General features: G+C 71.2%; 51 protein-coding genes and 2 pseudogenes. 28 read left to right on the forward strand and 25 right to left on the reverse strand.

The genetic code is table 11. The annotated features are described in order from the left end of the window. Positions 1–66 precede the first annotated feature (66 nt). Positions 67–1,287, reverse strand: a complete 1,221-nt coding sequence (locus tag ACFYQ5_RS24100) for an acetyl-CoA C-acetyltransferase (protein WP_389200271.1) — start codon at positions 1,285–1,287, stop codon at positions 67–69. A gap of 192 nt (positions 1,288–1,479) precedes the next feature. After that, positions 1,480–2,523, reverse strand: a complete 1,044-nt coding sequence (locus ACFYQ5_RS24105; protein WP_389200376.1) for an SGNH/GDSL hydrolase family protein — start codon at positions 2,521–2,523, stop codon at positions 1,480–1,482. Positions 2,524–2,678: 155 nt separating this feature from the next. Here ACFYQ5_RS24105 and ACFYQ5_RS24110 point away from each other — a divergent pair, with 155 nt between their 5' ends. Further along, positions 2,679–4,082, forward strand: a complete 1,404-nt coding sequence (locus ACFYQ5_RS24110) for a cystathionine beta-synthase (protein WP_389200272.1) — start codon at positions 2,679–2,681, stop codon at positions 4,080–4,082. Positions 4,083–4,417: 335 nt separating this feature from the next. On the opposite strand, the gene ACFYQ5_RS24115 is transcribed toward ACFYQ5_RS24110, so the two are convergent. Beyond that, positions 4,418–4,570 (reverse strand): hypothetical protein, encoded by a 153-nt coding sequence (locus tag ACFYQ5_RS24115; protein WP_389200274.1) that lies wholly within the window; start codon positions 4,568–4,570, stop codon positions 4,418–4,420. Between ACFYQ5_RS24115 and ACFYQ5_RS24120 the strand changes: the two genes are divergently transcribed. Further along, positions 4,569–5,372: a maleylpyruvate isomerase family mycothiol-dependent enzyme gene (locus ACFYQ5_RS24120; protein WP_389200276.1), complete on the forward strand. Its 804-nt coding sequence runs from the start codon at positions 4,569–4,571 to the stop codon at positions 5,370–5,372. The two genes, ACFYQ5_RS24115 and ACFYQ5_RS24120, sit on opposite strands and share 2 nt — an antisense overlap. Before the next feature lie 16 nt (positions 5,373–5,388). Here the strand turns inward: ACFYQ5_RS24120 and ACFYQ5_RS24125 are convergent, their stop codons facing one another. Beyond that, on the reverse strand, positions 5,389–5,970 hold the full coding sequence (locus ACFYQ5_RS24125; protein ID WP_389200278.1) for a thioredoxin domain-containing protein: 582 nt from the start codon (positions 5,968–5,970) through the stop codon (positions 5,389–5,391). A gap of 148 nt (positions 5,971–6,118) precedes the next feature. On the opposite strand from ACFYQ5_RS24125, the gene ACFYQ5_RS24130 reads away from it, so the two are divergent. Continuing rightward, entirely contained in the window at positions 6,119–6,967 is an 849-nt protein-coding gene (locus ACFYQ5_RS24130) for a MurR/RpiR family transcriptional regulator (RefSeq protein ID WP_389200280.1), read from the forward strand. A gap of 149 nt (positions 6,968–7,116) precedes the next feature. After that, a complete protein-coding gene (locus tag ACFYQ5_RS24135) occupies positions 7,117–7,656 on the forward strand; it encodes a hypothetical protein (RefSeq protein ID WP_389200281.1) in 540 nt (179 codons plus the stop codon). 10 nt (positions 7,657–7,666) lie between these two features. On the opposite strand, the gene ACFYQ5_RS24140 is transcribed toward ACFYQ5_RS24135, so the two are convergent. From ACFYQ5_RS24140 to ACFYQ5_RS24155, 4 genes are all read right to left on the reverse strand, one after another. Next, entirely contained in the window at positions 7,667–8,041 is a 375-nt protein-coding gene (locus ACFYQ5_RS24140; RefSeq protein WP_389200283.1) for a hypothetical protein, read from the reverse strand. Between the two features lie 98 nt (positions 8,042–8,139). Beyond that, the gene (locus ACFYQ5_RS24145) at positions 8,140–8,607 is read right to left on the reverse strand and encodes a roadblock/LC7 domain-containing protein (RefSeq protein WP_389200285.1); all 468 of its coding nucleotides are present in this window, start codon (positions 8,605–8,607) and stop codon (positions 8,140–8,142) included. Positions 8,608–8,645: 38 nt separating this feature from the next. Further along, positions 8,646–9,452 carry a winged helix-turn-helix domain-containing protein gene (locus tag ACFYQ5_RS24150; protein ID WP_389200287.1) on the reverse strand — a complete coding sequence of 269 codons (807 nt, stop codon included), beginning with the start codon at positions 9,450–9,452 and terminating at the stop codon, positions 8,646–8,648. After that, on the reverse strand, positions 9,449–9,856 hold the full coding sequence (locus ACFYQ5_RS24155; RefSeq protein WP_389200288.1) for a hypothetical protein: 408 nt from the start codon (positions 9,854–9,856) through the stop codon (positions 9,449–9,451). Before ACFYQ5_RS24155 ends, ACFYQ5_RS24150 begins: the two co-directional genes overlap by 4 nt. A gap of 253 nt (positions 9,857–10,109) precedes the next feature. Between ACFYQ5_RS24155 and hutU the strand changes: the two genes are divergently transcribed. From hutU to ACFYQ5_RS24205, 10 genes are all read left to right on the forward strand, one after another. Continuing rightward, a complete protein-coding gene (gene hutU, locus ACFYQ5_RS24160; protein WP_389200290.1) occupies positions 10,110–11,774 on the forward strand; it encodes a urocanate hydratase in 1,665 nt (554 codons plus the stop codon). A gap of 17 nt (positions 11,775–11,791) precedes the next feature. Beyond that, complete coding sequence (locus tag ACFYQ5_RS24165) at positions 11,792–13,006, forward strand: allantoate amidohydrolase (protein WP_389200378.1); 1,215 nt, start codon at positions 11,792–11,794, stop codon at positions 13,004–13,006. Continuing rightward, a complete protein-coding gene (locus ACFYQ5_RS24170) occupies positions 12,997–14,367 on the forward strand; it encodes a formimidoylglutamate deiminase (RefSeq protein WP_389200291.1) in 1,371 nt (456 codons plus the stop codon). Before ACFYQ5_RS24165 ends, ACFYQ5_RS24170 begins: the two co-directional genes overlap by 10 nt. Before the next feature lie 110 nt (positions 14,368–14,477). Beyond that, a complete protein-coding gene (gene hutI / locus ACFYQ5_RS24175) occupies positions 14,478–15,668 on the forward strand; it encodes an imidazolonepropionase (protein ID WP_389200293.1) in 1,191 nt (396 codons plus the stop codon). Between the two features lie 138 nt (positions 15,669–15,806). Then, on the forward strand, positions 15,807–16,895 hold the full coding sequence (locus ACFYQ5_RS24180) for a GNAT family N-acetyltransferase (RefSeq protein WP_389200294.1): 1,089 nt from the start codon (positions 15,807–15,809) through the stop codon (positions 16,893–16,895). 87 nt (positions 16,896–16,982) lie between these two features. Then, positions 16,983–18,260 (forward strand): glycosyltransferase family 2 protein, encoded by a 1,278-nt coding sequence (locus ACFYQ5_RS24185; RefSeq protein WP_389200379.1) that lies wholly within the window; start codon positions 16,983–16,985, stop codon positions 18,258–18,260. A gap of 80 nt (positions 18,261–18,340) precedes the next feature. Then, positions 18,341–19,120 (forward strand): polysaccharide deacetylase family protein, encoded by a 780-nt coding sequence (locus ACFYQ5_RS24190; protein WP_389200381.1) that lies wholly within the window; start codon positions 18,341–18,343, stop codon positions 19,118–19,120. A gap of 138 nt (positions 19,121–19,258) precedes the next feature. Further along, a complete protein-coding gene (locus tag ACFYQ5_RS24195; RefSeq protein WP_389200296.1) occupies positions 19,259–21,160 on the forward strand; it encodes a hypothetical protein in 1,902 nt (633 codons plus the stop codon). A gap of 43 nt (positions 21,161–21,203) precedes the next feature. Further along, the gene (locus ACFYQ5_RS24200; RefSeq protein WP_389200297.1) at positions 21,204–21,626 is read left to right on the forward strand and encodes a hypothetical protein; all 423 of its coding nucleotides are present in this window, start codon (positions 21,204–21,206) and stop codon (positions 21,624–21,626) included. Further along, entirely contained in the window at positions 21,623–22,756 is a 1,134-nt protein-coding gene (locus tag ACFYQ5_RS24205) for a glycoside hydrolase family 26 protein (RefSeq protein WP_389200299.1), read from the forward strand. The genes ACFYQ5_RS24200 and ACFYQ5_RS24205 overlap by 4 nt, the downstream gene beginning before the upstream one ends. On the opposite strand, the gene ACFYQ5_RS24210 is transcribed toward ACFYQ5_RS24205, so the two are convergent. The 4 genes and pseudogenes from ACFYQ5_RS24210 to ACFYQ5_RS24225 all read right to left on the reverse strand — a co-directional run bounded on the left by ACFYQ5_RS24210 (position 22,731) and on the right by ACFYQ5_RS24225 (position 26,621). Beyond that, positions 22,731–22,976, reverse strand: coding sequence for a hypothetical protein (locus ACFYQ5_RS24210; RefSeq protein WP_389200301.1), 246 nt, complete (start codon positions 22,974–22,976; stop codon positions 22,731–22,733). The genes ACFYQ5_RS24205 and ACFYQ5_RS24210 overlap by 26 nt on opposite strands. Positions 22,977–23,008: 32 nt before the next feature. After that, a pseudogene (locus ACFYQ5_RS24215) lies at positions 23,009–24,313 on the reverse strand (lipopolysaccharide biosynthesis protein); the annotation flags it as partial. Further along, positions 24,306–25,514 (reverse strand): DegT/DnrJ/EryC1/StrS family aminotransferase, encoded by a 1,209-nt coding sequence (locus ACFYQ5_RS24220; protein WP_389200303.1) that lies wholly within the window; start codon positions 25,512–25,514, stop codon positions 24,306–24,308. The gene ACFYQ5_RS24220 and the pseudogene ACFYQ5_RS24215, both read right to left, overlap by 8 nt. Positions 25,515–25,643: 129 nt before the next feature. Beyond that, a complete protein-coding gene (locus ACFYQ5_RS24225; RefSeq protein ID WP_389200305.1) occupies positions 25,644–26,621 on the reverse strand; it encodes an RNA polymerase sigma factor SigF in 978 nt (325 codons plus the stop codon). A gap of 291 nt (positions 26,622–26,912) precedes the next feature. On the opposite strand from ACFYQ5_RS24225, the gene ACFYQ5_RS24230 reads away from it, so the two are divergent. Both ACFYQ5_RS24230 and ACFYQ5_RS24235 read left to right on the forward strand, forming a co-directional pair. Next, positions 26,913–27,281 (forward strand): STAS domain-containing protein, encoded by a 369-nt coding sequence (locus ACFYQ5_RS24230; protein ID WP_389200306.1) that lies wholly within the window; start codon positions 26,913–26,915, stop codon positions 27,279–27,281. Positions 27,282–27,482: 201 nt separating this feature from the next. Then, entirely contained in the window at positions 27,483–27,974 is a 492-nt protein-coding gene (locus ACFYQ5_RS24235; RefSeq protein WP_389200308.1) for an ATP-binding protein, read from the forward strand. A 75-nt stretch (positions 27,975–28,049) separates the two neighbouring features. Here the strand turns inward: ACFYQ5_RS24235 and ACFYQ5_RS24240 are convergent, their stop codons facing one another. Further along, positions 28,050–29,540 (reverse strand): oligopeptide:H+ symporter, encoded by a 1,491-nt coding sequence (locus ACFYQ5_RS24240; RefSeq protein WP_389200310.1) that lies wholly within the window; start codon positions 29,538–29,540, stop codon positions 28,050–28,052. Between the two features lie 488 nt (positions 29,541–30,028). Between ACFYQ5_RS24240 and ACFYQ5_RS24245 the strand changes: the two genes are divergently transcribed. Continuing rightward, the gene (locus ACFYQ5_RS24245) at positions 30,029–30,706 is read left to right on the forward strand and encodes a response regulator transcription factor (RefSeq protein WP_351269997.1); all 678 of its coding nucleotides are present in this window, start codon (positions 30,029–30,031) and stop codon (positions 30,704–30,706) included. 14 nt (positions 30,707–30,720) lie between these two features. Next, positions 30,721–31,989 carry an ATP-binding protein gene (locus ACFYQ5_RS24250; protein ID WP_389200312.1) on the forward strand — a complete coding sequence of 423 codons (1,269 nt, stop codon included), beginning with the start codon at positions 30,721–30,723 and terminating at the stop codon, positions 31,987–31,989. Between the two features lie 19 nt (positions 31,990–32,008). Here the strand turns inward: ACFYQ5_RS24250 and ACFYQ5_RS24255 are convergent, their stop codons facing one another. Beyond that, complete coding sequence (locus ACFYQ5_RS24255) at positions 32,009–32,527, reverse strand: GtrA family protein (protein WP_389200314.1); 519 nt, start codon at positions 32,525–32,527, stop codon at positions 32,009–32,011. A gap of 172 nt (positions 32,528–32,699) precedes the next feature. On the opposite strand from ACFYQ5_RS24255, the gene ACFYQ5_RS24260 reads away from it, so the two are divergent. The 3 genes from ACFYQ5_RS24260 to ACFYQ5_RS24270 are packed head-to-tail and all read left to right on the forward strand — an operon-like array spanning position 32,700 to position 35,582. Continuing rightward, positions 32,700–33,839: a 5-(carboxyamino)imidazole ribonucleotide synthase gene (locus tag ACFYQ5_RS24260; RefSeq protein WP_389200316.1), complete on the forward strand. Its 1,140-nt coding sequence runs from the start codon at positions 32,700–32,702 to the stop codon at positions 33,837–33,839. Beyond that, on the forward strand, positions 33,836–34,372 hold the full coding sequence (gene purE / locus ACFYQ5_RS24265; RefSeq protein ID WP_389200318.1) for a 5-(carboxyamino)imidazole ribonucleotide mutase: 537 nt from the start codon (positions 33,836–33,838) through the stop codon (positions 34,370–34,372). The genes ACFYQ5_RS24260 and purE overlap by 4 nt, the downstream gene beginning before the upstream one ends. A 7-nt stretch (positions 34,373–34,379) precedes the next feature. Next, complete coding sequence (locus tag ACFYQ5_RS24270; protein ID WP_389200319.1) at positions 34,380–35,582, forward strand: dipeptidase; 1,203 nt, start codon at positions 34,380–34,382, stop codon at positions 35,580–35,582. Between the two features lie 52 nt (positions 35,583–35,634). On the opposite strand, the gene ACFYQ5_RS24275 is transcribed toward ACFYQ5_RS24270, so the two are convergent. Then, a complete protein-coding gene (locus tag ACFYQ5_RS24275; protein WP_389200321.1) occupies positions 35,635–36,978 on the reverse strand; it encodes a UDP-glucose dehydrogenase family protein in 1,344 nt (447 codons plus the stop codon). A gap of 174 nt (positions 36,979–37,152) precedes the next feature. On the opposite strand from ACFYQ5_RS24275, the gene ACFYQ5_RS24280 reads away from it, so the two are divergent. Then, complete coding sequence (locus ACFYQ5_RS24280) at positions 37,153–38,310, forward strand: acyl-CoA dehydrogenase family protein (protein WP_389200383.1); 1,158 nt, start codon at positions 37,153–37,155, stop codon at positions 38,308–38,310. A 123-nt stretch (positions 38,311–38,433) separates the two neighbouring features. On the opposite strand, the gene ACFYQ5_RS24285 is transcribed toward ACFYQ5_RS24280, so the two are convergent. After that, the gene (locus ACFYQ5_RS24285) at positions 38,434–39,012 is read right to left on the reverse strand and encodes a hypothetical protein (RefSeq protein WP_389200323.1); all 579 of its coding nucleotides are present in this window, start codon (positions 39,010–39,012) and stop codon (positions 38,434–38,436) included. Positions 39,013–39,086: 74 nt separating this feature from the next. Here ACFYQ5_RS24285 and ACFYQ5_RS24290 point away from each other — a divergent pair, with 74 nt between their 5' ends. Beyond that, entirely contained in the window at positions 39,087–39,176 is a 90-nt protein-coding gene (locus ACFYQ5_RS24290) for a DUF397 domain-containing protein (RefSeq protein WP_389200324.1), read from the forward strand. Between the two features lie 58 nt (positions 39,177–39,234). Here ACFYQ5_RS24290 and ACFYQ5_RS24295 read toward each other — a convergent pair whose 3' ends face one another. Beyond that, the gene (locus ACFYQ5_RS24295) at positions 39,235–40,500 is read right to left on the reverse strand and encodes an LCP family protein (protein WP_389200326.1); all 1,266 of its coding nucleotides are present in this window, start codon (positions 40,498–40,500) and stop codon (positions 39,235–39,237) included. Between the two features lie 119 nt (positions 40,501–40,619). Here ACFYQ5_RS24295 and ACFYQ5_RS24300 point away from each other — a divergent pair, with 119 nt between their 5' ends. Further along, positions 40,620–41,168 carry an acyl-CoA thioesterase gene (locus ACFYQ5_RS24300; protein ID WP_389200327.1) on the forward strand — a complete coding sequence of 183 codons (549 nt, stop codon included), beginning with the start codon at positions 40,620–40,622 and terminating at the stop codon, positions 41,166–41,168. 30 nt (positions 41,169–41,198) lie between these two features. Here the strand turns inward: ACFYQ5_RS24300 and ACFYQ5_RS24305 are convergent, their stop codons facing one another. Continuing rightward, positions 41,199–42,563: an LCP family protein gene (locus tag ACFYQ5_RS24305; RefSeq protein ID WP_389200328.1), complete on the reverse strand. Its 1,365-nt coding sequence runs from the start codon at positions 42,561–42,563 to the stop codon at positions 41,199–41,201. A 333-nt stretch (positions 42,564–42,896) separates the two neighbouring features. Between ACFYQ5_RS24305 and ACFYQ5_RS24310 the strand changes: the two genes are divergently transcribed. Then, on the forward strand, positions 42,897–43,919 hold the full coding sequence (locus ACFYQ5_RS24310; protein WP_389200329.1) for a glycosyltransferase family 2 protein: 1,023 nt from the start codon (positions 42,897–42,899) through the stop codon (positions 43,917–43,919). Positions 43,920–44,019: 100 nt separating this feature from the next. Here ACFYQ5_RS24310 and ACFYQ5_RS24315 read toward each other — a convergent pair whose 3' ends face one another. The 4 genes and pseudogenes from ACFYQ5_RS24315 to ACFYQ5_RS24330 all read right to left on the reverse strand — a co-directional run bounded on the left by ACFYQ5_RS24315 (position 44,020) and on the right by ACFYQ5_RS24330 (position 48,583). Next, the gene (locus ACFYQ5_RS24315; RefSeq protein WP_389200331.1) at positions 44,020–45,699 is read right to left on the reverse strand and encodes an LCP family protein; all 1,680 of its coding nucleotides are present in this window, start codon (positions 45,697–45,699) and stop codon (positions 44,020–44,022) included. Positions 45,700–45,748: 49 nt separating this feature from the next. Continuing rightward, a pseudogene (locus tag ACFYQ5_RS24320) lies at positions 45,749–45,907 on the reverse strand (LytR family transcriptional regulator); the annotation flags it as partial. A 424-nt stretch (positions 45,908–46,331) separates the two neighbouring features. Next, a complete protein-coding gene (locus ACFYQ5_RS24325) occupies positions 46,332–47,627 on the reverse strand; it encodes an LCP family protein (RefSeq protein ID WP_389200333.1) in 1,296 nt (431 codons plus the stop codon). A gap of 203 nt (positions 47,628–47,830) precedes the next feature. Beyond that, positions 47,831–48,583: a TIGR03089 family protein gene (locus ACFYQ5_RS24330; RefSeq protein ID WP_389200335.1), complete on the reverse strand. Its 753-nt coding sequence runs from the start codon at positions 48,581–48,583 to the stop codon at positions 47,831–47,833. Positions 48,584–48,722: 139 nt separating this feature from the next. Here ACFYQ5_RS24330 and ACFYQ5_RS24335 point away from each other — a divergent pair, with 139 nt between their 5' ends. The 3 genes from ACFYQ5_RS24335 (at position 48,723) to ACFYQ5_RS24345 (ending at position 52,385) form a co-directional block, all read left to right on the forward strand. Next, entirely contained in the window at positions 48,723–50,165 is a 1,443-nt protein-coding gene (locus ACFYQ5_RS24335) for an N-acetylmuramoyl-L-alanine amidase (RefSeq protein WP_389200336.1), read from the forward strand. A gap of 78 nt (positions 50,166–50,243) precedes the next feature. Further along, the gene (locus ACFYQ5_RS24340; protein ID WP_389200338.1) at positions 50,244–51,335 is read left to right on the forward strand and encodes a sugar phosphate nucleotidyltransferase; all 1,092 of its coding nucleotides are present in this window, start codon (positions 50,244–50,246) and stop codon (positions 51,333–51,335) included. Between the two features lie 57 nt (positions 51,336–51,392). After that, the gene (locus tag ACFYQ5_RS24345; RefSeq protein WP_389200339.1) at positions 51,393–52,385 is read left to right on the forward strand and encodes a DNA-3-methyladenine glycosylase family protein; all 993 of its coding nucleotides are present in this window, start codon (positions 51,393–51,395) and stop codon (positions 52,383–52,385) included. A 7-nt stretch (positions 52,386–52,392) separates the two neighbouring features. On the opposite strand, the gene ACFYQ5_RS24350 is transcribed toward ACFYQ5_RS24345, so the two are convergent. From ACFYQ5_RS24350 to ACFYQ5_RS24360, 3 genes are all read right to left on the reverse strand, one after another. Further along, complete coding sequence (locus ACFYQ5_RS24350) at positions 52,393–53,718, reverse strand: coenzyme F420-0:L-glutamate ligase (RefSeq protein WP_389200341.1); 1,326 nt, start codon at positions 53,716–53,718, stop codon at positions 52,393–52,395. Next, a complete protein-coding gene (gene cofD / locus ACFYQ5_RS24355) occupies positions 53,715–54,671 on the reverse strand; it encodes a 2-phospho-L-lactate transferase (protein WP_389200342.1) in 957 nt (318 codons plus the stop codon). The genes ACFYQ5_RS24350 and cofD overlap by 4 nt, the downstream gene beginning before the upstream one ends. Before the next feature lie 117 nt (positions 54,672–54,788). Then, on the reverse strand, positions 54,789–55,289 hold the full coding sequence (locus ACFYQ5_RS24360) for a cysteine dioxygenase (protein WP_389200344.1): 501 nt from the start codon (positions 55,287–55,289) through the stop codon (positions 54,789–54,791). Between the last annotated feature and the right edge of the window lie 636 nt (positions 55,290–55,925).

Raw genomic sequence — 55,925 nt, forward strand, 5'->3', positions numbered from 1 at the left:
GCTTCGCCTTCGCTGCGGGCAGGTGCCGCCTTCGTTCCTCAGGCGACCCCTACCCTCCGCTGCGGCTCAGCTCAGCCGCTCGATGACCATGGCCATGCCCTGGCCGCCGCCCACGCACATCGTCTCCAGGCCGAACTGCTTGTCGTGGAACTGCAGGCTGTTGATCAGCGTGCCGGTGATGCGGGCGCCGGTCATGCCGAAGGGGTGGCCGACCGCGATCGCGCCACCGTTGACGTTGACCTTGTCCAGCGGCAGGCCGAGGTCGCGGTAGGACGGGATGACCTGGGCGGCGAACGCCTCGTTGATCTCGGCCAGGTCGATGTCGTCGACGGTCAGCCCGGCGCGCTTGAGCGCCTGCTTGCTGGCCTCGACCGGTCCGTAGCCCATGATCTCGGGGGACAGGCCGGAGACACCGGTCGAGACGATGCGGGCCAGCGGGGTCAGGCCCAGCTCGCGCGCCTTGGTGTCGGACATGATCACGAGGGCGGCGGCACCGTCGTTGAGCGGGCAGCAGTTGGCGGCGGTGACGAGCCCGTCGGGGCGGAACGCCGGCTTCAGGCCCTGCACGCCCTCCAGGGTGACGCCCGCACGGGGGCCGTCGTCCTTCGAGACGACCGTGCCGTCCGGCGTGGTCACGGGAGTGATCTCACGCTCCCAGAAGCCGTTCTTGATGGCTTCCTCGGCGAGGTTCTGCGACCGCACGCCGAACTCGTCCATGTCCTGGCGGGTGACGCCCTTGATCCGGGCCAGGTTCTCGGCGGTCTGTCCCATCGCGATGTACGCGTCCGGGACGAGGCCCTCCTCGCGCGGGTCGGTCCAGCTCGTGCCGGTCTGCTCCGCCCGGGCGGCGGTGCGGGCCTCGGCGTCGGCGAAGAGCGGGTTGCGGGTGTCCGGCAGGCTGTCGGAGTTGCCCTTCGCGAAGCGGGACACCATCTCGACACCGGCGGAGATGAAGACATCGCCCTCGCCGGCCTTGATGGCGTGCAGCGCCATACGGCTGGTCTGCAGCGAGGACGAGCAGTAACGGGTGACCGTGCAGCCGGGGAGGTGGTCCATCCCCATCTGTACGGCGATGATGCGGCCCAGGTTGTTGCCCTGCTCGCCGCCGGGGAGGCCGCAGCCGAGCATCAGGTCGTCGATGTCCCTCGGGTCCAGCTCGGGGACCTTGGCCAGCGCGGTCCCGATGATGGTCGCGGTCAGGTCGTCCGCGCGCAGATCCTTGAGGGACCCCTTGAAGGCCCGGCCGATCGGCGAACGGGCAGCAGAGACGATCACGGCTTCGGGCATCACGCGGCTCCATGAGGGCTGGAAGGCAGGAAGGCTGTAAGGCTGGGCTGCCTTGGAAGTTACCCGGACGTATAGCTGAGGTCACCCAACAGGCGATGTGATGCGGACCTCTTTTCTAAGCAACCGCTCAGTCGCCCGCATTGTTCCCGTGAGGGAGCGGTCTCGCGGTGACTGCGGGGAGCGGCGCCGCGCTCACGCCCGCCGCCACGTCGCCCCCGACCCGCGCTTGTGCGCCGGTCCGTCGTCCGTGCCCGGCTCCGCGTCCTCGTGCGGCACCGGTTCCGTGTGGGCGGGCAGGCGTCGGCGCCTGCGGTGCTTGAGGAGGGCCCATGGCGCCCGTGCCGCCGTGACCTCGGTGCCCGCCTCCCTCGCCGCACGGGAGGCCGCCTTGGCGACCGGCAGCATGCCCTCGCGGCGCGAGCCGTCCAGATGGTCGGACTCCGGCCACAGCCCGAGGACCGCGCACAGGGTCGGCAGCATCGCCATCGAGGCGGTCGCGTACCCCTCGGCCGAGGGGTGGTAGTTGTCCGGGCCGAAGAGCTCCCGGGGGTTCGCCTCGAACTCCGGCCCGAGCAGGTCGCCCAGCGAGACCGTCCGTCCGCCCTGTTCCACCGCGCCGATCGTCTGGGCCGCCGCCAGCTGCCGGCTGACCCGCCGGGCCAGCCACCGCAACGGCTGGTAGACGGGCTCGATCGTGCCCAGGTCCGGGCAGGTGCCCACGATCACCTCCGCCCCGGCCGTGCGCAGCCTCCGTACGGCGGCGGCCAGACAGCGCACCGACTCCGTCGCCGGCATCCGGTGGGTCACGTCGTTCGCGCCGATCATGATCGCGCAGACGTCCGGTACGCCCGACGGATCCGCCAGTACCAGGGACACCTGCCGCTCCAGATCGTCCGACCGGGCCCCCGGCAGGGCCACGTTCCGGAAATCCACCGGCCGTTCGGCCACCGCCGCCAGCCCGGACGCCAGCAGCGCCCCCGGGGTCTGGCCGGCCCGGCGCACGCCCTGCCCGGCCGCCGTCGAGTCGCCCAGCAGGACGAACCGCAACGGATCGGAGGGGCCGGCGAACGCCACCCCGTACCGCCCGTCCGCACTCGGCGGGACCGGTGCCTTGCCCCCGCCCACCAGCCGTTTCGCCAGCTGTACCTCGGCCAGAACCAGGCCCACCGTCGCCGCGCCGATCAGACCGACGCCGCCGCCCCCGTAGGCCGCACCCGCTGCGATCCGCCGTGCCACCCTCGCTCTCGACACAGTCCGGTCCACCTCCTCCGTGCCCTACAGCCGTACACAGCACTACCTGCCCCGTGGAGGGCGTAACTCAATCGCTTCGCCCGATCTCCTGCCCGTACGCATACTCTTGCCTGACCATCTCGGAGATCCCGGAGTACACGGTGCAATTCCACGATTCGATGATCAGTCTTGTCGGCAACACCCCGCTGGTCAGGCTGCGCAATGTGTCGGCAGGCATTCAGGCGACGGTCCTGGCCAAGGTCGAGTACTTCAACCCCGGCGGGTCGGTGAAGGACCGCATCGCGCTGCGCATGATCGAGGCGGCCGAGGAGAGCGGAGAGCTTCAGCCGGGCGGCACGATCGTGGAGCCGACCAGCGGCAACACGGGTGTCGGCCTGGCGATCGTGGCCCAGCAGAAGGGCTACAAGTGCATCTTCGTCTGCCCGGACAAGGTGTCCACGGACAAGATCAACGTGCTGCGGGCATACGGCGCGGAGGTCGTCGTCTGCCCGACGGCGGTCGACCCGGAGCACCCTGACTCGTACTACAACGTCTCCGACCGGCTGGTCCGCGAGACGCCGGGAGCCTGGAAGCCCGACCAGTACTCCAACCCCAACAACCCGCGCTCGCACTACGAGACCACGGGCCCCGAACTCTGGGAGCAGACGGACGGGCGGATCACCCACTTCGTCGCCGGCGTCGGTACCGGCGGCACGATCACCGGTACGGGCCGCTACCTCAAGGAGGCCAGCGAGAACCGGGTGAAGGTCATCGGCGCGGACCCGGAGGGCTCCGTCTACTCCGGCGGCTCCGGACGTCCGTATCTCGTGGAGGGGGTCGGCGAGGACTTCTGGCCGAGCGCCTACGACCGTACGGTCACGGACGAGATCGTCGCGGTCTCGGACAAGGACTCCTTCCAGATGACCCGCCGCCTCGCCAAGGAGGAGGGCCTGCTCGTCGGAGGTTCCTGCGGCATGGCGGTCGTCGCGGCCCTGGAGGTCGCCAAACGACTCGGCCCCGAGGACGTGGTGGTCGTCCTGCTGCCGGACAGCGGACGCGGCTACATGAGCAAGATCTTCAACGACGAGTGGATGGCCGACTACGGCTTCCTGGAGGACTCCGGTCCCTCCGCCCGTGTCGGCGCCGTCCTCGACTTCAAGGACGGCCCGCTCCCCTCGCTCGTCCACATGCACCCGGAGGAGACGGTCGGCGAGGCCATCGACGTACTGCGGGAGTACGGCGTCTCCCAGATGCCGATCGTGAAGCCCGGCGCGGGTCACCCGGACGTGATGGCCGCCGAGGTCATCGGCTCCGTGGTGGAGCGTCAGCTCCTGGACGCGCTGTTCACCCAGCGGGCCGAGCTGTCCGATCCGCTGGAGAAGCACATGTCGTCCCCGCTGCCGCAGGTCGGCTCGGGGGAGCCGGTCGAGGACCTGATGGCCGTGCTCAGCGGTGCGGACGGTGCCGACGCGGCGATCGTTCTCGTCGAGGGCAAGCCGACGGGCGTCGTGAGCAGGCAGGACCTGCTGGCCTTCCTGGCGAAGGGCGCGGCGCCGAAGCCGTGAGCGTGGGTTTCCCGGGTTCGCGAAAACGGTACGAGCGCGACACGTTGACGCAGCACCGGCTTAACACGGCTCCGGCACAGTAAGGGGTGTCGGCAGGGAAACCCGCCGACACCACGAACGGCGACACGGACTACGGAGCGGCTCCCGGACCTCCACCGTCGCCAGGACGTGACTCCCGGCCCTGACCCGGGACCGCGTCCCTCGCGGGGACCGCCGTCGTCCCGCCCTCCGGGCAACCGGGGGTGCGGCGGTCCCCGCGATTATTCATGTGCGGGGACGCCGGGCTCTCAGCCGTCCCGGTCGGACACGGGCTGTGGCCTCTTCCGGGCCCACGGTCACGCGCGGGCCGCGTGCACCGCGTTCACGCCGATGATCCCCAGCCAGGCCACGACGTGTCCCCTGGCCCCCTGTTCCGGCGGCTCGTCGCACGGGGCGGGCCGTGCCCCGTCGGCGTAGCGTTGGTGACGGAAGACGGGAGGCGCGCCCATGGCCACCACGACAACGTCCGCCCGTGCCGTTCCGCGCACGGTCGGGACGAGGGCCCGCCTGGTCAACGAGGCCGAGCTGCGGGCGACGCTCACCACGTTCCGCGAGCTCTCCGACGAGGACTGGCGGCGCCCGACGCCCTGCACCGGCTGGAGTGTCCGGGACATGCTGGCCCACATCGTCGGCCAGTACGAGGAGTTGCCGCGACCCTGGGTGGCCGTGCGGCGGATCCGGCGGGCCGCGCGGACCCATCCGCACCTCGGCCGGATGGACGGCCACAACGAGGCCCAGATCGAGGACCGGCAGGCCGTGCCGGGGCGCGAACTGATCGGCGCACTCGCCCACTTCGCACCCCAGGGACTCATCGCCCTGCGGCGCGTGCCGGCCCCGGTACGTCGCAGGGTCCGGCTGAGTCTGCTCTACCCGGAGGCGAAGGCCCTGCCCGACGACTCGATGGACTACCTCGGCAACGTCCTCATCGCCCGCGACACCTGGATGCACCGGGTGGACCTCGGCGACGCCACCGGGACCGAGCTGGTCCTCGACGGGCACGACCGGGAGATCGTGGACCAGGTGGTGCTCGACCTGGCCCTCGCCTGGACGGGCCCCGCGGCGGAACTCGACCTCCTCGGCCCCGCCGGAGGGCGCCGGCTGCTGGGCATCGGCACCCCGGCGGCCACGCTCCACGCGGACGCGGTCGACTTCGCCCGGCACGTGTCGGGGCGGCCGACGCGAGGCAGTCTGGAGCTGGAGGGTGATCCCGGGGCGCGGGCCGCGCTGCTGGCGGCCCGCGTCGTGTTCTGACGCACGGGCCGGGCGTTCAGGGGGGAGTCACCTCGGCGAGGAAGGCCTCGGGGGTGACCGCGTATCCCAGGGCGTTGATGACGGCGACCGGGGTGCGGTCGATCAGGACCGTCGGGGTGGACCGTACGCCGCTCGTCCCGAAGGCAGCCGACACCTGCGCCGCCCAGGGCAGGTAGGTGCGCTCCATGACCTTCTGCCGGAAGCCGTCGGTGCGCAGCGCCTCGACCTCGTCGGCCAGCCGCAGCAAGGTGTCCCGGTCGGCGAAGGCGTCCACCTCCTCGCTGGGCTGATCGGCGTACAGCGCCCGCAGGAAGTGCATGAACGGCTTCTGCCCGGTGTCCGCCGCGGCTCCCAGCGCGGCCAGCGCCTCCAGGGAGCCGCTGCCGCCCGCGGCGTCGTCGATGAACGTGCCGAAATGATGGTCCACCGCGAATCTGCCCTCGTCCGCGGCCCGCTCCATCACGGCCCCGAGGGCGAGTTCCATGCGCTTGCAGAAGGGGCAGCGCAGATCGGCGTAGACGCTCAGCACGTGCGTGGCGTCGGGGTCGCCGTAGCGGACGATGACGCCGCCCGGCCCTCTCGTATTGGCTGGGATCATGCCCCCAGGGTCCGCAGGGGCGAGCGGGCCCGCAATGCGAGGGCCGGGCCGGCGCGGAAGCGGGGGTTGTATATGGACATGCAGACCGCTTGCTGGCTGAATGGATTCCTCGCTGCCGGACCGGTGCGGCGGAACTGGAGGGGACAGCATGAGCGGGAGCAGCCCGGCTGCGAGGTTGCAGCGGCTCTTCGAGGGGCGGCGGCTCACGCCCACCCAGCGGCGGATCGCGCACTCCATGGTGCGGCGGGCCGCCGACGCCCCCTTTCTGTCGAGTGTGGAGCTCGCCGAGCTCGCCGGGGTCAGCCAGCCGTCCGTGACCCGTTTCGCCGTGGCGCTCGGATTCGACGGGTACCCGGCACTGCGCAAGCACCTGAGGGAGGTCACCCCGGAAGGAGCGGCCGTCGGCGGTGACGCGGAGGAGGGCCTCAACGAGTACCAGCAGGCGGTGCTGGCGGAGATCGAGAACCTGCGGCAGCTGTCCGAACTGCTCGCCGACCCGGCCCCCGTGGAGCGGGCGGGACGGGTGCTCGCCGCGTCCAGGCCGCTGCTCGTGCTCGGGCTGCGGGCCGCGTCCTCGCAGGCCCGGGGGTTCGGGTACTTCGCCGCCAAGGTGCACCCCGATGTACGCGTACTCGACGAGGGCGGCAGCATGCTGCACGACCGCGTCGATGCCGCCAGGCGGGCGGGTGCGAGTGCCGTGATGTGCTTCGCGCTGCCGAGGCACCCGCGCGAGGTCGTGGACGCGCTCGCGTACGCGCGGGACCAGGGGCTGACCGTCGTCACCGTGTCCGACTCGGCGTTCGCTCCGGTGGCGGCCCACAGCGATCTGCTGATTCCGGCCGCCGTGGGGACCGGGCTCGCCTTCGACACCGCGTGTGCGCCGATGCTGCTGGGGCGGGTGCTGCTGGAAGCCATGTGCGACGGGCTGCCCGAGGCGCAGGCCCGGCTGGAGGAGTTCGACGCGAGGGCTGCCGAGCGAGGGCTGTTCGTCGACTAGACGGACGGCGGGGGCTCCGGGCGGTCCGCTTCCGCTGATTCTCAGACATCGCTCATCTGCGCCCGTTAATCTCCGCGCCCGAGAAGGTCCACAGGGAACCGTGGGAGAGGGGTACGGACGTGGGGCGCGGAGCGCAGTCGTTGGCGAGGGTGGCCGTGATCGTACGGGCCGGGGCCGCGCCGTTGTGGTGGCCGGGGCTGCTGGCGGCGGCCGTCGGGGCGTTCGTCCCGGGCCTCACCGGCCGGCGGATCGGGCTGCTGGCGGGGGCGGTGCTGTTCCTGGTGACGCTGGCCGGGGTGGCGTTCACCCGGACCGGGCGGTACGCGGAACTCGCGAAGGCCGCCACGCGGGCCGGGCGCGGCGATTTCCTCCAGGACCGGGACGTGACCGTACGGAACTGGCGGCGCGGGTACCGCTGGTGGCTGGCCGGCGCGTTCCTCGTGGCGGTCGCGAGCGCGTACGTGCTGCCGGGCGCCGGCGGGCTCGTGCTGGCCGGGGCCGGTGCCGGGCTCTGGCTGAAGGCCGTACGGCTCGGGCAGCGGGAGCGGCGGGACGACGTCCTGTACTGGGTGCGCACCGACTGGGTGGAGCGTGGCCGGCCCGCGGGCCGGCGGGTGAAGGCCTACCGGACGACCGGCCCCGTGGCGGGGGACGCCGCACCCGGTGGGGCGCGGCGCCGCCGCCGGTGAGAACGCCGGGTCAGACCTCCAGGTCCGCTTCGATCTTCCGCAGCTGGTGGCGGGCCATCGCGAGGTTGGCCCGGCCGGAGTCCAGCACGAGGTAGAGGAACAGCCCGTTGTTGCCACGGGCCTTGAGCAGCCGGATCAGGTGGTACTGGGTGCCGAGGGTGATCAGGATGTCCTCGATCTCGTCCTTGACGCCCAGGTGCTCCATGGTCCGGAGCTTCGCCCGGACGACGTCCGTGTTTCCGGCCGCCGCGACCTCCAGGTTGAAGTCCTTGCCACCGCCGAGGGTGCCCAGTGCCATGCCGCTGGTGTAGTCGACGAGTGCGACACCGACGGTCCCCTCGATCGACGCCATCGCATCCTTCAGTGACGCTTCGGTGTTGGCCATAGTGCTCGTTTCCTTTCCCTGGCCGGCCCGGTGGCCGGTCCGTTGCTTGGTGGTGCGCTGTCCGCCCGTGGCGCGTGCGTGACGGGCCGCGGCGGGTGTCACGTGGAATCCGGTGCGGTGGCGCGGCGGGGCAGGGCCCGGGACTGCTGCGGGCGGGGAGGCGGCGCGGGGCGGTCGGCGCGGTCCTGCGCGGCGTCGACGACTTCGCCGATGCGTGCACCGGCGCGGCGGCCTTCGAGGTGGAGGCGGCCGACGTTGATGCGGTCCTCGGCCAGCAGGGTCAGGACGGCGGAGGAGCCCGCCGCGTACGTGGCGATGTAGCCGCTCTCGCCCCGGATCAGGAGTTCGCGGAAGCCGCCGCGTCCGGTGGCGTCGGTCATCCGGATCGAGACGCCGAGTGCGGCGGCGGTCAGCGCGGCGACGCCCTCGGCCTCGACGCCCGGGGTGTCGTGGGCGACGATCAGGCCGTCGGTGCTGGCGGCCAGCGCGCCGGTCAGGAGCGGGACCCGGGCGCGTAACCGCTGGAGCTCGTCGAGGACATCCTGCACTTCGGCCTCGGGCACCATCAGCTGTCTCCTCCCGGCACGCTGTCTCAGCGCGCGTATCACAGGGCCTCCAATGCGTCTCTGAGCCGGCGCAGCAGGGCGACGTCGGGGTCGGTCGTGACCTCGGGCAGCGTGATGCGGCCGCGCTCAGGCACCGCTTCCTGCCCGGCGGTGGCCGGGCGGACCGCTTCGACCAGTCCGGCAGCCGCCAGTCGGCGCAGGTCGACCAGGATGTGGAAGGCCGAGCGGCCCAGCTCCTGGGCGATGTCCGTCGCGGTGCGCTCGCCGTTGACCAGAGCCAGGACGCGGCGCTGGCGTGGGGGCACCGGGGCGTCGACCGGGTGGGCCGAGGCGGAGAGCGGGGCGCTGTCGGTGTGCGCCTCCGGCCAGATCCGGTCCAGGAGTTCGCGGCGCCGGAGCGTCTCGCGCTGCACGGCGTGCACGGGCACGGGGCGGACGGGGCCGATCCAGTGGGAGACCCCGTAGCGGAAGCGGGCCGGAGTGTGCGTGGGGGCCAGGGCGAAGAAGGCCGCGTCGTACAACGCCCCCAGGTGGCAGAGCTCCAGCGCGCCGCCGGGGACCCGGCCGCTGTCCACGAGGTAGCGGCCCACCCGCTGCCGGGCGCCCGCCTGGGCGACCGCTTCCCACCAGCCCTCGGAGCGCAGGGCCCCGCCGGTGGTGAGCAGGACGTCGATGCCGGGCGTCGCGGGGCTCTCCGCGTGGACCACCTGGCCGTCGGCGAGGTACAGGGTGCCGCGGTCGCGCATCAGCGCGCCGGTCGCGCGCTCCGCCGCGAGCCGCTGCAGCATCGGGGAGAGGGCGGCCCGTTCGGGTATGCCGGGCGGGTCGGCGACGCCGGGTCTCATGCCAGGACCAGCCGCTCGGCTATCTCGCCGAGCCTTATGCGCGCGAGGGCGAGGTTGCCCTCCGCGCGGTCCAGCCAGAGATGGAGGAAGACGCTGCTGTCGAAGGCCGTCTCGACGAAACGGAGGATGTGGTAGCCGGGGGCGGTGGTGACGATGACGTCCTCGACGGCGGGGGCCGGCGGGCCCGACAGTCCGGCGGCGGGTGCGTCCGCCTGCGCGAAGACCGGCTGTTCGGCGGCCATCCTCGCCAGTTCGGCGGTCTCGGCGGCCGTGGCCTCGTGGTCGCCGCTGGGTGACTCGCCGATGGTGCCGAGCGCGAGACCACTCGTCCAGTCGACCACCGCGGCACCCCGGGCACCGGGCAGCCTCATGACTTCGATCAGGCACTCGTCGATTCCGGGCAAGGCGGACTTTCCTCCCGACGTGGCGGACGGATGTAATGGAGAGGTTACGCAACGTGTGTGTGACTGGTGGGAGTTCTGGCATTTTCCACAGGTACGTGCGAACGGTCCGCCCGCCACCGTTGCCGGCCGGGGCGTCGATGCCGGTGCCAACAGGACGGCCTGCCCGGGACGGCGCGAGCCGCACCTGTTGACTAGGAGTATTCAGATGGGCAGGATGTGAATAGGAGAGTCACATTCGCGAGGAGGCAGCCCCATGTCAGGACCCCGCCCCGTACGGGCACCGCGTGGTACCGAACTGAGCGCCCTGGGATGGCAGCAGGAAGCAGCCCTCCGCATGCTGCAGAACAACCTGGACCCCGAGGTCGCCGAACACCCCGACAAGCTCGTCGTCTACGGCGGCACGGGCAAGGCGGCCCGCGACTGGCGGTCCTTCGACGCCATGGTCCGTACGCTGCGGACGCTCAAGCAGGACGAGACGATGCTCGTCCAGTCCGGGCGGCCGGTGGGTGTCATGCAGACCCACGAATGGGCGCCGCGCGTCCTGATCGCCAACTCCAACCTGGTGGGCGACTGGGCCAACTGGGAGGAATTCCGCCGTCTGGAGGCCCTCGGGCTCACCATGTACGGGCAGATGACCGCGGGATCCTGGATCTACATCGGCACCCAGGGCATCCTCCAGGGCACGTACGAGACGTTCGCCGCAGTCGCGGCGAAGCGGTTCGGCGGGACGCTGGCGGGGACCATCACGCTGACGGCCGGACTCGGCGGCATGGGCGGGGCCCAGCCGCTGGCCGTGACCATGAACGACGGCGTCGCCCTGTGTATCGACGTCGACCCGCGCGCCATCGAGCGCCGGATCGAGCACCGCTTCCTGGATGTCCGGGCCGACTCGCTCGAGCACGCGCTCCAACTGGCCGTCGAGGCCCGGGACGCCCGGCGCCCGCTCTCCATCGGCCTGCTCGGCAACGCGGCGGAGCTGCTGCCCCGCATGCTCGCCGAGGGTGCTCCCGTCGACATCGTCACCGACCAGACCAGCGCGCACGACCCGCTCGCCTATCTGCCCGTCGGCGTCGACCTCGACGACATGGCCGCGTACGCGGCCGAGAAGCCCGCCGACTTCACCCGGCGTGCCCGGGAGTCGATGGCCGCGCACGTCGAGGCGATGGTCGGCTTCATGGACGCGGGAGCCGAGGTCTTCGACTACGGCAACTCGATCCGGGGCGAGGCCCAGCTCGCGGGATACGCCCGCGCGTTCGACTTCCCGGGCTTCGTGCCCGCGTACATCCGGCCGCTCTTCTGCGAGGGCAGGGGCCCGTTCCGCTGGGCGGCGCTCTCGGGTGAGGCGTCCGACATCCACAAGACGGACAAGGCGCTGCTCGAGCTCTTCCCGGAGAACGAGTCGTTGCACCGCTGGATCAGGATGGCGGGGGAGCGGGTCCACTTCCAGGGGCTGCCGGCGCGCATCTGCTGGCTCGGCCAGGGCGAGCGCGACAAGGCGGGCGACATGTTCAACGACATGGTCGGCGACGGCACCCTCGCCGCCCCCCTCGCGATCGGCCGCGACCACCTGGACTGCGGTTCGGTGGCTTCCCCCTACCGCGAGACGGAAGGCATGCTCGACGGCTCCGACGCGATCGCCGACTGGCCGCTCCTGAACGCCATGGTGAACGTCGCCTCGGGCGCCTCCTGGGTCTCCATCCACCACGGTGGCGGCGTCGGCATGGGCCGTTCCCTCCACGCGGGCCAGGTCTCGGTCGCCGACGGCACGAAGCTGGCCGGCGAGAAGATCCGGCGGGTGCTCACGAACGACCCCGGCATGGGCGTCATCCGGCACGTGGACGCGGGCTACGACATCGCGGAGTCGGTCGCGGACGAGTGCGGCGTGCGCATCCCGATGCGGGAGGAAGACACCGCGTGAGCGACACCTTCCACGCCATGTGGCGCTCGCTGCGGCCCATCGGCCGCAGCGACGCCTCGGGCGGCTACCGCCGCTACGCCTGGACCGGCGCCGACGCCGAGTGCCGTCTGTGGTTCCAGGCACAGGCCGAGGCGCGCGGCCTCGTCCACGAGATCGACCGCAACGGCAACCAGTGGGCCTGGCTCGGCGATCCGCTCGCCGGGGACGCCGTGGTCACGGGGTCCCATCTCGACTCCGTGCCCGACGGCGGCGCCTTCGACGGCCCCCTCGGCGTGGTGTCCTCCTTCGCCGCCCTGGACGAACTCCGCCGCAGGGGAGCGGTGTTCACCAGGCCCTTCGCCGTCACCAACTTCGGCGACGAGGAAGGGGCCCGGTTCGGGCTCGCCTGTGTCGGCTCCCGGCTCGCCGCCGGGCAGCTGACCGTCGAGCACGCGCACCGGCTCCGTGACGGGGACGGCATCTCGCTCCCGCAGGCCATGGAGGCCGCGGGACACGACCCCGGCGCCATCGGCCCCGACCCCGAACGCCTCGCCCGGATCGGTGCGTTCGTCGAGCTCCATGTGGAGCAGGGCCGCGCCCTCGACCTCAGCGGGGACCCGGTCGGGGTCGCCTCGGCCATCTGGCCGCACGGCCGCTGGCGGTTCGACTTCCGGGGCGAGGCCAACCACGCCGGCACGACGCGGCTCGCCGACCGGCGGGACCCGATGCTGACGTATGCCGAGACCGTGCTCGCGGCCCGACGCGAGGCGGAGCTCGCCGGGGGCCTCGCGACCTTCGGCAAGATCGCCGTCGAGCCGAACGGGGTCAACGCCATCCCCTCCCTCGTACGCGCCTGGCTCGACTCACGGGCCTCCGACCAGGCCACCCTCGACGCCGTCGTGAGCGGCGTCGAGCGGGCGGCGCGGGAGCACGCCGAGCGGGCCGGGATCGATCTCGACGTCGTACGCGAGTCGTTCACCCCGGTGGTGGACTTCCAGCACGCGCTGCGGGACGAGATCCGCCGGGTCCTGGAGAAGCGCGGCCCGGACGGCGGTGGGCGCTCTGTGCCCGTGCTCGGCACGGGGGCGGGACACGACGCGGGTATTTTGTCCGCTTCCGTGCCTACCGCCATGCTGTTCGTACGGAACCCCACCGGGATCTCGCACTCACCCGCCGAGCACGCAGCGGAGGACGACTGCGTGGCCGGGGTGAGGGCACTCGCCGACGTACTGGAAGGTCTCGCGTGCAGCTGACTACGCAACCGACGGGCACACCGGTCACCGCGACGTACTGGATGTCGCACGCCTGGCTCGGCACCCACGTCGAGCCGGGCGTCCTCCTGGACGTGGCGGGCGGGCGCATCGCCGGTGTCCGGACGGGCATCGACACGCCGCCGCCCGGCGCCACCGCGCTGCACGGGCTGACCGTCCCGGGGCTGGCCAACACCCACTCGCACGCCTTCCACCGCGCGCTGCGCTCCACCGTCCAGGTGGGCTCCGGCACCTTCTGGACGTGGCGTGAGCTGATGTACCGGACGGCCTCCCGTCTCACCCCCGACACCTACTACGACCTCGCCCGCGCCACGTACGCCGAGATGGCGCTGGCCGGGATCACCGCGGTGGGCGAATTCCACTATCTGCACCACGCGCCCGGGGGCACGCCCTACGAGGACCCGAACGCCATGGGCGAGGCGCTCATCGCCGCGGCGGCCGAGGCCGGCATCCGCATCACGCTGCTCGACACCGCCTATCTCGCCGCCGGATTCGGCGAGAAGCCGAGCCGGCACCAGCTGCGCTTCTCCGACACCACCGCCGACGCCTGGGCCGAGCGCGCCTCCCTCCTCAAGGGGGACGGAGACCTCGTGGTGATCGGCGCCGCCATCCATTCCGTACGCGCCGTCCCGGCCGGGCAGTTGTCCACCGTCGCCCGGTGGGCCCAGGAACGGGCGGTCCCGCTCCATGTCCACCTCTCCGAGCAGACCGCGGAGAACGACGCCTGCCTCGCCGCCCACGGCCGCACCCCGGCCCGGCTCCTCTCCGACCACGGGGTCCTCGGCCCGCACACCACGGGCATCCACAACACGCACCTCACGGCCGAGGACATCGAACTGCTGGGCTCCTCCCGGACGGGCACCTGCATGTGCCCCACCACCGAACGCGACCTCGCCGACGGCATCGGCCCCGCGGCCGCTCTCCAGGGTGCGGGCTCTCCTCTCTCGCTGGGCAGTGACAGTCACGCCGTGATCGACCTCTTCGAGGAGGCCCGGGCGATGGAGCTCAACGAACGCCTGCGCACCCATGTGCGGGGCCACTGGACGGCGGCAGCCCTGCTCAGGGCGGCGTCCGCCGAGGGGCACGCCGCGCTCGGCCGCCCGGACGCGGGTCTGCTCGAACCGGGCGCGCCCGCCGATCTCGCCACCGTCGCACTGGACTCCGTCAGAACAGCGGGGCCGCTGCCCCGGCTGGCAGCCGAAGCAGCCGTATTCGCCGCCACCGCCGCTGATGTGCGGCACACCGTGGTGGCGGGCCGGCACATCGTCCGGGACGGCCGCCACACGCGGATCGAGGACGTGCCCGGAGCGCTCGCCTCGGCCGTCGCCGCCCTGTACGGCTGAACGGCCGGCCGAAGGCCGCGCCGAACGGACCGCCCCGGCCCGTGCCGGAAGAACGGCGGCCGAAACCCCCGGCGGTACAGCCGGGCGAACCCGACGAAAGCTGCGTTTGGATGCCGACGACCACGACGACCACGACGACCGCCATCACCCACATCGCGAACCTGGTCACCAACGACCCCTCCCTCGGAGACGGGACCCCTCTGGGCCTGATCCGGGACGCGGCCGTCGTCATCGACGGCGACCGCATCGTGTGGACCGGTGAATCCAGCAAAGCACCCGCCACTGACAACGCCGTCGACGCGGGCGGGCGCGCCGTGCTCCCCGGCTTCGTGGACTCCCATTCGCACCTGGTGTTCGCGGGCGACCGCACCGCCGAGTTCAACGCCCGTATGTCCGGCCGCCCCTACTCAGCGGGCGGCATCCGCACGACGGTGGCCGCCACCCGCGCCGCCTCCGACGACGCGCTCTCCGCCAACGTCGCGCGCTATCTGGCCGAGGCGCTCCGGCAGGGCACCACCACCGTCGAGACCAAGTCCGGCTACGGCCTCACCGTCGAGGACGAGGCACGCGCGCTGCGCATCGCCGCCCGCCACACCGACGAGGTCACCTTCCTCGGCGCCCACATCGTGTCCCCGGACTACGCCCACGACCCCGCCGGTTACGTGGACCTCGTCACCGGGCCGATGCTGGACGCCTGCGCCCCGTACGCCCGCTGGATCGACGTCTTCTGCGAGCGGGGCGCCTTCGACGAGGGCCAGGCGCGCACGGTCCTCACCGCGGGCCTGGCCAGGGGCCTGCACCCCCGCGTCCACGCCAACCAGCTCGGCCACGGCCCCGGCGTCCGTCTCGCCGTCGAGCTGGACGCCGCGTCCGCCGACCACTGCACCCACCTCGACGACGCCGACCTCGACGCGCTCGGCCAGGGCCGCACCGTCGCCACCCTCCTCCCAGGCGCCGAGTTCTCCACCCGTGCGGCCTGGCCCGACGCCCGCCGCATCCTCGGCGCGGGCGCCACCGTCGCCCTGTCCACGGACTGCAACCCGGGCTCCTCGTTCACCTCCTCCATGCCGTTCTGCATCGCCCTCGCCGTACGGGACATGGGCATGACCCCTGACGAAGCGGTCTGGTCCGCCACCGCCGGAGGGGCCGCCGCCCTGCGCCGCACCGACATCGGCCGTATCACTCCGGGGGCCCGTGCCGACCTCGTGCTCCTCGACGCGCCGAGCCATGTCCACCTGGCCTACCGGCCGGGAGTCCCGCTGGTCGGCGCCGTATGGCGGCGGGGTGAGCGGGTCGTGTGACACCCCCGTCCGGGCGGACCCGATATTCCCCGGTCGGTCACGGGATGTCGCGGCTGTCTACCGCCGGGTGACCGCGCCCGGTACCGTTCCGAGCAGCGTGGCTCAGGGGGGTAGGACCGGGGGGTCTTGGTGAGCGGCATGCGCGTACGTGTGGTCAGGCCCGGAGATCTGGGCGCGGGGGACATCGAGATCTGGCGTGCGCTGCGGGCGAAGTCCGGCGCCCCGGCCCATCCGTTCATGGAACCGGAATTCGCCCTGGCCGTCGGCCGGGTCCGGCCGCACGCGCGGGTGGCGGTGATCAGCGAGGAGTCCGGGGGAACGGCCGGCTTCCTCCCGTTCGAGCGGGGACGCCTCGGCCACGGACGGGCCATCGGCTTCGGGGTCTCCGACGTCCAGGGCGCGGTGCTGCGCCCCGGCCTTCCGCTGGACGCGAAGGAGCTGCTGCGGGCCTGCGGCCTCTCCGCCTGGGAGTTCGACAACCTGGAGGAGCGCCAGGGCCTCTTCGAGCCGGACGCCGCCCGCTCGTACGCCTCGTACGTCATCGATGTCGGCGACGGTTACGAGAGTTACGAGAAGGCGCTGCGCGCGCGGTCGCCGAAGTTCCTCAGGACCACCCTGGCCAAGGAGCGCAAGCTCGGTCGCGTGGCCGGGGAGGTGCGGTTCGTCCTCGATGAACGGGACCCGGAGGTGCTGCGCACCCTGATGGGGTGGAAGTCCGCCCAGTACCGCAGGACCGGCCGCCGTGACCGCTTCGCCAAGGCGTGGATCCGCGGTCTGGTGGAGTTCCTGTTCCACACCCGGGCGCCCGGGTGCTCCGGTCTGCTCTCCGTCCTGTACGCGGGTGACCGGCCCGTGGCCGCCCACTTCGGGCTCCGCTCGCGGACGCTGCTCTCGTGCTGGTTCCCGGCGTACGACCCCGAGTTCGCGAAGTTCTCGCCGGGCCTGATCCTGCATCTGCGGATGGCGCGGGCCGCGGCGGACGACGGCATCGGGATGCTCGACATGGGGCGCGGGGCGGCCGAGTACAAGGACGCGCTGAAGACCGGGGAACGCGCGGTGTACGAGGGCGCCTCGGTCAGGCCGGGCGCGGGCGCGGCCCTGCGGTGGCTCGGCCGCGAGCCCTCCCGCCGCGCGCACAGCTTCGTACGGGAACGGCCCCGGCTGGCGGGCCTGGCGCAGCGCGGCCTGGAACGGGCCGGCCGGCTGCGCGAACCGAAACGTCCATAGCGACACGACCGGGGGGACCGGATGCCGTACGGGAACGGACAGACAGGGAACGCGCCGCGGTTGCCGGACATCGGCCGGCTCGCCGGCATGGCCGTCGCCGAGCTGGAGCTCGACGCGGCCGACGGCACGGGTGTACGGATAGGGCCCGCCCCCGGCGGTCCGCCCCTGGACACGCGGGACGGTGACGAGCAGCGGGTCTTCGCCCTGGTCCGGCTGCGCGGGCGCCCGGTCGGCACGGTCGTCGGGCGCGTCAGGGCGGGCGACGACCCGGCCTCCGTCCTCGCCGGGCAGGCGGCGGACGAGATCGTCCTCCCGGACGTCCAGGAGCCCCCGCCGGCCGGGGAGGTGCCCAGGGCCACGGTCGTCGTCGCGACCCGGGAGCGCCCCGGGCCGCTCGCCCGCGCCCTCGATTCGCTGCTCGCCCAGGACCACCCGGACTTCGAGATCGTGGTCGTCGACAACGCCCCGGCCACCGGTGCCACCCGCGAACTCGTCACCTCGGCCTACGCCGGACGGGGCGTGCGCTACGTCCGGGAGCCGGTGCCCGGCCTGGCCGCCGCGCACAACAGGGGCATCGCGGTCGCGGGGGCCGATGTGCTCGCCTTCACCGACGACGACGTCATCGCCGACCCGCACTGGCTCACCGCCCTCACCAGGCCCTTCGGCGAGGACCCCCGGCCGGCCTGTGTCACCGGTCTGATCCTGCCGGCCAGGCTGACCACCCCGGCACAGGTCCTGCTGGAGAGCCACGGCGGATTCGCCAAGGGGTTCACCGCGCGCCGCTACGACCCCGCGCACCCGCCCGCCGACGAGCCGCTCTTCCCGTTCACCGCCGGACGGTTCGGCTCCGGTGCCAACATGGCGTTCCGCGCGGGGCCGTTGAGAGCGGTCGGCGGTTTCGACCCCGCCACCGGCACCGGGACCGCGGCCAAGGGAGGCGACGACCTCTACGCCTTCGTACGGCTCCTCGCGGAGGGGTATCCGCTGCACTACACGCCCGACGCGATCGTCTGGCACCACCACCGGGAGCGCTGGGAGGACCTGTGCGGGCAGGCGTACGGCTACGGGGCCGGGCTCACCGCCTGCCTCGCCGCGCTCCTGGTCCGCAGGCCCGCGCTGCTGCCGCCCCTCCTGGCGCGGCTGCCGCGCGGTCTCGCCCATGCCCGTTCGATGACGGCGGTGCGCGCCGGGAACACCGACACGGCGGAGCGCGCCGGTGTTCCCGGCGCGCACGGCACCTACACCTACCCGTGGCCCCGGCATCTGTCCCGGCTGGAGCGGCGCGGTCTGCTGTACGGCCCCCTCGGATACGTACGCGCCCGGCTCGCGGTCCGTGGCGCGTCACGCCCCTGGGAGGGGAGGTGAACGCCCGCGTACCCGAGATGCCCGGCGGACCGGACGGCCCCGGCAGGCCGGAGGGGCGTGCGGGGGAGTCCCGGATACCCGTGCTGCTGTACCACGCGGTGATGGACGACCCGCCGGAGTGGATCGCCGAATTCACCGTCACGCCACGGGTGTTCGCCGCCCAGCTGGACGCGATCGCAGCCTGCGGCCGTACCCCGGTCCCGGTCGGTTCCCTCGTCGCTCATCTCACGGGACGTGAGCCGCTGCCGGACCGGCCGGTCGTCCTGACCTTCGACGACGGCTTCGCGGATCTGCCGGGGCCGACCGCCGAGGCGCTCGCCGGACGGTCGATGCCGGCCACCGCGTATCTCACGACCGGCGCGCTGACCCGTTCCGGTCCGGGCAGCCTGCTGCCGCCCGGGCCGATGATGAGCCTGGAGCAGGCGCCGCTGCTGGAGCAGTACGGCATGGAGGTGGGCGGGCACACCGTCACCCACGCGCAGCTGGACACGCTGCCCGGCGCGGCTCTCCGGTCCGAACTCGTCGACTCCAAGAAGGCGTTGGAGGACGTGCTGGGTCACGGGGTGGCCCACCTCGCCTATCCGCACGGATACAACAGCGCGCGGGTGCGCCGCGCCGCCCGCGCCACCGGCTACGACAGCGCGGTGGCCGTCCGGCACGCGCTGAGCTCCGGCCGGGACGAGCCGTACCGGATCGCGCGCCTGATCCTGCGGCAGAGCCACACGGTGCGCGACGTCGAGCGCTGGATGGCGGGCGAGGGCGCACGCGTGGCGCCGTTCCACGACTCCCTGCCGACCGTGGGGTGGAGGTGGTACCGGCGGGCGCGGGCCGTCGCACAGGGGCCCGTTTTCGCGGGGTGAGGCGGCGGACCGCACGAAAACGACGAAAGCGCCACAAAATCTCAGCACATTCCTATACTTCGCTTACGGCCGTCGGTGAGGCCGTCAAGGGGACAGCGGCGTGACGGCCGCGACCACATCCGTGGGGGGAGTCGCACCGTGCCACAGCATGTGCCCGCGCCGGTCAAGGGGGACACCGCGGGGAGCGCCGAGCCGGTGCTCCCTCCCGGGCAGCCCCCCGGCACCGCCCCCGGCGGTACGCCCCGCCGTCTCCCCGAGGCGCTGAGACCGCAGACCCTCCTCACCTGGCTGCCGTTACTCCTGGCGGCCGGTCTCTGGATCACCTCGCTGCCGTCCATCGGATTCCGCTCGATGGGCGAGTACGGCCTCCTCGACCGGCTGCCCGTCACCTACTACCTCTCCCTGCTCGCCCTGACCACGGGCTTCCTGGTCAGCCTCCGCCGCGCCGGCACGGCACCGTGGTGGCCCGCGCTGTACTGCGCCGGACTCCTGATGGCCCTCAAGGGCGTACCCGCGGTCCTGTACGACTCGGAGCGCTACCCCTGGGCCTCCAAGCACGACGCCGTCATCAACCACCTGCTGGCCAACGGCGAACTGCGCCCGGGCGAGGGCCTGTCCGGCAACATGTCGGCCTACGACCAGTGGCCCGGCTTCTTCACGCTCAACGGCGGACTCGTCCGTACCTTCGGAGCCGACAGCGCCGCCACCTACCTGAACTGGGCCCCCGTCGTCTTCGGCCTGCTGATGATGCCGGTCCTGGTCCTCATCTACCGCACCTTCAGCGAGGACTGGCGCCTCGTGTGGACCGCCGTCTGGATCTTCCAGCTCGCCAACTGGGTGGGCCAGGACTACCTCGCCCCGCAGGGCCTGGCCTTCCTCCTCCACCTCGCCGTACTCGCCGTCGTCGTACGGCACTTCGTGCGCCCCGGGTCGCCAGGCCGGCTGCGCTCGCGGGCCCACCTCGACCCCGCCGCCGCAGCCGTCCCGCCGCCTACCGGCACCCGGCAGCGCGCGGTCGGTGCCGCCGTCCTCGCACCCCTGATCCTGGCCGTCAACGCGGTGCACCAGCTGACCCCGGTGATGCTCTGCGTCACCCTGCTCGCGCTCAACCTGACACGCCGCTACCGCAACCCCGGGCTCCTCGCCGTGGCCGGGCTGCTCATGCTGGCCTGGGACCTCACCATGGGCCGCCCCCTGTTCACCGAGACCCTGGGCACCCTGCGCGACTCCCTCGGCGAACTCACCCAGAACTCCCGAGCCGGATACGCGGGACAGCTCACCGGGGCCGGCCCCGAACTCGCGGGGCGGGCCAACATCCTGATGGTGCTGGCCGTCGCGGTCCTCGCGGGCGCGGCCCTCCTGCTGCGCCGCCGCCTGGTGCACAGCGCCCTGCCGCTGCTGCTGGCCTCCGCCGCGCCCGTCCCCCTGTTCGTGGTCAACGACTACGGCGGCGAGATGCTCTTCCGCGTCTATCTGTTCGCGCTCCCGGGCGCCGCCTTCTTCGCCGCCGCGGCGCTCGTACCGGCGGCCGGAGGCACCGGAGCGCACCGGGTGCGGCCGGCCGTACGGAGGATCTGCGCCGTCGCGCTCCCGGTGTCACTGGCCGCGCTGCTGGTCGGCTTCCTGCCGTCGTACTACGGCAAGGAGCAGATGAACTACACCCCGCCCGCCGAGACCGCGCTCGTCACCCGTGCCATCGACCGGGCCCCCGAAGGGGCGCTGATCCTGGCCACCACCGGCTCCTTCCCGCAGGCGCTGCACCGCTACGACCGGCTGGAGCACTGGTTCTTCGCCGAGCAGGAGCTTACGGAGAACGTCGAGATGCTCGAGGACCCGGCGCGCTATCTCTCGACCCGGCTGCCGTCCGGCACCACGGCCTACGTCATCCTCACCCGCACCCAGGACATCTACACCGCCGGTGAGGGGCTGCTGCCGCCCGGCGGCTTCGCCGCACTGACCCGGGACCTCACCGCCTCGCCGCTCTTCAGCGTGGTCGAGCGGACCCGGCACGGCGTCGTCCTGCGCTACGACAGCCCCTGAGACACGTCCGCAGGGCAGACCCGGATCAGGAAGGAAGAACCACGTGTCCGAGAACCGGCAAACGGCATCTCCCGCCCGCCATACCCTGGCCAGAGCCGCCCTGGCGCTCTCCGGGTGGGTGGCGCTCGCCGCGACCGCGCTGCCGGCGGGCTCGCCCCTGCGCTGGGCGCCCGTGCTCCTCTTCGTCTGCTGCGGCCCCGGACTCGCCCTGCTGTATCCGCAGCCCGGAGTGCTCAGGCCGGGTGCCCGTCTCGAAGCGGCCGCGCTCGCCGCGCCCCTCGGGCTGTCCGTGGCCGTCATCGCGGCCACCACGCTGTTCCTGGTGGAGGGCTTCTCGGGCACGGCGTTCCTGGTGTCGCTCGCCGCGTTCACCACCTTGGCCTCGGCCCTCCCGGGTCTCCCGCTGCCCGCCGCCAGCCGGGGCGCAGTCGAGCGGGCCCGGGCGACACCCGTGAGGCACGGGTGATCCGCCACCGCGCACCCGAGGAGCGCCGGCCCCGTACCTGCCTCGTGCTCGCCCTGGTCGCCGTCGCGGCGCTGCTCACCGGACTCATCGCCTGGATCGGCACGCCCTCCTCCGGTGAGGACGACCGTGGCGCGCCGTCCGCCGACGCGCTTCCCGCGGACGCCGCCACCGGCCCGGTGCCCGGCGGGACGTGCGCCCCCACCGCCACACTCGTGCCGCCGTGCGGGGCATGGTGGGGCGCCTATGTGCCGTACGCTCCGAACGGCTCGCTGAAGGACGCGGTGTACGCGTTCGAGAAGAAGATCGGCCGGAAGCTCGACCTCCTGTACACCTACCATGACATGTCGGACACCGACCTCGACGGACAGCTCCTGACCCCCGACGAGCAGATCCTCGGCCGGGACCGGATGCTGATGCTGGCCTGGGAGTCCACGGTGTGGCGCGAGCCCCACCACGCCAACTGGACCGAGGACCAGCTCGGCTGGGCGGACATCGCCTCGGGGAAGCACGACCGGGAGATCATCGACCCGCAGGCGCGTCGCCTCAAGGCGTACGGGAAGCGGGTGTTCTTCTCCTTCGACCAGGAGGTCGACGCCCGGGTCGGTGACGCGGGCACCCCCGAGGAGTACGTCGCCGCCTACCGCCACCTCCACGACCGGTTCCAGGAGCTGGGTGTGGACAACGTGGTGTGGGTGTGGACGGTGTCCGGCCACCTCCCGTCGGGGAAGCTCTTCGAACGGCTCTACCCGGGCGACGACTACGTCGACTGGATCGGCATGGACCAGTACAACTACTTCACCTGCCACGACACCACGGACTGGAAGGACTTCGACCGCAGCCAGCGGCCGACGTACGAGTGGCTGCGCACCCACATCAGTGCCGAGAAGCCGCTGATGTTCGCCGAGTTCGCCACGGTGCCCGATCCGGCGGACGCGGACCGCCAGCGCGAGTGGTACGAGGAGATCCCGGAGGTGGCCCGGACCATGCCCCAGGCCAAGGCGCTGGTGCACTGGAACCGGGCGGTCCCGGGCAAGGGCTGCGACCTCACGGTCGACGAAGGCCCGGGTCTGGAGGGTTACCGCACGGCCGGCCAGGACGGTTACTTCACGCAGCCGGTGCCCGGCCGCTGACCCACCCGCGTACGCCGTACGCCACCGTCGTGGCCGCGAACAGCCCCACGGCCACGGGCAGTCCGGCCACGGCGAAGGTGTCCTGCGCGACCCACCCGGCCACCGCGAGCACCCACACCGCGGCCGCGGTGACCCGCCACGGTGACCGGGGCAGGGCGTCGATCAGCTCCGCGCCGGTCAGCCGTGCGCGCCCGGCGTGCGCCGCCCGCGACAGCGGCACCCGGAACGGTCCGGCCGCGAGCCCCACAGGGACCGGCCGGTGAGGGCGGAGCGCAGTCCCAGGGCCGACACGGCCGCCACCGCGGTCATGGAGATCAGCATCGCCCAGCCGGCCCCGGCGATCCCCGTCGGACCGAGCAGCACCGCCGCGCTGCCCAGGACGAGGGCGCACATCGTGCCCTGCAGGACGGCCAGCGCACCGGTGCGGCCCTGCACCCGCAGCACGCCGATGTACAGCTCGACCACGACCCGGGGCAGGGCTGCCGCGGCCAGCAGCCGCAGGACCAGGGTGCCGTGGGCGGCGTAGTCGGCGCCGAAGGGGGCGAGGATCTGCGGGGCGAACAGGACCAGTACGACGACGACGGGAACCAGCAGGACCGCCATGCGGCGCAGCGCGCCGCGTACGCCTTCGGCCAGGTGACCGGGGCTGTGCGAGGCGTGCGCGGTGAGGGAGGAGGCCATGTTGACGGCCATGAACTCCATGGTGCCGCCGACGGTGTAGGCGATGTAGAAGAAGCCGTTGTGCGCGGCGTCGAAGCGCACGGCCACCATCACGGGCAGCAGGTTGATCATGGCCAGGCTGAAGAGCGCGCCGACCGAGTCCCCGGCGAGGAACCTGCCGATCTCGCGCATCCGGGGCGGTTCGCGGTCCCGGTCGGCTCCGGTCTGGCGCGGGATCAGCCGGCGGAAGACCAGCCAGCCGACCGGCAGCACGGACAGGGCGATGGCGGCGGCCCAGGACACGAAGACACCGAGGACGGGCAGGGCGGTCGCGAACGCGGCGAGGAGCAGCAGCTTGCCGATGGAGAACACCGCGTTGCCGACGGGTACCCAGAAGGCCTTGCGGAGCCCGGTCAGCACCCCGTCCTGGAGCGTGAGGACCGACCAGGCGACGCAGGACCCGGTGAAGACGAGCCCGGCGGACAGGGTGCCGAGCGGGGCGTACGAATCCCCCCACAGGTCCAGGGTGAGCAGGAAGACCACGCAGGCCAGGCTGACGACGATGGAGCTGACCAGGTAGGTACGGGCGACCAGGGACCCGGTGGCGCGTCCGGCGCGGGGCACGTAGCGCACGACGGCGCCGATCATCGTGGTCGCGGTGACCGAGGCGAGGAGCCGCATCGCGGCGATGGCGGCGGATCCCTGGCCGACGGCCTCCTCCGTGTAGTAGCGGGCGGCGACCAGCCAGAAACCCAGGCCGAGGGCGGCGGAGACTCCGGTGGAGAGCATCAGGGCGTAGGCGTTACGGAACATCGAGTCGCCGCTCGCGCCGTCCTTCGGGGCGTGTGAGGGCGCCGCGTCGGCCTTCGGCGGGCCGACTCTCGTGGTGTCAGACACCGGGGAGCTCGCTCGCGGGCTCGGTACCCGCCGAGGTCAGGATCTCGAGGACGGGACCGGCGCGCAGCGGGTCCACGGGCAGGGCGTGCCGCGCGAACCAGGCCGCCCCGGCGGGTGAGGGGGACGGGTCGGTGAACGCCTCACCCGCATAGGTGTCGAGCGGCGGGTCGTAGAGATAGCCGACGGTGATGCGGTGGCGGGCGAGCGCGGCGACGGCCGCGTCCCGGTCGGCCACCAGCAACGGCACCCGGAACAGCGGCTGTACGGGGGCGCCGGCCTGGACCGGGGGCGCCCAGTGGCTCGCGAGGAGGCGCTCGGTGCCCGTCCGGTGCGCGGCGAGCCGTTCGTCGAGGCGGCCCAGCAGGTGCCGGAGGCGTCGCCGCCGTGAGCGGCCCGGAGCGACGCGGTAGTCGTGCATGTCGACGCGGACCCAGGTGTGGAAGGCCCTCAACGAGGGCGCGGCGTCCAGTGCCTGGCGTAGCTCCGTAGGCCGCAACGGCATCCGGATCTCCTCCCGTTCCTGGAGGCCGAGCAGTCGCAGGGTCCACCGGGCGGCCGGGGCGAGCCGAAGTCCGCGTACGGCGGACTCCGCGTACGGGCGTACGGCGTAGGCGAGTTCGGCGGTGAGGCGGGCGGGGTCGAGCAGGGTGTCCCGGGCCTGTTCCAGCGGGGCGCGCAGAGCCGGGTCGGCGACGGCGAGGAAGCCTCCGGCCTTGGCACCGACGTGTTTGGAGAGGCTGAAGACGGCCGCGTCCCCGTACGAGCCGACCGGCTTTCCGTCCGTGACGCTGCCGATGGCGTGTGCGGCGTCCTCGATCAGTGGGATGCCGAGGCGGTCGCAGCGCTCGCGGAGCCGCCCGGCGGGGTCGGGATTCCCGTACAGGTTGGTGGTGAGGACGGCCGAGAGGCCGTTCCACACGGCGTCAGGGACGGCGTCCACGTCGATCGAGCCGTCCGCGGTGGACAGCGGGGCCTGGACGGGCCGCAGGCCGGCGGCGAGGACGACGAAGAGGATGACGTCGTCGTTGACCGGGGACATGAGGATGCTTCCGCCGGGTTCGCACCAGTGGCGGAGCGCCAGATAGAGGCCCAGCCGGCAGGACGGGACGTACAGGCACTCCCGGCCGAGCCGGGCGCCCATCGCCGCTTCCAGCGCTTCCAGTACGGCACGGTCCGCCGGACCGCTCTCCCCAAGAGCCATGTGTTCCCCCCAGAACCCTGCCCAATGTCGCCCAGTCCGTGGCACTTCGTCAACAATGCGGAAGGACCCGCCCGTCGGCCGGGGCAGGTCCTTCCGCAACGACGTACCGGTGGTGCCGGTGGCGCCGGGTCACTCCTCCACGGTCAGGCCCTTCCTGAGCTTGACCAGGGTCCGGGAGAGCAGCCGTGACACGTGCATCTGCGAGATGCCGAGCTCTTCGCCGATCTCCGACTGCGTCATGTTGGAGACGAACCGCATGGAGAGGATCGTGCGGTCGCGCAGCGGGAGCGAGGCGATGAGCGGCTTGAGGGACTCGACGTACTCGATGCCCTCGATGCCGTGGTCCTCGTAGCCGAGGCGGTCCGCGAGGGCGTTCTCGTTGCCGTCGTCGTGGTCCTCGGGCTTGGCGTCCAGCGAGCTCGCGGTGTACGCGTTGCTCGCGGCCATGCCCTCGACGACCTCGTCCCTGCTGAGGCCGAGGCAGTCGGCGAGTTCGACGACCGTGGGCGCGCGGTCCAGCTTCTGGGCCAGCTCGTCGCCCGCCTTGGCCAGGTCCAGCCGCAGCTCCTGCAGTCGGCGCGGAACGCGCACGGACCAGCTGGTGTCACGGAAGAAGCGCTTGATCTCGCCGACGATGGTGGGCATCGCGAACGTCGGGAACTCCACGCCCCGGCTGAGCTCGAAGCGGTCGATCGCCTTGATCAGGCCGATCGTGCCGACCTGGACGATGTCCTCCATGGGTTCGCTGCGGGTGCGGAACCGGGAGGCGGCGAACTTGACCAGGGCCAGGTTGAGTTCGACGAGGGTGTTGCGGACGTACGCGTACTCGTGGGTGCCCTCGTCGAGGACTTCGAGCCGCGCGAAGAGCGTCTTGGACAGTGCCCTGGCGTCCAGTGCGCCGACTTCGGCGTAGGGCGGGATCTCGGGGAGTCCCTCGAGGCCCTCGAACCCCTCGCTCGCGAAGTGGTCGTCGGCGGTCGGTTCGGTGCTGGTGCTGGTGCGCGGGCCGGGTACGGCGATCGCGGCAGCGGAGTCGGAATCGGTCGGTCCCTGAGGACATGCCGACGTCGCGATGTGGGTACGCGATACGTCGAGCCGGGGTGACATGGTTCTCCTCCATCGTTCTCGGCATATGGCTGCCGATGCCCATACGTGTTCCTGCGGTGAAGCGGCGCCTCCGAAGCCGATCGGGTTTCTGGTGGTGATGTCCCTACTACCCTTACCCGGTTCCAGCCGTGAGTTACAAGCGCCAAATGCTCCTGTATGTCCGGTTTGTTGAGTTCTTCGACTACCGTGTGGCGAGGGAAACGCGTAATGTTTTACGCACGTCGGGGGCAGCCACGATGAAGCCGCGTCCACGGGGACGCGGGCAGTGACGGACGGCGAAGAGGGACGGGCATGGACCGCGGGACGGTCGGCAGTGCGAACCGGGGTCGGCTTCAGGTCGAAGTCCGGTCCGAGGGCCGCAGTGAAGTCGTGACGCCGGTGGGTGAGCTCGATCACCACACCGCCGATCTGCTGCGGGTGCCTCTGGAGCGCGCGGTCGAGGCAGGGCGCACGCGCCTGGTGGTCGACTGCTCGCGACTCGACTTCTGTGATTCCACCGGGCTCAATGTGCTGCTCGGTGCGCGTCTGAAGGCCGAGGCCGGCGGGGGAGGGGTTCACCTGGCCGGAATGCAGCCCGTGGTGGCTCGCGTCTTCGAGATCACGGGGGCTGAGGCGGTCTTCACCGTCCACGCCTCGCTCGACGACGCTCTGAGCAGCTGACAGCGGCGTTTCCCATGCGCATCCCCGGCTTCGGGAGCCGTCGCTATCGCGCGGATCACGCTCCTGGCGTAGGCGAAGTGGGTGTTGTCGCCATGCGGCCGGGCAGAAGACATCCCGTCGGGGTCATGGAACCCGCACACTCTGTATCTGATCAGTATCTGTTCGTGGCAACACACGGTGAATCGGTGAGGTGAAGCGCTGATGAGCACCACCCGGCAGCATCCGCCGGGCGGCCTCGGCCGCGAGCCGGACGGCACGGGCTCCGCCTCTGCCGAGCCCGCTGACCGGCAGTGGCGCACGCTCTCGCTGAGGCAGGCCAGTGGCATCGTGCCGATGGCCCGCGACTTCGCCCGGCAGGCGCTCTACGACTGGGGCTGGCTGCCCGCGTCGGGAGCCGACCGGCGTGCGGCCGCGGAGGACGTCCTGCTGGTCGTTTCCGAGCTCGTCACCAACGCCTGCCTGCACGCGGACGGTCCCGAGGAGCTCCGGATCGCCTGCTCGCCCAAGATGCTCCGGGTCGAGGTCGTCGACGGCGGCGCGGGGCAGCCGGCGCCGCGCAACCCGCACCGCGCGGGGCGGCCGGGCGGACACGGCATGTTCATCGTGCAGCGGCTCTGCCTCGACTGGGGCGTGGCGCGCACGCCGGACCGGCCCGGCAAGACCGTCTGGGCGGAGCTCGCGGCGCCCGCGTAGCCCCGACCGCTCCCCGTACGACTCAGGCCCCGCACCACCCGGTGCGGGGCCTGAGTCGTACGGGCGGTGTCCGTGTCAGCGGACGGTGCCCATGAGGGTCTTGACCTTGCCGCGGTACATGAAGATCGCCGCACCGGCGACGACCGCGAGCGCGGCCTGGAGGGCCACCACCCCGGTGCCGTTGAGCTCGACGCCCGCGATGGACAGCAGACCCGTGGTGCAGTCGCCGGCGGTCACGGCCAGGAACCAGACACCCATCATCTGGCTGGCGTACTTGGCCGGGGCCATCTTCGTGGTGACCGAGAGGCCGACCGGGGAGAGCGTCAGCTCGGCGACGGTCTGCACGAAGTAGATCGCGACCAGCCACATCGCGGCGGCCTTGTGGCCGTCACCCGCGATGGTCAGCGGCGCCAGGAAGAGGAAGAACGACGCGCCGACCAGCACCAGGCCGGAGCTGAACTTCACGATCGTGCTGGGCTCCTTGCCCCGCCGGTTCAGAGCCAGCCAGAAGGTGGCGAAGACCGGGGCCAGCGCCATGATCAGGACCGGGTTGACCGACTGGTACCAGGAGACGGGGAAGTCCCAGCCGAGCACCGAGTTCTCCGCGGAGGAGTCGGCGAAGATCGCCAGGGTCGAACCGCCCTGGTCGTAGATCATCCAGAAGATGGCGGCGGCCACGAAGAACCAGATGTAGCCGGACATCTTCGCCTGCTCGGCCTGGCTGAGCTCCTTGTCGCGCTTGATGCGCGCCAGGACCACCACCGGGATGACCAGACCGGCGACCGTGATGGGGACCAGCAGCCAGTTCAGCGTGTAGACGCCGGTGACGACCGTGCCGATGTAGAAGACGGCCGCGACGCCCAGCCAGATCATCGACTTGCGCAGCGTGGACGCGCGCTCATCGGCGGAGAGCGGCTTCGGCACGACGAGGCTGCGCTCGTTCAGGTGGCGGGTGCCGAGCAGGAACTGCGCGACACCGAGTCCCATGCCGAGCGCGGCCAGGGCGAAGCCCAGGTGCCAGTTGACGTTCTCACCGATGGTGCCGATCACCAGCGGGGCGGCGAAGGCGCCCATGTTGATGCCCATGTAGAAGATCGTGAATCCACCGTCACGGCGCGGGTCGTCCGGGCCGTCGTAGAGGTGGCCGACCATCGTGGAGATGTTGGACTTCAGCAGGCCGGAGCCGATGGCTACGAGGCCGAGTCCGGCGAAGAAGGTGCCCTCGGAGGGCAGGGCCAGCGTCAGGTGGCCGAGCATGATGACGCCGCCCGCGACGGCGACGGTCTTGCGGGGACCCCAGACACGGTCACCGAACCAGCCGCCGGGCATGGCGAGCAGGTACACCAGCGACAGGTAGACCGAGTAGATCGCCGTGGCCGTGGCGGGGTTCATGTGAAGCCCGTTGGGGGCGATCAGGTAGAGCGGGAGAAGAGCACGCATGCCGTAGTAGCTGAAGCGCTCCCACATCTCCGTCATGAAGAGTGTGGCCAGGCCGCGGGGGTGGCCGAAGAAGGTCTTCTGCGAACCGGAAGTGCCGGCCGAGTCCTTCGTCAGGCTGGACGCCATGGTCGATCCTTGCTGGTCGGGACGCGCCGCCTCGTGAGCGGTACGCGCCCGGTGGGGGGTAGCCGGCACCGGGCGGACACGCCCCACCCCTGACGCCTCGAGGGGATTCGATCCGGCCATCCGCTCCGCAGGGAGTTCGGGGACGGGGTCGTGGGACAGACCGCTCCGGGATCCACGCCCGGCGCGCGTCCTCGCGCTCCGGGCCCGGCCCACAGGTCATTCACTGGTCGGGGCCGGCGGGAACCGGCCCGTACACAAAAGAGACCCTTGGCGCGAAACGCTCCCCAAAGGTCCTTCAGTGGTGCAACAGGCGTCGAGCAACCATACGACATGACACGCGGGGATATGGAAGGACTTGAGAGATGGATCACAGGTGAGGGTGGAACCACAGTCACATATTCAAAGGAGGATGCCCGATTCGTGGCCCTGACCCGCAGGGGCTGACCAGTGGCTCACCCCACCAGGCCTACGCGGACTACCATCACTGCATGACCCGTGTACTGCTCGCCGAGGACGACGCATCCATCTCGGAGCCACTGGCCCGCGCCCTGCGTCGTGAGGGTTACGAGGTCGAGGTCCGTCAGGACGGTCCGACCGCACTCGACGCCGGACTCCAGGGAGGCGTCGATCTGGTCGTCCTGGATCTGGGGCTGCCCGGGATGGACGGCCTCGAGGTCGCCAGACGGCTGCGCGCCGACGGCCACGCGGTACCGATCCTGGTGCTGACCGCCCGGGCCGACGAGGTCGACACGGTGGTCGGCCTGGACGCCGGCGCCGACGACTACGTCACCAAGCCCTTCCGCCTCGCCGAGCTCCTCGCCCGGGTCCGCGCCCTGCTGCGCCGCGGCGCCACCGAGCCCGCCCCGCAGCCCGCCACCCATGGCGTCAGGATCGACGTCGAGTCCCACCGGGCCTGGATGGGCGACGAGGAACTCCAGCTCACCGCCAAGGAGTTCGACCTGCTGCGCGTCCTCGTACGCGACGCCGGCCGCGTCGTCACCCGCGACCAGCTGATGCGTGAGGTCTGGGACACCACCTGGTGGTCCTCCACCAAGACCCTCGACATGCACATCTCCTGGCTCCGCAAGAAGCTCGGCGACGACGCGGCCAATCCGCGCTACATCGCCACCGTCCGGGGCGTCGGCTTCCGGTTCGAGAAGAGCTGACGTACAGAACAGACATGCGCCGCCGACTGATCAACTCCACACTCGCCGTGGTGCTCGTCGTGATCGCCGTCTTCGGCGTCTCCCTCGTCATCGTCGAGACCCGCACCATCAGCAACAGCGCCCAGGAAAGCGTCGACTCGGAGGCCTTCCGGCTGATCAGTGTCGTCGAGAGCCGGCTGCTCGGCGCCGAGCGGATCACCCCCCAGGTCCTCGCCGAGCAGGTCGACCCCAGCCGTTACGCCCGCGTCGAGATCCCCGGGCGTGCCCCCATCGAGGTCGGCGAGCGCCCCACCGACAGCGATGTCACCCGCAGCACGGTAACCGGTGAGCAGGGCGAGAAGGTCACCGTCGAGGAGTCCCGCTCCGCCGTGACCCGTGAGGTCGGCCGGACCCTGCTGATCATCGGAGCGGTGGCGCTGCTCGCCATCATCTCCGCCGTACTCCTCGCCGTACGCCAGGCCGACCGGCTCACCTCCCCGCTCATCGACCTCGCCGAGACCGCCGAACGCCTCGGATCGGGGGACCCGCGTCCCCGGCACAAGCGGTACGGGGTGACGGAACTGGACCGTGTCGCCGACGTCCTGGACTCCTCGGCCGAGCGGATCGCCCGGATGCTGACAGCGGAGCGGCGCCTCGCGGCGGACGCCTCGCACCAGCTCCGCACGCCCCTGACCGCCCTCTCCATGCGGATCGAGGAGATCTCCGTCACCGACGACCCGGAGACGGTGAAGGAGGAGGCGAACATCGCGCTCACCCAGGTCGAGCGGCTCACGGACGTGGTGCAGCGGCTGCTGACGAATTCCCGTGACCCGCGCACCGGCTCCGCCGTCGTCTTCGACCTCGACGAGGTCGTCAAACAGCAGATCGAGGAATGGCGCCCCGCCTACCGCAGCGCCGGCCGCGCCGTCGTCTGCTCGGGCAAGCACGGGCTGGAGGCCGTCGGCACCCCGGGTGCCGTCGCCCAGGTGCTCGCCGCGCTGATCGAGAACTCGCTGATGCACGGGGGCGGCACCGTCGCGCTGCGGACCCGCGTCACCGGCAACCAGGTCGTCGTCGAGGTCACGGACGAGGGCCCCGGTGTTCCCGCCGATCTCGGGGCGCGGATCTTCGAGCGCACCATCAGCGGCCGCAACTCCACCGGGATCGGCCTCGCCGTGGCCCGGGACCTCGCCGAGGCGGACGGCGGCCGCCTCGAACTGCTCCAGCAGCAGCCCCCGGTCTTCGCCCTCTTCCTCAGCCGGGTCGTGCCGAGCCGCAAGGAATCCGTACGCCCGGTCCGCTGAAGCCCGGGTCCCGCAGGGCTCAGTGAGGCACGGGACCGGGCGTCACCTCGTCGGACGGTCGTCGCTGCTCCAGAAATCGTTCCGTGTCGAGCACGGCCTCCTTGGCGGGCAGCGCCCTGAACACCCAGGTGCGGTAGGACCAGAAGCGGAACAGTGTGGCGATCCCGATGCCGACGATCTTGAAGACGTTGCTCTGGACCGGGCTGTTCCACCCGAAGCCGTACGTCGCCAGATAGAGGACGCCCGTCTCGATCACCGCGCCGACCGCGCTGAACAGCAGGAACAGCATCAGCTCCCGGGTCCGGCCGCTCTTGTCGCGGTCCCGGTAGGTCCAGTAACGGAAGCCGACGTAGTTGAAGAGGATGGCGACGACCGTCCCCATCAGCCCGGCCCGCACCACCGGAATCTCCGTGGTGCGCCAGATCAGGTTGGAGACGACGATGTTGACGACCAGCCCGAAAGCGCCGACCGCGCCGAACTTGGCGACCTCCCGGGCCAGCAGATCAAGCCGGGCCCGAAGTGCGCCCCGTTCGCTCATGGTGATCGCTCAGCCCCGTCCGGTCGGTTTCGTCAACCCAGCCATGCTAACCAGCCCTCCCGTGTGATGCCTGTGAGCCGGCCGGCCGCGTGACGAGGCTTCCTTCCGCAGCGGCGGGGGCCCGGCCCGGAGAGCGTGAGGGGAGTTGCCGCACGCCCGATACCCTGGACCCGTGACGTTCCCTGTAGTCGGCATGGTCGGCGGCGGCCAGCTCGCCCGAATGACCCACGAGGCGGGCATACCCCTCGGCCTGAAATTCAAGCTCCTCAGCGACACTCCCCAGGAGTCGGCCGCTCAAGTGGTCGGCGAAGTCGTCGTCGGCGACTACCGCGACCTGGAGACCCTGCGCGCCTTCGCACGCGGCTGTGACGTGATCACCTTCGATCACGAGCATGTGCCGACCGAGCACCTGCGGGCCCTGGAGGCGGACGGCATTCCCGTACGCCCCGGCCCCGACGCTCTCGTGCACGCCCAGGACAAGGGGGTGATGCGCGCGAAGCTCACGGAGATCGGGGCACCCTGCCCCCGCCACCGCATCGTCGCGGATCCGGCGGACGCCGCCGCCTTCGCCGACGAGGTGGGAGGCTTCCCCGTCATCCTCAAGACGGTCCGTGGCGGCTACGACGGCAAGGGCGTCTGGGTCGTCCGCTCCGAGGCGGACGCCGCCGAGCCCTTCCGGGCCGGTGTCCCCGTCCTCGCCGAGGAGAAGGTCGACTTCCGGCGGGAGCTGGCGGCCAACATCGTCCGCTCGCCGCACGGTCAGGCCGTCGCCTATCCCGTCGTCGAGTCCATCCAGGTCGACGGGGTCTGCGACACCGTCATCGCCCCGGCGCCCGACCTGGACGAGCGCCTCGCCGGCGAGGCCCAGCAGCTCGCCCTGCGGATCGCCGCCGAACTCGGTGTGGTGGGCCACCTCGCGGTGGAGCTCTTCGAGACGCCCGACGGGCACATCCTCGTGAACGAGCTCGCGATGCGCCCGCACAACTCCGGGCACTGGACCCAGGACGGTGCGGTCACCTCGCAGTTCGCCAACCATGTGCGGGCCGTCCTGGACCTCCCGCTCGGCGACCCCCGCCCGCGCGCACCCTGGACGGTCATGTGCAACGTCCTCGGCGGCGACTACCCGGACATGTACCAGGCGTACCTGCACTGCATGGCCCGCGACCCGCAGCTCAAGATCCACATGTACGGCAAGGACGTGAAGCCCGGCCGGAAGGTGGGCCACGTCAACACCTACGGCGACGATCTGGCGGACGTGCGGGAGCGCGCCCGGCACGCGGCCGACTACCTGCGAGGAACGATCACCGAATGACCCCACCAGGATCCGCCCCCGTCATCGGCATCGTCATGGGCTCGGACTCCGACTGGCCCGTGATGGAAGCGGCCGCCACGGCCCTCGGCGAGTTCGAGATCCCCTACGAGGTCGACGTCGTCTCCGCCCACCGCATGCCGCACGAGATGATCGCGTACGGCGAGAAGGCCGCGGACCGCGGTCTCAAGGCGATCATCGCGGGAGCGGGCGGGGCGGCCCACCTGCCCGGCATGCTCGCCTCCGTCACCCCGCTGCCCGTGATCGGCGTCCCGGTCCCGCTGAAGTACCTCGACGGCATGGACAGCCTGCTGTCCATCGTCCAGATGCCGGCCGGCGTCCCCGTCGCCACGGTCTCCGTCGGCGGCGCGCGTAACGCGGGCCTGCTCGCCGCCCGCATCCTCGCCTCCCACGACAGCGCGCTGCTGGAGCGGATGAAGGACTTCCAGCAGGAGCTCAAGGCGCAGGCGACGGAGAAGGGCAAGCGGCTGCGCGCCAAGGCGCAGGGCGCGGACTCCTTCGGCTTCGGGAAGTAGGCGCACCGTGACCACTCCCGCCAACCTGGACCGAGCCCGGCTGCTCCTCGCCGACCACCCCGTCGTCGACGGCCACAACGACCTCCCCTGGGCCCTGCGCGAGCAGGTCGGCTACGACCTCGACGCCCGCGACATCTCCCAGGACCAGACCGGCACCCTGCACACGGACATCCCACGGCTGCGGGCCGGCGGCGTCGGCGCGCAGTTCTGGTCCGTCTACGTCGCATCCCGCCTGGCGGGCGACGACGCGGTCAGCGCCACGCTGGAGCAGATCGACGTGGTCGCCGAGATGCTGGCCCGCTACCCGGACGACCTGCGGCGCGCCCTGACCGCGGACGACATGGAGAAGGCCCGCGCCGAGGGCCGTATCGCCTCCCTGATGGGAGCCGAGGGCGGCCACTCCATCAACAACTCCCTGGGCACCCTGCGCGCCCTGCACACCCTGGGCGTCCGCTACATGACGCTCACGCACAACGACAACACCGACTGGGCGGACTCGGCGACCGACTCCCCGCGCGTCGGCGGCCTGTCGGAGTTCGGCCGTGAGGTCGTACGCGAGATGAACCGCATCGGGATGCTGGTCGACCTCTCCCATGTGGCGGCCACCACGATGCGCGACGCGCTCACCACCTCGGTCGCGCCCGTGATCTTCTCGCACTCCTCCGCCCGCGCGGTCTGTGACCACCCGCGCAACGTCCCCGACGACGTGCTGAGGATGCTCGCGGCCAACGGCGGGCTGGCCATGGCGACCTTCGTACCGAAGTTCGTCCTCCCGGCGGCCGTCGAGTGGACGCTGGCCGCCGACCGCAACATGCGGGAGCACGGCCTGCACCACCTGGACACCACCCCGGCCGCCATGCGGATCCACGCGGACTTCGAGGCGCTCAACCCGCGTCCGACGGCCACCGTGGCCACGATCGCCGACCACCTCGACCACATGCGCGAGATCGCCGGGATCGACCACATCGGCATCGGCGGCGACTACGACGGCACGGCGTTCCTCCCGCTGGAGCTGGAGGACGTGTCCGGCTACCCGTACCTGATCGCGGAGCTGCTCACGCGCGGCTGGTCGGACGCCGACGTGGCCAAGCTGACGTGGCAGAACGCGGTACGGGTCCTGCGCGACGCGGAAGCGGTCTCCCGCGACCTGAGCGTTCGGGTCGGCCCGTCCCACGCGACGATCGACGAGCTGGACGGCCCGGTGAGCTGAGCCGTACGACTCGACAGGAGGCGGCGGGCCCCGGGGCCGCCGCCTCCTCGCGTCAGGCCTTCGGGCGGCCCATCGCGCGGTACGTCCACCCGGCTGCGCGCCACACCGCCGGGTCCAGGGCGTTACGCCCGTCCAGAATGATCCGCCGTCCCGCGACCTCGCCCAGCTCCGCCGCGTCCAGCTCGCGGAACTCGCGCCACTCCGTCAGGTGCAGCACCACGTCGGCGCCGCGCACCGCGTCCAGCGCCGTGTCCGCGTAGCCGAGCGTCGGGAAGAGGCGCCGGGCGTTGTCCATGCCCTTCGGGTCGAAGACCGTCACCTGGCCGCCCTGAAGATGGATCTGCCCGGCGACGTTCAGGGCCGGTGAGTCGCGTACGTCGTCGGAGTCCGGCTTGAAGGTGGCGCCCAGCACAGCTACCCGTGTGCCCAGGAACGACGTCCCGCCCACGGCCTCGCGGGCCAGCTCCACCATGTGACCCCGGCGGCGCATGTTGATGGAGTCGACCTCCCGCAGGAAGGTCAGCGCCTGGTCGGCGCCCAGCTCGCCGGCGCGCGCCATGAAGGCCCGGATGTCCTTGGGCAGACAGCCCCCTCCGAAGCCGATCCCGGCCCGCAGGAACTTCTTCCCGATGCGCTCGTCGTGGCCGATCGCCTCGGCGAGCTTCACCACGTCGCCGTCGGCGGCCTCGCAGACCTCCGCCATGGCGTTGATGAACGAGATCTTGGTCGCCAGGAAGGAGTTGGCGGAGGTCTTCACCAGCTCGGCGGTCGGGAAGTCCGTCACCACGAAGGGCGAGCCCTCGGCGATCGGTCCGGCGTACACCTCGCGCAGCAGCTTCTCGGCCCGCTCGCTCTCGACACCGACCACGATCCGGTCCGGGTGCAGCGTGTCCTTCACCGCGAAGCCCTCGCGCAGGAACTCCGGATTCCAGGCGAGCTCCGCGTCCGTACCCACCGGCGCCAGCTCGGCCAGCCGTGCCGACAGCCGCGCGGCGGAGCCCACCGGGACGGTGGACTTGCCCACGACCAGCGCGGGCCGGGTCAGCTGCGGGGCCAGCGACTCGAAGGCGCTGTCCACGTAGCTCATGTCGCAGGCGTACTCGCCGTGCTTCTGGGGAGTGTTCACGCAGACGAAGTGCACATCGCCGAACGCGCCGATCTCCTCCCAGGAGCTGGTGAACCGCAGCCGCCCGGTGGACCCGGGGATGCCCGCGACATGCTTCCGCAGGATTTCCTCGAGCCCTGGCTCGTACATCGGCACCTTGCCCGCCGAGAGCATCTCGATCTTCTCGGGCACGACATCCAGTCCGAGGACTTCGAAGCCCAGCTCCGCCATGGCCGCGGCATGGGTGGCGCCGAGGTAGCCGGTGCCGATCACGGTGATCCTGAGGGCCATGGGTGCTCCTGAACGATGCGGACAGACGTGCGGAGCCGAGCATAACCGTGCGTGCGGAAGCCCTGTTTTGCGGCTGTCGGCAAGCTCACGTGCCCCGCCCGTATGCCTCCGCTCGGCAGGGCCACTAAAATTGGGTTACTTAACGGTAGTTAGCATCCTTGGGGAGTGAACGTCTTGGCGGGTTCGACCGATTTCGACCTGTACCGTCCGGCTGAGGAGCACGACATGCTCCGCGAGACGATCCGCCTCCTCGCCGAGGCGAAGATCGCCCCGCACGCCGCCGCGGTGGACGAGGAGGCGCGCTTCCCGCACGAAGCGCTGAAGGCTCTGGTCGCCTCCGACCTGCACGCGGTCCACGTCCCGGAGGAGTACGGCGGCGCGGGCGCCGACGCGCTCGCCACGGTCATCGTGATCGAGGAGGTGGCCCGCGTCTGCGCGTCCTCCTCCCTCATCCCGGCCGTGAACAAGCTGGGCTCGCTCCCGGTGATCCTCTCCGGCTCCGAGGCCCTGAAGAAGAAGTACCTGGGCCCGCTCGCCAAGGGCGACGCGATGTTCTCGTACGCCCTCTCCGAGCCGGACGCCGGCTCGGACGCGGCGGGCATGAAGACCAAGGCCGTCCGCGACGGCGACTTCTGGGTCCTCAACGGTGTGAAGCGCTGGATCACCAACGCCGGCGAGTCCGAGTACTACACGGTGATGGCCGTCACCGACCCGACGAAGCGCTCCAAGGGCATCTCGGCGTTCGTCGTGGAGAAGTCCGACGAGGGCGTCTCCTTCGGCGCCCCGGAGAAGAAGCTCGGCATCAAGGGCTCCCCGACGCGCGAGGTCTACCTCGACGACGTCCGTATCCCCGCCGACCGCATGATCGGCGAGGAGGGCACCGGCTTCGCCACGGCGATGAAGACCCTGGACCACACCCGCATCACGATCGCGGCCCAGGCCATCGGCATCGCGCAGGGCGCCCTGGACTACGCCAAGGGCTACGTCCAGGAGCGCAAGCAGTTCGGCAAGCCGATCGGCGACTTCCAGGGCATCCAGTTCATGCTCGCCGACATGGCGATGAAGCTGGAGGCCGCCCGCCAGCTCACCTACGCGGCAGCCGCCAAGTCCGAGCGCCTCGACGGCGACCTGACCTTCTTCGGCGCCGCGGCCAAGTGCTTCGCCTCCGACGTCGCGATGGAGGTCACCACGGACGCCGTCCAGCTGCTCGGCGGCTACGGCTACACCCGGGACTACCCGGTGGAGCGGATGATGCGTGACGCCAAGATCACGCAGATCTACGAGGGCACGAACCAGGTCCAGCGGATCGTCATGGCCCGCAACCTGCCGTAAGACTGCTCCCGCAGCACGAGCAGTGGCCCCCGGCATCCGATGCCGGGGGCCACTGCTCGCTCCGTGCACTCCCGGGCCGGGCTTCCTCAGGGGCGTGCCAGTCTGAGATCGGGGCCTGGCGGCTCACTCCGAGGTGAAGACATCCTCGGCGGTGGCGGCAGTGACAGCGCGGCTGAACCACTCACCCAGGACTTGCAGGTCGTCGCAGCCGGAGATCTTCTCTCGGGCCTTGTCGGAGATGACCACGCCGCGCAGTTCGAGCAGCCGCAGGATGTCTTCGGCTCGGCCTTCGGCTCGGCCTTCGTCCCGGATTCCTTCGGAGAGGGGCGAGGTGTAGAAGGAGAGATCCACGGCCACCAGGTTCCTCCATTGTTGTGCGGCGGGGCGGGTGCCCAGCCCTTGTGCGGTGAGTTCGACGAGCGGGTTCGCGACGCTTTCCGGCGTGTCCCGAAGCGCGGTCGACAGCGTTTTCAGTATGGCACCGATGTCCGGATCGTCGGCGTGTGTGATGAGGGCCAGGGTGGTGAACGCCGGGTCCTTGCGGGCCTCGGCCACGTCGGTGATCACCGGCATGTTGTGCGGGCCCACGACGAGAGGGCGCAGTGTGACGACCGCGTGTCCGGGGCTTCCGAAGTGAGTGGGACGCGCGGCCCATTCGGCGGTGGAACGGTTCTGGCAGACGACCATCAGCAGGGTCTGCATGCGGTACTTGTTGAGCAGGTACGTGTAGTGGCAACGACTGCGTCGAGGTCGCGGCGGCATCGGGTGTGGTGCACGTGCGCGACTCCAAGAACGTGCCAGGTCTCCACGTTGGTTTCGGGCCTGCCGCATGGGCGGACTTCGTGGCGTACACAGCTGTTAGCTGAGCGAGAAAACGGAAAGGTCCGGACGGTTCGCCGTCCGGACCTTCCTCGGTTTCTGAGGTCAGCTGCCCTTGACCGTGACCTTCTCGTCGTTCTTCAGCTGCTCCACGAGCTTCTTGACCTCGTCCTTGTCCCAGACCAGGTTGCCGTTCACGCTCTGGCCCGAGAGCGGGATGTTCATCGACGTACCCTCGCCGCCCGTGACGCCCTTCATCGCGAAGAACATGTTGCCGAGCGACCAGAGGGACATGTCCTTGTCGACGATCAGCGTGTCAAGGCCCGCGCCCATCGTCGGGTAGAGCTTGAACGGATTGATGATCGTGGACGGGGTCGCCGTCTGGGAGGCCAGGGCCGCGAGGAACTTCTGCTGGTTCTTCGTGCGGTCCAGGTCGCTGCCCGCGAAGGCGTACCGGGTGCGGACGAAGGCGAGGGACTGCTCGCCGTTCAGCGTCTGCTTGCCGGCCTGGAAGTCGGCGCCGGACTTCTTGTCCTTGAACGCCTTGGGGATGTCCATCTCGACGCCGCCGATGGCGTCCACGATGTTGGCGAAACCGCCGAAGCCGATTTCGACGTAGTGGTCGATGCGCAGACCGGTGTTGAACTCGACCGTGCGGACCAGCAGTTCCGGGCCGTCCTCCGCGTAGGCGGCGTTCAGCTTCACCTGGCGGCCCGTGCCCTCGAACTTCTTGCCGGACTCGGAGCCGACGAACGACGGGATCTCGACGTTGGAGTCACGGGGCAGGGAGATCAGCGTCGGACCGTTGGAACCGTCGTGCAGGATCATCATCGAGTCGGTCCGCTTGCCCTCGGCGGAGCCGGTGTGCAGCTTCTTCTTGTCCTCGGCCGTCATGCCCTCGCGGCTGTCGGAGCCCACGACCAGGTAGTTCGTGCCGTCGCCCTCGGAGGGGCGGTCGATGACCTTGGAGAGGTCGACCTCGCGCTTGAGCTTGCCGTCGGCCCAGAAGTACGTGCCGATGGAGACGGCGAGCACCACCACGACCAGGGTCAGCGCGCCGACCTTGATCCGCCGGCCCCAGTTGGGTGCCGGGCGGGGCTGTGCGTAGCCGCTGTCACCGCCGCGGCCGCCGCCCTGGCCGCCGCCTTGGCCGCCGCCGTAGACCTGGCCCGTGTTGTAGCCGCTGTCGTAACCGGGGGCCTCCCCGTAGCCCTGGCCCGGCTGCGGCGGGATCCGGGGCGGGGACTGCGGCGGCGCGGGGCGCCGCCGGACGTGGGGCATGGCGCGGGCGCTCTCGGGCCGAGAGCTCGCACTGCCTCGCCCGTAGCGCTCGTCGGGTCCGCCGTTCCGTCCTTCGGGCCAATCGCTCATGGGGACCAGTGTGCCGTCTCAACCCATGCCTCTTACAGGGTGCACGGGAGATCGGGGCATGGCTGTTGCGAAGCTGATGCAATGCAACCGGGGGCAAGCTCCCGCATAAGGTGGACGGCATGACAGATCAGCCCCAGTCGGTGGAGGGCGATATTCCGGTCAAGCCGACCTCGGCCTCCCGGACCACCCTCAGCCACATCATGACCGGCAACGACACCAACCTCCTGGGCACGGTGCACGGCGGCGTGATCATGAAACTGGTCGACGACGCGGCGGGAGCAGTCGCGGGCCGGCATTCCGGCGGACCGGCCGTGACGGCCTCGATGGACGAAATGGTCTTCCTGGAGCCGGTCCGCGTGGGTGACCTCGTTCACGTCCGCGCCCAGGTGAACTGGACCGGCCGTTCCTCGATGGAGGTCGGCGTCCGCGTGATGGCCGAGCGGTGGAACGAGTCGACCCCCGCCCAGCAGGTCGGCAGTGCCTATCTGGTGTTCGCGGCGGTCGACGAGGACGGCAAGCCGCGCCGCGTGCCGCAGGTGGCCCCGGAGACGGAGCGCGACAAGCGGCGCTACCAGGAGGCCCAGATCCGCCGTACGCACCGCCTCGCCCGGCGCCGCGCGATCAAGGAACTGCGCGAACAGCGAGCCGCCGAAGGCATCGACGACTGACCGCCTCGGCCGGACCTCCCCGGGGCAGCATCACGGGCAGACCACCTGGTCGCCCGTCACCGTGCCGAATTCGCCCCGCTGCGCGTCCTCGGCCTTCACTCGCTGCACCTTGGTGAAGTCCGAGCCCGCTGTGACCTTCATCGTCGCTCCCTGCCCCTTCACCGCCCTGAGCTCGCATCCGGGCAGCGCGGTGGCCAGGGACTTCGCCGACCGGTCCCAGCGCGGGTCGTAGGTGACCAGGGTCCGCTGCAGATTCTGCGGTCCGCCGCTCAGCGGGGAGCGGGTGGTGTCGAATCCGGTGCCGCGCAGTGCCGCGTCGACCTTCTGGCCGAGCCCGTCCTTCGGCGTCCCGTTGTAGACCTGCACCCGGATCTGTTCCGGGGCCACGCCGACGGGTGTCGCCTTGGGCTGCTTCGGGAGGTGCGGGGCGAGCGGCTGGTCCTCGCGCAGGGCCCGGAACATCTTCTTCGACTTCTCGGCGTCCCACTTCACCGTGGAGCCGATGCCCTTGACCTGGTAGCCCTCCTCCTCGATGGGCACGGAGGCGAATTCGGACGAGGCCGGGGTGAAGCCGCGCATGGCCTTGCCGAGCTCCAGCATCTGGTCCGTACCGAACCCCTTGTCGGCGCGGACCGATTCGAGCATCGACGAGGCGACCTGCTGGAACTTCATCGGGTTCATCAGCACGCCGCTGCTGGTCGTCTGCTTGATCAGCGCGGCCATGAACTTCTGCTGGCGCTGCATCCGGCCCACATCGGCCGCACCGTCGAGATGCCGGGAGCGTACATACCGGAGGGCCTGGCCGCCGTCGAGCTCGTGGGTGCCTGCGGTGAGGTCCAGACCGGTGTAGGAGTCCTTGAGCGGCTTGGCGGTGCAGATCTCCACCCCGCCGAGGGTGTCGACCGTCTTCATGAAGCTGGTGAAGTCGATCTCCAGGTAGTGGTCGATCTTCACCCCCGTCATCTCCTCGACCGTCCGTACCGTCAGGTGCGGCCCGCCCTCCGCATAGGCGGCGTTCAGCTTCACCGGGTGGGGAGCGTGTTTCTTGCCGGTGGTGCCGTCGGTGTGGGCCGGCAGCTCGGCGTAGCTGTCGCGCGGCAGGCTGACGACGCTGGCCCGCTGCTTGTCGGCGGAGACATGGACGAGCATGAGGGTGTCGGTGCAGTGGCAGGGCGCTCCGCCCAGCTTGTACTTCTTCTTCTCCGCCGCGCTGATCTTGTCGCGGCCGTCGGTGCCGACGAGCAGGAAATTCATGCCGTGGCCGCCCTGAGGGCGGTTCTTCATGTCCCTGAACGGGTCGACCCGGTCGATCCCCGCCTCCAGACCGCTCACCACGGCATGGCCGATTCCGCCGGCGCCGAGCACCAGCACGGACAGCCCGGTGACGGCCCGCATGCCCCATCGAGGGGGCGGTTTCCGCCCGCCCGCCCGGTTCCGTTGCGCGGCGCGACCGCCGGCTTCCGGCTGCCGTGACGGCCTGCGCTGCGGGGGAGCGGTCCGGGGGTGCGGTGGACGGGGCGATCGGTGCGGCGTGGGCACGAGGGACACCTCCGCGGTGCGAGTGGGACTTTCGCACGGTAGGCCCATACGATCTGCGGACCGGGAGGAGCCCCGGCGGCGCGCGTCGCTGTCCCCCGTTCGCGGTAACGTGGCGGCCGAGTCACGCCGCCTCCTGGGGTGCGGAATCCCCCGGAACCCTGGCACCCCCGAGGACCCCCCGAGGACCACATGTCTGCCGCGCAGTACCCCGCCGTCTCCGTGATCATGCCGGTGCTCAACGAGGAACGCCATCTCAGGAACTCGGTCCGGCACATCCTGGAGCAGGAGTACGCCGGTGAGATGGAGGTGGTGATCGCCCTCGGTCCATCAAACGACCGTACGAACGAGATCGCTGCCGAGCTGGTCCGGGAGGATTCCCGGGTCCAGACCGTCCCCAACCCGACCGGCCGCACCCCGGCCGCGCTCAATGCCGCGATCAAGGCGTCACATCACCCGATCGTGGTACGGGTCGACGGCCACGGCATGCTCTCGCCGAACTACATCGCGACCGCTGTCCGGCTCCTGGAGGAGACCGGCGCGCAGAACGTCGGCGGCATCATGCACGCCGAGGGCGAGAACGCCTGGGAGGACGCCGTCGCCGCCGCGATGACCTCGAAGATCGGCGTCGGCAACGCGGCCTTCCACACCGGCGGGAAGGCGGGTCCGGCCGAGACCGTGTATCTGGGGGTCTTCCGCCGCGAGGCGCTGGAGCGTGCCGACGGTTACAACGTGGAGTTCATCCGCGCCCAGGACTGGGAGCTGAACTTCCGGATCCGCGAGGCGGGCGGCCTGATCTGGTTCTCGCCGGAGCTGAAGGTGCAGTACCGCCCGCGGCCCAGCGTCCGCGCCCTTTCCAAGCAGTACCGGGAGTACGGCCGCTGGCGCCACGTCGTGGCCCGCTACCACTCCGGTTCGATCAACCTGCGCTACCTGGCCCCGCCGACCGCCGTCTGCGCGATAGCCGCGGGCATCGTGGTCGGCGCCGCGGTCACCCCGTGGGCGTTCGTCGTGCCGGCCGGGTACGCCGCGGCCATCGTCGCCGGGTCGCTGCCCGCCGGCAAGGGGCTGTCGCTGAAGGCGCGGGCGCAGATCCCGGTGGCGCTGGCCACCATGCACATGTCCTGGGGGTTCGGCTTCCTGACCAGTCCCCGCTCACTGGCGAAGAAGGTCATCGCCAGCCGCCGCCCGGCCGTGCGGGAGCAGACGGTCTGATCGCCGTATCTGCGGGAAGCAAGAAGACAGGAAGCAGGAAGCGCGAAGAGGGGCCTTCGAATCCGCCGGCGGATTCGAAGGCCCCTCTTCGCGCAGGACGTCACCAGGTGAAACTCGGGTTGACCTCCATGCACGCCTGCTCGTCCGCGCCGTTGAGGGGGTTCGCCGAGTCCGGCGTCTTCTCCTCGGCGGCCTTCGCGGGGTACGCCTCGTCCTCGCGCCAGTCGGCTCCCACGGTCAGGACGATGCCCGAGACCTCGGTCGACCTCTTCACCTGGGACACCGGGATCCCGAGCGCCTTGGCGACCGCCTGCGCGTCGCCCTCCATGTCCGCGCTCGGATACAGGACCCCGGTCCTGGCGACCGCCTCGACGTACTGGGAGTCGACCGTCGCCTTGGCGAAGCCCGCCTCCGTGAGCAGATCCTTGACCGTGCTCGCACGGCCCTGGGCCTGGCCGAGAGTGTCCGTGAAGGTCGCGTTGCGCACGCTGACCGCGATCTCGGCGTCGGGGGCGGCCTGGTCCTTGACGACGGGCGTCTTACGCTTCGACGCCTTGCCGTCCAGCGGGATGTCCTCGCGGATCATCCGGAACACCTGCTCGGCCTCGTCGGCCTTGGGGTACACCCGGCCCCTGAACTGTCCCGTGCCGTAGACGTTCGGCATGGTCGTCATGGTGATGCGGTCGGTCGGGGCCTTCTTGAGCTCCTCGGCCAGGTCGTACAGCTTCTTGACGGTGTCGAGGCCCTTGTCGACCGTCAGCGCGCTGGTGGCCGCCTCGGCGAGGTCCATCAGCTTTCCGGGGTCGCTGAGCTTGGTGCCCTTGCGCAGCTCGCGGACCATCGAGTTCAGGTACTGGTGCTGGGCCTTGGTCCGGCCGAGGTCCGTGTTGTCCTCGAAGCCGTACCGCGTGCGCAGCCACTGGAGGGCCTGCTTGCCCTTGACGGAGGTGGTGCCCTTCTCTAGCTTCAGCCCCGACCCCTTGCCGTCGCTGGTGTGCGAGTAGATGTTGGCGTCGACACAGACGGGGACGCCGCCGACCGCGTCGGCCATGGAGACCACACCCGCGAAGTCGATCATCATGAAGTGGTCGATGGTGATGCCGGTGAGCTCGTACCAGGCGGCCACCGTGCACCCGGGGCCGCCGCGGCCCAGGCTCTCGTTGGTCTGGACGTCGACCGTGCCGGCCGGGAAGACCTTGTCGGAGTCGGGGTCGGTGCACTTGGGCATCTTCAGCATGGTGTCGCGCGGCATGCTGATGACCGAGATGTTGCTGCGGTCCGCGGAGAGGTGGAGCAGCATCTGCACGTCGGCGAGCGGTGTACCGCCGAAGGTCTCCTTCGCGCCGCCCAGCTTCTGGTTGGCCGCGCTGTCCCGGGCGTCGGATCCGATGAGCAGGATGTTCAGAGGTGTCTGCCCGGCGGCGTTGGCCTTGTGGTCGGCCATCTGCTTGTCGCCGAGGGTCAGATCCTCTTTCCTGATGTTGCCGTTGAGGTGCTTGTAATACACGTAACCGGCGCCGCCGGTGCCGAGTATCAACAGCGCGAGCACGGACGCCACCCAGCGCAGTACCCGTCGCTTACCGCCCTTGGCGGCCCGCCGTACGGGGCGGTTGGGGCCCGCCGGCTCATGTCCGCCCTCCGGCGGCGCCGACCGGCCCTGCCTGCCGTGACCGCTTCGCGCCGCCGGTCCGCCGGACGCGTCACCTCCGCCGTCGCCCGGCGGCCCGTCGTGCCTGCCTCGCGGCCGTGTCCCCTCCCCGCGCATGCTGCTTCGTCCCACCAAGACCCCCTTGTTCCTCAGAATTCCGCTGTGGCGCGACGACCCGTCGTCACTTCGCGCGTTCCGCCGTGCCGGCGCTTGTCCTCTGCTTGCCGTCCGGCGCCTTCGCCGGACCGGTGACGGGCACCCCCGCGCCCTCGAAGTCCGCTCCCAGGGTCAGCACCGTCGCCTGAAGACCTTCGGCGTCGGCTGCTTCCTGTTCCGGTGCGATGGGTCCGCCGGGCGGAAACCGTGGCGCGGGGGGCCGCGGATTCACCCCTGCGGCCGGACCGTTCCGGTGTACGGGAAGGCCGGGCGACTCTGTTCCGGAGCGGTTCAGCCGCAATTCTTCATGGCCGGTCCGTGGGTCGAGCACCCACTGGTCGGCGGGGTCGTTTTCGTCCGCCCGCCCACGGCTGTGCCCGTCCACGGTTGCCTGAATCCTCCGTCGGTGCCACGCGGGACGCCTCCCCCGGCAGGGCGCTCGGTCGTCCGCTCCAGCCGTGCGCGGCCTGATGGCCGACAGCGCCGGATCGCGTCACACTATCCGGCGGAATCGGCCACAGGGTGCGCGCGTGACACATTCCATGCCCTTTATAACCGGGCATTCCGCCTATTCCTCTCTGATTGCCGCTCATGACTTGGGAATTGCTTTACGAGCCGCACGGGTCGTCTGCCGCATTCGACCCCGAATAGGTGGGTGCGGGGGTCGGGCTCGCGTCCGAATCGGCGGATTTTTGGCCGGACCCGTCCTTGTCGGAGCTGTGATCCGCCTGTGAATCCTTGGAATTGATTTCGCCGGCGGGGACCACCGCGACGGGTTCGTCCTCGCGCAGCCGCGTGAACAGCCGGTCCGCGTCCGGCTGCACGAGCTCGTCCCGGTTCGGGTTGGCGTGGTAGGCCTTCCTGGGCACGGTCAGGAACTGCACCTTCTCCGTCGGTACGTTCCGCATCCCGCGCACCAGGTCGTAGAGATCCCTCAGGGAGTCGAGGCCCGGGTCCGTGGTGAGCGACTTGGTCGCCGCGTCGAGCACCGGGTAGAGCCGCGTCGGGTTCAGCAGCACCCCGTTGCTCTGCATCTTGTTGACGAGGGCCCCCAGGAACTTCTGCTGGCGGTCCATGCGCTCGGTGTCGCTGCCGTTGCCGATCGACTTGCGGGCCCGTACGTATCCCAGGGCTTCTTCGCCGTCGAGTTCCTGGCGGCCCGCCGGGAGCTCGAGATGGGCGTCGGCGTCGTCGACCGGCTCCTTGAGGCAGACCTCGACACCGTCCACGGCGTCGACCATGTCCTTGAAGCCGTTGAAGTCGATGACCATGTGGTGGTCGACGCGAACGCCCGTCATCTTCTCGACCGTACGGATCGTGCAGGCAGTGCCGCCCAGCTCGAAGGCCGAGTTGAACTGGGCGAACTGCTCCCTCGTGGCCTTGCCGTCAGCCGTGTGGCAGCTGGGGATCTCGGCCATCAGGTCGCGCGGGAGCGACACCGCCGTCGCGCTCTCACGGTCGGCCGCGAGGTGCAGCAGGATCGTGGTGTCCGAGCGCTGGCTGCCGCCGTCGTCCCGTCCGTACGCGCTGTTGTCGCCGGATCGGGTGTCGGAGCCGATGAGCAGGATGTTCTGGGCGTCCCGCGCGATCGGCAGCGGGCGCTCCTTCTCGTACGCCTTGAGCTCGGCGGCGGCGCTCGTGTCGGTCGTGATGTTGCCGTCGAGCTTCTTGTACAGCCACCAGCCGGCCCCGGCGGCGACCAGTACGAGGAACGAGGCGCCGAGAGCGGTCCAGCGGATCCATCGGCGCCTGGGGGCCGCCGGTCCCCGCTCGGGCCGCCGGTCCCAGGTCCCGGCGGCCGCGGAGGTGTCCCGCGCCCCGTCCTCCGGCCCGCCCCCGGCCGGGTCGTCCGGGCGGTCCGGTTCGGCCGGGGTACCGGGGCTGTCGCTCACGTCTGCGTCCATCCTTCACGTTCGGCGGCACCAGGGGCCGCCGGTCGCAGGAGTAGACGGCTGAACCTCACGCTTGGTTGTGCATGTCAGGCGGCGTTCCCGGCGGTGCTTCGTACCGCCCGATCATGTACCGCCGTCCGTGCTCAGTCCCGGGGGCTCGGCCCGTCATGGGCCGGACGGGTGGCCCTCAGGGCGCTTGTCGTACCGCACGCCTGTCAGACCGCGGTGCCGGTGACCCGCTCGCTCTCGACGCGCTCGGCCAGCCCGTCCCCGTCCAGCCGGTCCAGGTGACGGCACAGGACCACGGAGGCCCCTGCGGCCAACGGCGCGAAGAGCCCGGCGGACAGCCCTTCCCAGGTGTCGTACGTACGCCCCGTCAGCAGCCTGGACCCCGGGCCGAGTCCCAGCTCCGCCGCGTCCTCGCGGGCCCGGGTGACCAGCTGGTCCGCCGTCAGGACGGTGCCGCCGACGGACAGGGCGGGGGCCGCCGGGTCCACCGGGGCGTACGGTGCGAAGCGGTCGCCCTGGCCAGGCACCTCCACGGCGTAGTCCGCGAACCCCTCGGGAGGCTGCGGGAACCGGCCGCCCAGCGGCCGAAGGGCCAGCGCGACCCGCTCGCCGCGGCAGGCGCGGGCCCGGTCGAGCGTGTCCGGTCCGCTGACGACCAGATCGGCGGACGCCGGATCGCCCTGCACCTCGGCGACGACGCCCACGGACGAGCAGGCGAGCAGCCAGACGGCCGACTGCCAGTGGGCGGGGAGCAGCAGAGCGAGCCGGTCGCCCGGCTCGGCGGCCAGGTCGCCCTGGAGCAGATTGGCGGTCTTGGCCACCCAATTGGCGAAGGTGGCCACCGACAGTTCGACGCGCTCTCCGGTTGCGTCGTCGTAGAAGGTGACGAGGGGGCGGGCGGGGTCCGCGGCGAGCGCGGATCGCAGCAGGTCGGCGGGGGTGCGATCACTGGCGTTCATCCGCGCAAGGGTACGCGGCGGCGTCGGCCCGACAGGGCGTGACCGGTGCTTCGTACACCGGTTCGGCAGACGGTGCGTCAAGTGATGGCAGCTGCACTCCAGTAGCCGGAAATGCCGGATTCTGTCAAGGATTTCCTGTATGCGTGCACTTCTTGCAACCTCGATCGGCGTCACCTGCGCGACGGCACTCACCCTCCCGCTCGCCGCGCCCGCGCTCGCCGCCCCCGTCCAGGCCCCGGTCGCACAGGCGCCCGCGGCCACCAAGGCCGAACCCGCGGGTTCGACCCAGTCACTGCCCCTGCGGCCGCTCACCGACGCGGCACCGCGGGCCTCCGGCCAACCCACCGAATCCATGGACCCCACGGCCGCACAAGGGCTGCTCCGGCGGAACTCGCACCGCTTCTCGCTCGTCGGCGTGGTCTGGGACGACGCCGACGCCGAACTGCACGGCACCGTCCAGGTCCGCACCCGCGCGACCGGCACCACCACGTGGTCCGCCTGGCAGTCCCTCGAGACCCACAACACCGACCACGCCGCCGACGCGGGCAGCCCCGAGCGTGAATCGGGCACGGTGCGCGGCTCCACCGCTCCCCTCTGGGTCGGCGACTCGGACGGCGTCGAGGTACGCGTACGTTCCGAGAGCGCCGGGCCGCGAAGCGGCGCCGTCGGCACCGAACCCCTCCCCACGGGCCTCCAGGTGGAACTCGTCGACCCGGGCGATGACCCGGAGCAGTCGCGCGCGGAGGCCACCCCCACCCAGGGCACCCCGTCCGCCGTCACACCGTCGGCGGGCACCGCGACACCCGTCACGGCCGTCCAGTCCGGAGCCCTCCCGGAGTCCGCGGGCCTCAGCATGGCGGCGGCCGAGAGCTCCGCCGTCAACGCCGACCTCGCCCCGCTGGGGGCCTCCGAGATCGCCCCCCTGAGCAAGGCCGAGTCGGAGGAGCAGGCGGTCGTCGCGGCGGGCGCCAAGCCGTTCGTGGGACCGCGCCCGGGCATCGTCACCCGCAAGGGCTGGGGTGCCGACGAGAGCCTGCGCGAACGGAACTTTGCCTACACCTCGACCGTCAAGGCCGCGTTCGTCCATCACAGCGCCACCGGCAACAACTACACCTGCGCCCAGGCGCCCTCCGTCCTGCGCAGTATCTACCGCTACCACGTCAAGAGCAGCGGCTGGCGGGACTTCGGCTACAACTTCGCCGTCGACAAGTGCGGGAAGATCTACGAGGGACGCGCCGGTGGCGTGTCGAAGGCGGTCCTCGGGGCCCACACCCTCGGTTTCAACACGAACAGCATGGGCATCGCCGTACTCGGGACCTACAGCTCGAAGAACCCGCCCGCCGCCGCGGTCACCGCGATCGCCAAACTCACCGCATGGAAGCTCGGCCTGTTCGGCCGCAACCCCAAGGGCAAGGTCACGCTCGTCTCCGGGGGCAGCGGCAAGTACAAGAAGGGCGCGAAGGCCAAACTCAACGTCATCTCCGGGCACCGCGACGGGTTCGCAACCGAATGCCCCGGAATTCGTCTCTACAAGAAGCTCGGCACTGCCCGGACCAGTTCGGCGAAGCTGCAGGGCCGCTGACCGGGAGGGCTTCGAACGGTCTGCATACACTGGCCAGCCGAACGAGGCCCGGCCCCAGCAGGAAGCAGAGACGGTGCTGTGACAGAGGCAAAAGAAGCGATTCTCCTGGTCGGTGGCAAGGGCACTCGGCTGCGTCCGCTCACGGTGCACACCCCGAAGCCGATGGTCCCCGCGGCGGGGGTGCCGTTCCTCACGCACCAGCTGGCGCGGGCCAGAGCAGCCGGGGTGGAGCACATCGTGCTCGCGACGTCCTACCTCGCGGAGGTGTTCGAACCGTATTTCGGTGACGGTTCGTCGCTCGGCCTCTCCATCGAGTACGTCACCGAGGACGAACCCCTCGGTACCGGCGGAGCCCTCAGGAACGTGGCGTCGCGGCTGGCCGCAGGCCCGGACGAACCCGTCATCGTGTTCAACGGGGACATCCTCACCGGCCTCGACATCCGGGCCCTGGTCGCCGCGCACGCCACCTCCGGGGCGGACGTCTCCCTGCACCTCACCAGGGTGGAGGACCCGCGCGCCTTCGGTCTCGTACCGACGGACGGCACGGGCAGGGTGACGGCCTTCCTGGAGAAGCCGCAGACACCCGAGGAGATAGTCACCGACCAGATCAACGCGGGCGCGTACGTCTTCCGCAGGTCGGTCATCGACACCGTCCCGGCCGGCCGGCCGGTCTCCGTGGAGCGCGAGACCTTCCCCGGCCTGCTGGCCGCCGGCGCCCACCTCCAGGGCATGGTGGACTCCACGTACTGGCTGGACCTCGGCACCCCGCAGGCGTTCGTACGCGGCTCGGCCGACCTGGTTCTCGGCCGCGCCCCGTCCCCCGCGGTTCCCGGCCGTCGCGGCGACCGGCTCGTCCTGCCCACCGCCTCCGTGGCCGCCGACGCCAAGCTCACCGGCGGTACGGTCATCGGCGAGGGCGCGCTGATCGGCGAGGGAGCCAGGATCTCGGGCTCCACCGTGCTGGACGGCGCCGTCGTGGAACCGGGCGCGGTGGTCACCGACTCGCTGGTCGGAGCCGGCGCCCGGATCGGCAGCCGTTCGGTCCTCACGGGCGCGGTGATCGGCGACGGCGCCCAGGTCGGCGCCGACAACGAACTGCGCGACGGAATCCGTATCTGGTGCGGCGCGGTCCTCCCGGCCGGCTCGGTCCGCTTCTCGTCCGATCAGTGAACGGTCCTCGTCGGCCTTACCCTCGATAGGCACCCCCCGACGACCGAGGACTCACCCGTGGCAGGACGCTTCGTACCCCGCACCACCGTGCCCCGGCAGGAGCCGGCGGCGGAGGAGTGCGCCCCGCCGCGGACCCGGAGCTGGACACCGCCGGGGCCGCTCGACCTGAGGCTGGTCCTGAGCCCTCTGCGGCGCGGCCCGGCGGACCCCGCCTACCGGGCACTGCCCGACGGAACCTTCTGGCGTGCCACCCGCACCCCGGCCGGCCCCGGCACCCTGCGCGTCTCGGCGTCCCGCGACGGCGTGATCCACGCGGCGGCCTGGGGGCCGGGAGCCCAGTGGCTCCTGGACGGGCTCCCGGCGCTGCTCGGCGCGGACGACACCCCGGACGCCTTCCGCCCGCGCCACCGGCTGGTCGCCCTGACCCAGCGCAGCCGGCCGGGTCTGCGTCTGCTGCGCACCGGGCTGGTCATGGAGTCCCTGATCCCCTCGGTCCTGGAACAGAAGGTCACCACCGACGAGGCCTACCGCGCCTGGCGGCTGCTGGTCCGCACCCACGGCACCCCCGCCCCCGGCCCCACCGACCAGGCGTTCGGCACGCACGGCCTGTACGTCATGCCGGACGCCAGGACCTGGTCGTTGATCCCGTCCTGGGAGTGGCACCGCGCAGGCGTGGACGCGAAGCGCTCCGCGACGATCCTGCGCGCGGTCCGGGTGGCCCGGCGCATGGAGGAGGCGGCCGCGATGGAGCTCCCCGAGGCGATGGCCCGGCTGCAGCTGATCCCGGGCATCGGACCCTGGACCGCCGCGGAGACCCTGCAACGCTCGAACGGCGCTGCGGACGCGGTGACGGTCGGCGACCTCCACCTGCCGGGCATCGTGGGCCACGCGCTCGCGGGCAACAGGAACGCCGACGACGAGGAGATGCTGGCGCTCCTCGCCCCGTACGACGGCCAGCGGCACCGGGCGACCCGCCTGATCATGCTCTCGGGTCACACCCCGGCCCGCCGGGCCCCCCGGATGACGCCGCGCGACATCGCCCGGCTGTGACCGGTCCTCAGCGCACCGCGATGAACGCCTCGGGGTCCCGGGCGGCCCGCTCCGACGGTGTCCCCAGCGGCCGTCCGACGGCCACCGCGCCCAGCGGGTCCCAGGATTCCGGCAGGTCCAGCACCTCACGCACCACGGACCGGCAGAACATCGTCGAGGACACCCACGCCGAGCCGAGCCGCTCACCCGCGAGCGCCACCAGGAAGTTCTGTACGCCCGCACCGGCGGCGACCACGAACATCTCGCGCTCCGCGGCGTCCCGGCGCTCGTCCCCGTAGGTGTGCGAGCCGTCCATCACGAGACACGGCACCGCCAGATACGGCGCGTTGCGCAGGACGTCGCCCCGCCGCACGCGCCTGGCGATCGACTCCTCGCCGCGCCCGTCCCGCCGCAGATCCGCGATCCACGCGTCGCGCATGGCGTCGAGCAGCCGGGTCCGCGCATCCGCCGACTCCAGCAGGACGAACCGCCACGGTGTCGTGTGGTGGGGCGCCGGAGCCGTGACCGCCGCCGCCACCGCACGCCGTACGGCCCCGGGGTCGACGGGTTCGTCCGCGAACTCCCGCACGGTGCGCCGGAGGTTCAGCGCTTCCCGCACCGCCTCGGACGTACCCAGCCGGAACATGTCGTCGGCCGCGACCCGCACCATCGCCCGGGCGCCCTCGTCGGACGCGCCGGGGCCGGCCACCACGTGCGGAAGTCCGCGTACCACCGCGACGGGCAGCCCGGACGTCTTGCCCTTCACCAGGTCACCGGCCGAAGCCAGTTCGTCGGCCGTGGCGACGACGGTCGCGCTCAGCGGGTTGCCGTGTCCGTCGGTGCCGCCCCGGAGATCGTCGAGGACCCTGACCCCCGCCGCTCCGATCGCCACGTCCGTCAGGCCGCTGCGCCAGGGGCGTCCGAAGGTGTCCGTGACGACGACGCCGACGTCGACCCCGAGCGAGTCCCGCAGCCCGTCCCGGATCAGCCGGGCCGACGCGTCCGGGTCCTCGGGCAGCAGCAGCACCGTCCCGGCCGGGGTGTTCGAGGCGTCGACCCCGGCGGCGGCCATGACGAGCCCCTGCCGGTTCTCCACGATCCTGAGCGTCCCGCGCCGGGCGACCACCCGGACGGTCTCGGCGTCGATCGCCGCCTCCCGGTCCGTGGCCTCGACGATCCGGCCCTCCGCCTTGGAGACGATCTTCGAGGTGACCAGCACGACGTCACCTTCCACCAGGCCCGGTTCCGTGCCGGCGATGAGCTTCGCGAGGTCGTCGCCCTCCCGCACCTCGGGGATCCCGGGCAGGGCCCACACCCGGTACGAGGGTGTCCCGTCGGCCGGCCCGCCGCTCATGCCCGTACCTCCTCGGCCAGCGCCAGGGCCTGCCGGGCCATCTCGGCGGTGGCGTCCGTGTCGGTCATCATCAGCGGGACGGCGCGGCAGCGGATTCCCGCCGACTCGACCTCGTCGACCACTCCGGCGTCCACGCTGTCGACGAGCCAGCCGTCGAGCAGTCCCGAACCGTAGTGACGGGCGACGGCTGCGGCGGTGGACTCGACGCCCACCGCGGCCAGCACCTTGTCGGCCATGCCGCGCACGGGCGCGTCACCGACGATGGGGGAGAGCCCGACGACGGGGACCCCGGCCTCGGCGATCGCCTCCCGGATACCGGGCACGGCGAGGATGGTGCCCACCGACACGACGGGGTTGGACGGCGGGAAGACGATGACGTCGGACCCGGCGATGGCTTCCAGGACGCCCGGCGCGGGCTTGGCCTGCTCCGCTCCCACGGGCACGACCGCCTGCGCGGGCACGGAGGCGCGCATCTTCACCCAGTACTCCTGGAAGTGGATGGCCTTGCTCTCGCCGTCGACGTCCACCGCGACATGCGTCTCGACGCGGTCGTCGGACATCGGGATCAGCCGGACCCCGGGGTTCCACCGCGCGCAGAGCGCCTCGGTGACCGCGCTCAGCGGATAGCCCGCGCCGAGCATCTGCGTACGGACGATGTGGGTCGCGAAGTCGCGGTCGCCGAGGCCGAACCACTCGGGCCCCACGCCGTACGCCGCGAGCTCCTCCTTGACCTGGAAGCTCTCGTCGGTACGCCCCCAGCCCTGGTCCTCGTTGATGCCACCGCCGAGGGTGTACATCACGGTGTCGAGGTCGGGGCAGACCTTCAGCCCGAACAGATGGATGTCGTCGCCGGTGTTGCCGATCACCGTGATGTCCGCGTCGGGCGCGGCCTGTTTGAGGCCACGCAGGAAACGAGCACCACCGATACCGCCGGCCAGAACCACAATGCGCATGCACAACAGTCTGTCAGGCGAAGCCTGATCCTTGTGGGGGTGGTGGTGGGCGACGGGTGGGACTGTCAGGCGAAGCCTGATCCTTGTGGGGGTGGTGGTGGGCGACGGGCGGGACTGTCAGGCCCGTACGACGTCCTCGGCTGCCGGGGCGCACTGCGCAGCGTGCATCGGCATGTCCGTCAGGCCCGGGAAGTAGACGTGCAGGCTGACGGCGGGTTCGAGGGAGTCGTTGACGACCTCGTGGACGTATCCCGGGGCGAGGACGCGTTGTGCGCCCGCGTTCAGGGCCTGCCCCCCGCGCGCCGTGTGCTCGGTCAACTCGCCGTCCAGGACCGTGAGTACGCCGGAGGAGAGGCCGTGGTCGTGGCGGCCGCTGCCCTGGCCGGGGACCCAGCTGAGCAGCCATACCTCGTAGCCGGGCCCGGCTTGCAGCCGGTGGTACCAGCGGGTCGTGGTGTCGTACCGGACGAGTGGGGCCCACCGGGCGCGGTCGGCGGCGATGGAGCGGGCGAGTCCGACGAACCCGGCCACGGTGGAGGGATGGGGGCTGGCCGGCTGGAGAAGGTGCTGGACTTCAAGGATGTCGCCGGCGATCGAGAGGTCGCTGTCGCTGTTCATGGGTGCGGTGATTCCTCGGCATGTGGATGCGCGTGCGGGGGGTGTCGCGGAGGCCGGAAAGCGGTGGGACGAAGCTGGATCAGAGCTGGAGCGCCAGGGCTTCAACAGCTGTGACAGCTGGAACAGCAACAGCGGGCCTGGACAGCGGTACGGAACCCACGGGTGTGGGTCGTGTACGTGGCTGCGGTCGCTGGCATGAAGTCAAGGAGACCTGCTGGATCCGCCCTCTGTCAACCCAATGACCGATTTGGCGGCAATGTTTCACTCCATCCGGTTGTCGGGTGTGGAGAAAGGTTTTAGCAGCCATCAGGTCGGCAAGGTGGCGCATCAACCGTGTCCGTAAACGCGCTTGAGAACCCGTGACCCTACTGTGATCTTGGTCGCTCCAGTGATCAAATCGAAACATCGGTGCGGCCTCGCTCGTCTCACTCGGTGGGAAGTGGCAGTGGATGACGCCGATGGCATATGTCAGGTTTTTGGTGATTTGAACACTTACTGCATACGCTTGGTTCCGCAGAGTGAATACCGAGGCCAATAGCAGATCTTCGCTTGACTGGCCCAGAGCTACACACTTGTAATTTCACTCGTGTCGTTCGGTCGCATCGATAACGGCCGCATCACGGGACGCAAGAGACA

The sequence above is a fragment of the Streptomyces sp. NPDC005794 genome (assembly GCF_042871445.1).
Taxonomy (GTDB): Bacteria; Actinomycetota; Actinomycetes; order Streptomycetales; family Streptomycetaceae; genus Streptomyces.

Bases quoted from the DNA above. Each gene is read 5' to 3' on its own strand.
- ACFYQ5_RS24100 (WP_389200271.1), bottom strand. From the start codon at position 1,287: ATGCCCGAAGCCGTGATCGTCTCTGCTGCCCGTTCGCCGATCGGCCGG.
- ACFYQ5_RS24120 (WP_389200276.1), top strand. From the start codon at position 4,569: ATGGCCACCACGACAACGTCCGCCCGTGCCGTTCCGCGCACGGTCGGG.
- ACFYQ5_RS24115 (WP_389200274.1), bottom strand. From the start codon at position 4,570: ATGGGCGCGCCTCCCGTCTTCCGTCACCAACGCTACGCCGACGGGGCA.
- ACFYQ5_RS24125 (WP_389200278.1), bottom strand. From the start codon at position 5,970: ATGATCCCAGCCAATACGAGAGGGCCGGGCGGCGTCATCGTCCGCTAC.
- ACFYQ5_RS24130 (WP_389200280.1), top strand. From the start codon at position 6,119: ATGAGCGGGAGCAGCCCGGCTGCGAGGTTGCAGCGGCTCTTCGAGGGG.
- ACFYQ5_RS24140 (WP_389200283.1), bottom strand. From the start codon at position 8,041: ATGGCCAACACCGAAGCGTCACTGAAGGATGCGATGGCGTCGATCGAG.
- ACFYQ5_RS24145 (WP_389200285.1), bottom strand. From the start codon at position 8,607: ATGGTGCCCGAGGCCGAAGTGCAGGATGTCCTCGACGAGCTCCAGCGG.
- ACFYQ5_RS24150 (WP_389200287.1), bottom strand. From the start codon at position 9,452: ATGAGACCCGGCGTCGCCGACCCGCCCGGCATACCCGAACGGGCCGCC.
- hutU (WP_389200290.1), top strand. From the start codon at position 10,110: ATGTCAGGACCCCGCCCCGTACGGGCACCGCGTGGTACCGAACTGAGC.
- ACFYQ5_RS24165 (WP_389200378.1), top strand. From the start codon at position 11,792: ATGTGGCGCTCGCTGCGGCCCATCGGCCGCAGCGACGCCTCGGGCGGC.
- hutI (WP_389200293.1), top strand. From the start codon at position 14,478: ATGCCGACGACCACGACGACCACGACGACCGCCATCACCCACATCGCG.
- ACFYQ5_RS24180 (WP_389200294.1), top strand. From the start codon at position 15,807: ATGCGCGTACGTGTGGTCAGGCCCGGAGATCTGGGCGCGGGGGACATC.
- ACFYQ5_RS24185 (WP_389200379.1), top strand. From the start codon at position 16,983: ATGGCCGTCGCCGAGCTGGAGCTCGACGCGGCCGACGGCACGGGTGTA.
- ACFYQ5_RS24220 (WP_389200303.1), bottom strand. From the start codon at position 25,514: ATGGCTCTTGGGGAGAGCGGTCCGGCGGACCGTGCCGTACTGGAAGCG.
- ACFYQ5_RS24225 (WP_389200305.1), bottom strand. From the start codon at position 26,621: ATGTCACCCCGGCTCGACGTATCGCGTACCCACATCGCGACGTCGGCA.
- ACFYQ5_RS24230 (WP_389200306.1), top strand. From the start codon at position 26,913: ATGGACCGCGGGACGGTCGGCAGTGCGAACCGGGGTCGGCTTCAGGTC.
- ACFYQ5_RS24235 (WP_389200308.1), top strand. From the start codon at position 27,483: ATGAGCACCACCCGGCAGCATCCGCCGGGCGGCCTCGGCCGCGAGCCG.
- ACFYQ5_RS24240 (WP_389200310.1), bottom strand. From the start codon at position 29,540: ATGGCGTCCAGCCTGACGAAGGACTCGGCCGGCACTTCCGGTTCGCAG.
- ACFYQ5_RS24245 (WP_351269997.1), top strand. From the start codon at position 30,029: ATGACCCGTGTACTGCTCGCCGAGGACGACGCATCCATCTCGGAGCCA.
- ACFYQ5_RS24250 (WP_389200312.1), top strand. From the start codon at position 30,721: ATGCGCCGCCGACTGATCAACTCCACACTCGCCGTGGTGCTCGTCGTG.
- ACFYQ5_RS24255 (WP_389200314.1), bottom strand. From the start codon at position 32,527: ATGAGCGAACGGGGCGCACTTCGGGCCCGGCTTGATCTGCTGGCCCGG.
- purE (WP_389200318.1), top strand. From the start codon at position 33,836: ATGACCCCACCAGGATCCGCCCCCGTCATCGGCATCGTCATGGGCTCG.
- ACFYQ5_RS24275 (WP_389200321.1), bottom strand. From the start codon at position 36,978: ATGGCCCTCAGGATCACCGTGATCGGCACCGGCTACCTCGGCGCCACC.
- ACFYQ5_RS24285 (WP_389200323.1), bottom strand. From the start codon at position 39,012: ATGCAGACCCTGCTGATGGTCGTCTGCCAGAACCGTTCCACCGCCGAA.
- ACFYQ5_RS24295 (WP_389200326.1), bottom strand. From the start codon at position 40,500: ATGAGCGATTGGCCCGAAGGACGGAACGGCGGACCCGACGAGCGCTAC.
- ACFYQ5_RS24300 (WP_389200327.1), top strand. From the start codon at position 40,620: ATGACAGATCAGCCCCAGTCGGTGGAGGGCGATATTCCGGTCAAGCCG.
- ACFYQ5_RS24305 (WP_389200328.1), bottom strand. From the start codon at position 42,563: ATGCGGGCCGTCACCGGGCTGTCCGTGCTGGTGCTCGGCGCCGGCGGA.
- ACFYQ5_RS24310 (WP_389200329.1), top strand. From the start codon at position 42,897: ATGTCTGCCGCGCAGTACCCCGCCGTCTCCGTGATCATGCCGGTGCTC.
- ACFYQ5_RS24325 (WP_389200333.1), bottom strand. From the start codon at position 47,627: ATGGACGCAGACGTGAGCGACAGCCCCGGTACCCCGGCCGAACCGGAC.
- ACFYQ5_RS24330 (WP_389200335.1), bottom strand. From the start codon at position 48,583: ATGAACGCCAGTGATCGCACCCCCGCCGACCTGCTGCGATCCGCGCTC.
- ACFYQ5_RS24335 (WP_389200336.1), top strand. From the start codon at position 48,723: ATGCGTGCACTTCTTGCAACCTCGATCGGCGTCACCTGCGCGACGGCA.
- ACFYQ5_RS24350 (WP_389200341.1), bottom strand. From the start codon at position 53,718: ATGAGCGGCGGGCCGGCCGACGGGACACCCTCGTACCGGGTGTGGGCC.
- cofD (WP_389200342.1), bottom strand. From the start codon at position 54,671: ATGCGCATTGTGGTTCTGGCCGGCGGTATCGGTGGTGCTCGTTTCCTG.
- ACFYQ5_RS24360 (WP_389200344.1), bottom strand. From the start codon at position 55,289: ATGAACAGCGACAGCGACCTCTCGATCGCCGGCGACATCCTTGAAGTC.